Annotated in this window: 53 protein-coding genes, 1 tRNA gene, 1 rRNA gene and 1 pseudogene (1 of these 56 running past the window's edge); 31 read left to right on the forward strand and 25 right to left on the reverse strand. The window is 55.7% G+C overall.

What is annotated here, in order from left to right; translation table 11 throughout:
• The first annotated feature begins 29 nt into the window (after positions 1–29).
• Positions 30–145, forward strand: a 5S ribosomal RNA gene (gene rrf, locus F475_RS29190).
• A gap of 241 nt (positions 146–386) precedes the next feature.
• On the forward strand, positions 387–2,279 hold the full coding sequence (gene mrdA, locus F475_RS29195; protein ID WP_111455364.1) for a penicillin-binding protein 2: 1,893 nt from the start codon (positions 387–389) through the stop codon (positions 2,277–2,279).
• Between the two features lie 11 nt (positions 2,280–2,290).
• Here mrdA and F475_RS29200 read toward each other — a convergent pair whose 3' ends face one another.
• Complete coding sequence (locus F475_RS29200; protein WP_111455365.1) at positions 2,291–3,250, reverse strand: LysR family transcriptional regulator; 960 nt, start codon at positions 3,248–3,250, stop codon at positions 2,291–2,293.
• A 121-nt stretch (positions 3,251–3,371) separates the two neighbouring features.
• Here F475_RS29200 and F475_RS29205 point away from each other — a divergent pair, with 121 nt between their 5' ends.
• Positions 3,372–4,127, forward strand: coding sequence for a class II aldolase/adducin family protein (locus tag F475_RS29205; protein ID WP_064616808.1), 756 nt, complete (start codon positions 3,372–3,374; stop codon positions 4,125–4,127).
• A 215-nt stretch (positions 4,128–4,342) separates the two neighbouring features.
• Here F475_RS29205 and F475_RS29210 read toward each other — a convergent pair whose 3' ends face one another.
• The 3 genes from F475_RS29210 to mfd are packed head-to-tail and all read right to left on the reverse strand — an operon-like array spanning position 4,343 to position 11,086.
• Positions 4,343–7,036, reverse strand: a complete 2,694-nt coding sequence (locus F475_RS29210; RefSeq protein WP_111455366.1) for a DEAD/DEAH box helicase — start codon at positions 7,034–7,036, stop codon at positions 4,343–4,345.
• A gap of 11 nt (positions 7,037–7,047) precedes the next feature.
• Positions 7,048–7,626 carry a CsiV family protein gene (locus F475_RS29215; RefSeq protein ID WP_018930294.1) on the reverse strand — a complete coding sequence of 193 codons (579 nt, stop codon included), beginning with the start codon at positions 7,624–7,626 and terminating at the stop codon, positions 7,048–7,050.
• Between the two features lie 10 nt (positions 7,627–7,636).
• Positions 7,637–11,086: a transcription-repair coupling factor gene (mfd, locus tag F475_RS29220; RefSeq protein WP_018930293.1), complete on the reverse strand. Its 3,450-nt coding sequence runs from the start codon at positions 11,084–11,086 to the stop codon at positions 7,637–7,639.
• Between the two features lie 354 nt (positions 11,087–11,440).
• Between mfd and F475_RS29225 the strand changes: the two genes are divergently transcribed.
• A complete protein-coding gene (locus F475_RS29225) occupies positions 11,441–12,904 on the forward strand; it encodes a glyceraldehyde-3-phosphate dehydrogenase (protein ID WP_026286742.1) in 1,464 nt (487 codons plus the stop codon).
• A gap of 92 nt (positions 12,905–12,996) precedes the next feature.
• Here F475_RS29225 and F475_RS29230 read toward each other — a convergent pair whose 3' ends face one another.
• From F475_RS29230 to F475_RS29240, 3 genes are all read right to left on the reverse strand, one after another.
• Positions 12,997–13,686: an endonuclease gene (locus tag F475_RS29230; RefSeq protein ID WP_111455367.1), complete on the reverse strand. Its 690-nt coding sequence runs from the start codon at positions 13,684–13,686 to the stop codon at positions 12,997–12,999.
• A 4-nt stretch (positions 13,687–13,690) separates the two neighbouring features.
• The gene (locus F475_RS29235) at positions 13,691–13,981 is read right to left on the reverse strand and encodes a DUF1654 domain-containing protein (RefSeq protein ID WP_064616810.1); all 291 of its coding nucleotides are present in this window, start codon (positions 13,979–13,981) and stop codon (positions 13,691–13,693) included.
• 164 nt (positions 13,982–14,145) lie between these two features.
• Entirely contained in the window at positions 14,146–15,234 is a 1,089-nt protein-coding gene (locus tag F475_RS29240) for an asparaginase (protein WP_018930289.1), read from the reverse strand.
• A gap of 336 nt (positions 15,235–15,570) precedes the next feature.
• On the opposite strand from F475_RS29240, the gene F475_RS29245 reads away from it, so the two are divergent.
• The 8 genes from F475_RS29245 (at position 15,571) to F475_RS29280 (ending at position 23,205) form a co-directional block, all read left to right on the forward strand.
• Positions 15,571–16,023, forward strand: coding sequence for a hypothetical protein (locus F475_RS29245; RefSeq protein WP_111455368.1), 453 nt, complete (start codon positions 15,571–15,573; stop codon positions 16,021–16,023).
• A gap of 176 nt (positions 16,024–16,199) precedes the next feature.
• Complete coding sequence (locus F475_RS29250; protein ID WP_019582837.1) at positions 16,200–17,156, forward strand: sugar ABC transporter substrate-binding protein; 957 nt, start codon at positions 16,200–16,202, stop codon at positions 17,154–17,156.
• Positions 17,157–17,212: 56 nt separating this feature from the next.
• Positions 17,213–18,766, forward strand: coding sequence for a sugar ABC transporter ATP-binding protein (locus F475_RS29255; RefSeq protein ID WP_111455369.1), 1,554 nt, complete (start codon positions 17,213–17,215; stop codon positions 18,764–18,766).
• A complete protein-coding gene (locus tag F475_RS29260; protein WP_007940220.1) occupies positions 18,763–19,740 on the forward strand; it encodes an ABC transporter permease in 978 nt (325 codons plus the stop codon). Before F475_RS29255 ends, F475_RS29260 begins: the two co-directional genes overlap by 4 nt.
• A gap of 3 nt (positions 19,741–19,743) precedes the next feature.
• On the forward strand, positions 19,744–20,763 hold the full coding sequence (locus F475_RS29265) for a LacI family DNA-binding transcriptional regulator (protein WP_111455370.1): 1,020 nt from the start codon (positions 19,744–19,746) through the stop codon (positions 20,761–20,763).
• Positions 20,764–20,824: 61 nt separating this feature from the next.
• Entirely contained in the window at positions 20,825–21,742 is a 918-nt protein-coding gene (rbsK, locus tag F475_RS29270; protein ID WP_111455371.1) for a ribokinase, read from the forward strand.
• The gene (gene rbsD, locus F475_RS29275; protein ID WP_111455372.1) at positions 21,739–22,143 is read left to right on the forward strand and encodes a D-ribose pyranase; all 405 of its coding nucleotides are present in this window, start codon (positions 21,739–21,741) and stop codon (positions 22,141–22,143) included. The genes rbsK and rbsD overlap by 4 nt, the downstream gene beginning before the upstream one ends.
• Positions 22,144–22,176: 33 nt before the next feature.
• Positions 22,177–23,205: a nucleoside hydrolase gene (locus F475_RS29280; RefSeq protein WP_086945278.1), complete on the forward strand. Its 1,029-nt coding sequence runs from the start codon at positions 22,177–22,179 to the stop codon at positions 23,203–23,205.
• A 38-nt stretch (positions 23,206–23,243) separates the two neighbouring features.
• On the opposite strand, the gene F475_RS29285 is transcribed toward F475_RS29280, so the two are convergent.
• A complete protein-coding gene (locus F475_RS29285) occupies positions 23,244–23,456 on the reverse strand; it encodes a hypothetical protein (RefSeq protein ID WP_018930281.1) in 213 nt (70 codons plus the stop codon).
• A 132-nt stretch (positions 23,457–23,588) separates the two neighbouring features.
• Between F475_RS29285 and F475_RS29290 the strand changes: the two genes are divergently transcribed.
• Together F475_RS29290 and F475_RS29295 are read left to right on the forward strand one after the other, a co-directional pair.
• The gene (locus F475_RS29290; protein ID WP_018930280.1) at positions 23,589–23,894 is read left to right on the forward strand and encodes a hypothetical protein; all 306 of its coding nucleotides are present in this window, start codon (positions 23,589–23,591) and stop codon (positions 23,892–23,894) included.
• A gap of 167 nt (positions 23,895–24,061) precedes the next feature.
• On the forward strand, positions 24,062–24,379 hold the full coding sequence (locus F475_RS29295; RefSeq protein ID WP_018930278.1) for an I78 family peptidase inhibitor: 318 nt from the start codon (positions 24,062–24,064) through the stop codon (positions 24,377–24,379).
• Positions 24,380–24,444: 65 nt separating this feature from the next.
• Here F475_RS29295 and F475_RS29300 read toward each other — a convergent pair whose 3' ends face one another.
• The gene (locus tag F475_RS29300) at positions 24,445–24,657 is read right to left on the reverse strand and encodes a cold-shock protein (protein ID WP_003179963.1); all 213 of its coding nucleotides are present in this window, start codon (positions 24,655–24,657) and stop codon (positions 24,445–24,447) included.
• A 290-nt stretch (positions 24,658–24,947) separates the two neighbouring features.
• Positions 24,948–25,250, reverse strand: coding sequence for a hypothetical protein (locus F475_RS29305; protein WP_111455373.1), 303 nt, complete (start codon positions 25,248–25,250; stop codon positions 24,948–24,950).
• A 373-nt stretch (positions 25,251–25,623) separates the two neighbouring features.
• Between F475_RS29305 and thrS the strand changes: the two genes are divergently transcribed.
• The 12 genes from thrS (at position 25,624) to F475_RS29365 (ending at position 36,512) form a co-directional block, all read left to right on the forward strand.
• Positions 25,624–27,546 (forward strand): threonine--tRNA ligase, encoded by a 1,923-nt coding sequence (gene thrS / locus F475_RS29310; RefSeq protein ID WP_007940231.1) that lies wholly within the window; start codon positions 25,624–25,626, stop codon positions 27,544–27,546.
• A complete protein-coding gene (gene infC, locus F475_RS29315; RefSeq protein WP_172435341.1) occupies positions 27,546–28,097 on the forward strand; it encodes a translation initiation factor IF-3 in 552 nt (183 codons plus the stop codon). Before thrS ends, infC begins: the two co-directional genes overlap by 1 nt.
• 60 nt (positions 28,098–28,157) lie before the next feature.
• Entirely contained in the window at positions 28,158–28,352 is a 195-nt protein-coding gene (gene rpmI / locus F475_RS29320) for a 50S ribosomal protein L35 (protein WP_002553160.1), read from the forward strand.
• 28 nt (positions 28,353–28,380) lie between these two features.
• Entirely contained in the window at positions 28,381–28,737 is a 357-nt protein-coding gene (gene rplT / locus F475_RS29325; RefSeq protein ID WP_007905879.1) for a 50S ribosomal protein L20, read from the forward strand.
• A gap of 109 nt (positions 28,738–28,846) precedes the next feature.
• Positions 28,847–29,863: a phenylalanine--tRNA ligase subunit alpha gene (pheS, locus tag F475_RS29330; RefSeq protein ID WP_007940232.1), complete on the forward strand. Its 1,017-nt coding sequence runs from the start codon at positions 28,847–28,849 to the stop codon at positions 29,861–29,863.
• Positions 29,864–29,889: 26 nt separating this feature from the next.
• The gene (gene pheT, locus F475_RS29335; RefSeq protein WP_111455374.1) at positions 29,890–32,271 is read left to right on the forward strand and encodes a phenylalanine--tRNA ligase subunit beta; all 2,382 of its coding nucleotides are present in this window, start codon (positions 29,890–29,892) and stop codon (positions 32,269–32,271) included.
• A gap of 3 nt (positions 32,272–32,274) precedes the next feature.
• Positions 32,275–32,577 (forward strand): integration host factor subunit alpha, encoded by a 303-nt coding sequence (ihfA, locus tag F475_RS29340; RefSeq protein WP_002553164.1) that lies wholly within the window; start codon positions 32,275–32,277, stop codon positions 32,575–32,577.
• Positions 32,558–32,914, forward strand: a complete 357-nt coding sequence (locus F475_RS29345) for a MerR family transcriptional regulator (RefSeq protein ID WP_003179985.1) — start codon at positions 32,558–32,560, stop codon at positions 32,912–32,914. The genes ihfA and F475_RS29345 overlap by 20 nt, the downstream gene beginning before the upstream one ends.
• Positions 32,915–33,003: 89 nt before the next feature.
• Positions 33,004–33,080 (forward strand) — tRNA-Pro (locus F475_RS29350).
• Between the two features lie 1,105 nt (positions 33,081–34,185).
• Positions 34,186–34,497, forward strand: a complete 312-nt coding sequence (locus tag F475_RS29355; protein ID WP_111455375.1) for a helix-turn-helix transcriptional regulator — start codon at positions 34,186–34,188, stop codon at positions 34,495–34,497.
• Complete coding sequence (locus F475_RS29360; RefSeq protein WP_111455376.1) at positions 34,494–35,687, forward strand: DNA cytosine methyltransferase; 1,194 nt, start codon at positions 34,494–34,496, stop codon at positions 35,685–35,687. Before F475_RS29355 ends, F475_RS29360 begins: the two co-directional genes overlap by 4 nt.
• A 45-nt stretch (positions 35,688–35,732) precedes the next feature.
• Complete coding sequence (locus F475_RS29365; protein ID WP_111455377.1) at positions 35,733–36,512, forward strand: GIY-YIG nuclease family protein; 780 nt, start codon at positions 35,733–35,735, stop codon at positions 36,510–36,512.
• Positions 36,513–36,534: 22 nt separating this feature from the next.
• Here F475_RS29365 and F475_RS29370 read toward each other — a convergent pair whose 3' ends face one another.
• A complete protein-coding gene (locus tag F475_RS29370; protein ID WP_111455378.1) occupies positions 36,535–36,957 on the reverse strand; it encodes a very short patch repair endonuclease in 423 nt (140 codons plus the stop codon).
• Between the two features lie 743 nt (positions 36,958–37,700).
• On the opposite strand from F475_RS29370, the gene F475_RS29375 reads away from it, so the two are divergent.
• From F475_RS29375 to F475_RS29390, 4 genes and pseudogenes are all read left to right on the forward strand, one after another.
• Complete coding sequence (locus F475_RS29375) at positions 37,701–39,407, forward strand: ATP-dependent endonuclease (RefSeq protein WP_111455379.1); 1,707 nt, start codon at positions 37,701–37,703, stop codon at positions 39,405–39,407.
• Between the two features lie 3 nt (positions 39,408–39,410).
• On the forward strand, positions 39,411–41,051 hold the full coding sequence (locus F475_RS29380) for a UvrD-helicase domain-containing protein (RefSeq protein ID WP_111455380.1): 1,641 nt from the start codon (positions 39,411–39,413) through the stop codon (positions 41,049–41,051).
• Positions 41,052–41,500: 449 nt separating this feature from the next.
• Positions 41,501–41,697 (forward strand): annotated as a pseudogene (locus F475_RS30895) (hypothetical protein).
• 477 nt (positions 41,698–42,174) lie between these two features.
• Complete coding sequence (locus tag F475_RS29390) at positions 42,175–43,833, forward strand: hypothetical protein (RefSeq protein ID WP_111455381.1); 1,659 nt, start codon at positions 42,175–42,177, stop codon at positions 43,831–43,833.
• 262 nt (positions 43,834–44,095) lie between these two features.
• Here the strand turns inward: F475_RS29390 and F475_RS29395 are convergent, their stop codons facing one another.
• The 9 genes from F475_RS29395 to F475_RS29435 all read right to left on the reverse strand — a co-directional run bounded on the left by F475_RS29395 (position 44,096) and on the right by F475_RS29435 (position 52,613).
• Complete coding sequence (locus F475_RS29395; RefSeq protein WP_111455382.1) at positions 44,096–45,160, reverse strand: hypothetical protein; 1,065 nt, start codon at positions 45,158–45,160, stop codon at positions 44,096–44,098.
• A 637-nt stretch (positions 45,161–45,797) separates the two neighbouring features.
• Complete coding sequence (locus F475_RS29400) at positions 45,798–47,324, reverse strand: DUF3631 domain-containing protein (protein WP_111455383.1); 1,527 nt, start codon at positions 47,322–47,324, stop codon at positions 45,798–45,800.
• A complete protein-coding gene (locus tag F475_RS29405; RefSeq protein ID WP_111455384.1) occupies positions 47,321–48,193 on the reverse strand; it encodes a toprim domain-containing protein in 873 nt (290 codons plus the stop codon). The genes F475_RS29400 and F475_RS29405 overlap by 4 nt, the downstream gene beginning before the upstream one ends.
• Positions 48,181–48,465 carry a hypothetical protein gene (locus F475_RS29410; protein ID WP_111455385.1) on the reverse strand — a complete coding sequence of 95 codons (285 nt, stop codon included), beginning with the start codon at positions 48,463–48,465 and terminating at the stop codon, positions 48,181–48,183. Before F475_RS29410 ends, F475_RS29405 begins: the two co-directional genes overlap by 13 nt.
• The gene (locus F475_RS29415; RefSeq protein ID WP_111455386.1) at positions 48,465–48,671 is read right to left on the reverse strand and encodes an AlpA family transcriptional regulator; all 207 of its coding nucleotides are present in this window, start codon (positions 48,669–48,671) and stop codon (positions 48,465–48,467) included. The genes F475_RS29410 and F475_RS29415 overlap by 1 nt, the downstream gene beginning before the upstream one ends.
• A 113-nt stretch (positions 48,672–48,784) precedes the next feature.
• Positions 48,785–49,624, reverse strand: a complete 840-nt coding sequence (locus tag F475_RS29420; protein WP_111455387.1) for a DUF6387 family protein — start codon at positions 49,622–49,624, stop codon at positions 48,785–48,787.
• 76 nt (positions 49,625–49,700) lie between these two features.
• Complete coding sequence (locus tag F475_RS29425) at positions 49,701–51,134, reverse strand: site-specific integrase (protein ID WP_111455388.1); 1,434 nt, start codon at positions 51,132–51,134, stop codon at positions 49,701–49,703.
• Positions 51,135–51,545: 411 nt separating this feature from the next.
• Positions 51,546–52,076: a YecR family lipoprotein gene (yecR, locus tag F475_RS29430; protein ID WP_111455389.1), complete on the reverse strand. Its 531-nt coding sequence runs from the start codon at positions 52,074–52,076 to the stop codon at positions 51,546–51,548.
• Between the two features lie 174 nt (positions 52,077–52,250).
• The gene (locus tag F475_RS29435) at positions 52,251–52,613 is read right to left on the reverse strand and encodes a DUF6124 family protein (RefSeq protein WP_111455390.1); all 363 of its coding nucleotides are present in this window, start codon (positions 52,611–52,613) and stop codon (positions 52,251–52,253) included.
• A 521-nt stretch (positions 52,614–53,134) separates the two neighbouring features.
• Between F475_RS29435 and F475_RS29440 the strand changes: the two genes are divergently transcribed.
• The gene (locus F475_RS29440) at positions 53,135–53,542 is read left to right on the forward strand and encodes a DUF3224 domain-containing protein (protein WP_111455391.1); all 408 of its coding nucleotides are present in this window, start codon (positions 53,135–53,137) and stop codon (positions 53,540–53,542) included.
• A gap of 270 nt (positions 53,543–53,812) precedes the next feature.
• On the opposite strand, the gene F475_RS29445 is transcribed toward F475_RS29440, so the two are convergent.
• The 5 genes from F475_RS29445 to F475_RS29465 form a co-directional block, all read right to left on the reverse strand.
• Entirely contained in the window at positions 53,813–54,439 is a 627-nt protein-coding gene (locus F475_RS29445; protein WP_026331974.1) for a LysE family translocator, read from the reverse strand.
• A 126-nt stretch (positions 54,440–54,565) separates the two neighbouring features.
• Positions 54,566–54,772, reverse strand: a complete 207-nt coding sequence (locus F475_RS29450) for a hypothetical protein (protein ID WP_018930267.1) — start codon at positions 54,770–54,772, stop codon at positions 54,566–54,568.
• Between the two features lie 99 nt (positions 54,773–54,871).
• Entirely contained in the window at positions 54,872–56,263 is a 1,392-nt protein-coding gene (locus F475_RS29455) for an aldehyde dehydrogenase family protein (protein WP_111455392.1), read from the reverse strand.
• 23 nt (positions 56,264–56,286) lie between these two features.
• On the reverse strand, positions 56,287–57,111 hold the full coding sequence (locus F475_RS29460; protein ID WP_111455393.1) for a CoA ester lyase: 825 nt from the start codon (positions 57,109–57,111) through the stop codon (positions 56,287–56,289).
• Positions 57,108–57,503: the 3' portion of a MaoC family dehydratase N-terminal domain-containing protein gene (locus F475_RS29465; RefSeq protein WP_111455394.1), read on the reverse strand. The gene runs 447 nt beyond the window's last position; only the last 396 of its 843 coding nucleotides appear in the window; its start codon lies off the right edge, out of view; it ends in the stop codon at positions 57,108–57,110. Before F475_RS29465 ends, F475_RS29460 begins: the two co-directional genes overlap by 4 nt.

Raw genomic sequence — 57,503 nt, forward strand, 5'->3', positions numbered from 1 at the left:
CGTCGAAAGACGGTTCGGTACCCGAATTTCTTGACGACCATAGAGCATTGGAACCACCTGATCCCATCCCGAACTCAGAAGTGAAACGATGCATCGCCGATGGTAGTGTGGGGTTTCCCCATGTGAGAGTAGGTCATCGTCAAGATTAAATTCCGAAACCCCTATCTGCGTATGCAGGTAGGGGTTTTGTTTTGCCCGTAGGAAAGTGCTTTGGCAACAGAGGGCTAGCGGATGGCCATCCCTGGTAATGGTCGCATCGTTCGTGAAACTTCGGCAGAGCGCGCTAAAAACCACGCCGTTTTTGGTATGGTGCAGCTCGTTTCAACGGACTGACTGCAAGCCTACGGATCGGTACTCCCGTTTATAGTCAAAGAGTTGCTGCAGAAATGCCCGAACCGATACCAATCAAGGACCACGAGAAAGAGACGCTCCTGGTCAACAAAAGACTGATGGCCTGCGCCTTGTTCGTCGCCGCCATTACTTGCGCGCTGGTGGTGCGCATGTACGTCCTGCAGGTTGTCGAGTTCGACTATCACTCGACAATCTCCGAAAACAACCGCGTCCATGTCCTGCCGATCACTCCAACTCGTGGGCTGATCTACGACCGCAATGGTGTGGTCCTGGCAGACAACCGACCCAGCTTTAACCTGACCATCACCCGCGAACGCGCTTCCGATGTCAAACGCGAGCTGGATGAAGTGGTCAACCTCCTGCACCTGCCGGCCGAGGACCGTACACTGTTCGACAAGGCGATGAAGCAGGCCAGGCACCCCTTCGTCCCGGTCACGCTGTTCTATGAGCTCAGCGAAGAACAGATCGCCGTACTCGCGGTCAACGAGTTCCGTCTGCCTGGAATCGATGTAGAGCCGCAGTTCGTTCGCCACTACCCCATGGGCGCGCACTTTGCGCATTCGATCGGCTACGTCGGTCGCATTAACGAAAAAGAATCCAAAGCCCTGGACACGGTGGAATACCGTGGCACCCAATCCATTGGCAAAACCGGTATCGAGAAATTCTACGAATCAGAATTGCACGGCCATGTGGGTTACGAAGAAGTCGAAACCAATGCCCAGGGCCGCGTGCTGCGAGTGCTCAAGCACACCGACCCGATCCCCGGCAAAAACATCGTCCTGAGCCTCGACGTCAAACTTCAGGAAGCCGCCGAGGAGGCATTGGGCGATCGGCGTGGCTCGGTGGTCGCTCTCGATCCATCGACCGGCGAAGTATTGGCCATGGTCAGCAAGCCAAGCTTCGACCCGAACTTGTTTGTGACGGGCATCAGCTTCAAGGAATACGCGGCACTGCACGACTCCATCGACCGGCCGCTGTTCAACCGCGTGCTGCGCGGGCTCTACGCACCTGGCTCGACCATCAAGCCGGAAGTGGCGATCGCCGGCCTCGACGCCGGAGTCGTAACCCCGCAGACCCGCGTCTTCGATCCGGGCTATTACCAGTTACCGGATTTCGATCATAAGTACCGTAACTGGAATCACAGTGGTGATGGCTGGGTGAACATGGACACGGCGATCATGCGCTCCAACGACACCTACTTCTACGATCTGGCCCACAAGCTGGGCATCGATCGTCTGCACGACTACATGGCGATGTTCGGCCTTGGCGAGAAGGTCTCGCTGGACATGTTCGAAGAGTCTCCCGGGTTGATGCCGTCTCAGGCCTGGAAGCGCGCCACGCGGCGACAGGCGTGGTTCCCCGGCGAGACAGTGATCCTCGGCATTGGCCAGGGCTACATGCAGGTTACTCCTCTGCAGCTGGCACAGGCCACCGCGCTGATCGCCAACAAAGGTGTATGGAACCGGCCGCACCTGGCCAGGACCGTGGATGGCGTCGCGCCGGTGGACGAGCATCCGATGCCGAACATCCTGCTCAAGGATCCGCGTGACTGGGAGCAGGTCAACCACGGCATGCAGATGGTGATGCATGACGCCCGCGGGATTGCCCGAGCGGCGGCGCAGGGCGCGCAGTACCGCATCGCCGGCAAAAGTGGCACCGCGCAAGTGGTGGCGATCAAGCAGGGTGAACGCTACAACCGGGCGAAAACCCTGGAGCGCAACCGCGACAACGCCTTGTTCGTCGGATTTGCTCCGGCCGAACATCCGCAGATTGTCATCTCGGTGATGATCGAAAACGGCGAGGCCGGTGGTCGCGTCGCCGGCCCTGTGGTGCGGCAGATCATGGATGCCTGGCTACTTGATCAGGACGGCCACCTGAAGCCGCAATACGCCGCGCCGAGCAAAGCCCCGGGCGACCCTCACGTTTAAGGATCAAGGTTTCACAGCACAGGCTCACGAATGCTGAGCATGTGCTGGAAGCTTTCCAGGAACACGGTTTCGGCCTGATTCATCTTCTGCTCACGATTCCACAACAGCTGGATATCGAAATCCACCACGCCGTCTTCCGGCGGCAAACGCCAGAGCAAACCTTGCTCGACATCCCTGCGCACCAGATGAGTCGGCAAACACCCAATACCAAACCCTGCGCAGATCAAGCGGTAAATCTCTTCGAAACTGGTGGATGACGCAACGATCTTGCCGGTAAAGCCTTGCTGTTCGCGAAACAGGGTCAGGGGTGAAAGATTGCCGCCGAGCTGATCGCTGGTGAAGCTGACGAAGTTCTCTGCAGCGAGCTGTTCAAGGGTCAGATTCTCTTGTCCGAAAAGTCGATGACGCTGCCCGCAAAAGTACGCATAACGCTCGCGAAACAATACCCTCTGTTCCAGTCGCGGCTGCGGTAAACGGCATAATCCGACGCCAATGGTCGCGGTCTTTTGCAGCAACGAACTGATGATGTTCGAACTGCCCATCACCTCAACTTCCAGCTCGACTTTCGGGTGGGTTTCATGGAAGTCGGCGAGGAACTCATCGTAGTGTCGTGCTTGCACGCCGCTGACGGTGAGGATGCGGATCTTGCCGACCACGTCGTCGTGCCGACTCTCCAGCACCGTTCCCAGGCGCGAAATATCGCCGTAAATGTCCGTTGCAATGCGCAGGACTTCTTCCCCGGTTTCCGTCAGATCGAACCGCCTTCCACTGCGGGCGATCAACACACATTCCAGTTGTTCTTCCAGACGCTTCAAAGCCTGGCTGACCGCCGACTGGGTGATGTGCAGCCGCGCGGCGGCCCGACTCATGCTGCCTTCCTGACCGATCACCAGATAAGTGCGCAGCAGGTTCCAGTCGAGACGGTCATTCAGAAAGCGGCGACCAACCCACGGGTTCGAAGTGGAGGGCATAAGGATTCCATGTAGTAGCAGTACTAATAGTAAATATAAGATTATGAAAATTGACTAATCCTGTCATGGCAGCGATAAAGCCCACAAGCGCCACAGAGTGCGCTGCTAAAGAGGTGTATTCGTGAGTAAACCTGAACACATCGGCACGGTTGAATGGCAAGCCCGTTGCGAACTGGCCGCGCTGTATCGCCTGGTCGCGCACTTTCGCATGACCGACCTGATCGACACCCACATTACCCTGCGGATTCCAGGGCCTGAGCATCACTTTCTGATCAACCGCTACGGGGTTATTTTCGACCGCATGCGCGCCTCGGATCTGGTGCGCATCGATCAGGAAGGGCGAGTGGTCGATCCGGCCTACAAAGGTCATCGGGTCAATGCCGCAGGCTTTGTGATCCACTCGGCAATCCACATGGCTCGCCCTGACCTGAATTGTGTGATCCATACCCACACCGCCGCCGGCATGGCCGTCGCAGCGCAGAAGCACGGCTTGTTGCCGATCAGTCAGCACGCGTTGAAGTTTTACGGCAAGTTGGCGTATCACACCTATGAAGGCATTGCCCTTTCGCTGGATGAGCGAGAGCGTCTGATTGCCGATCTGGGGCCGCATCGGGCGATGATCCTGCGTAATCACGGACTGCTGGTCGGTGGCTCCGGCGTGGCCCAGGCATTTCAGGAAATTCACTTCCTGGAGCGTGCCTGTCAGGCACAGGTTCAGGCGCTGGCCGGTGGTTCGGCGCTGCATTACCCGTCTCCGGAAGTCTGTGCGCACACCGCCGAGCAGTTTGATCGCGATGAACAGGACAACATCATCGACCTGGCCTGGGAGGCCGCTCTGACCCTGATCGAGTCCCAACGCGAGTCCTACTTATCGTAAATTCTGTCATCAATACCAAGGTTTTGCTGTCCTGCGAAGGCGTCACCACATTCAACATCGACATTGACTGACACACCGCCTTCGCGGGCAAGCCTCGCGCCTGCAGGAGGACATGTCCGATTTCAGAAAGCCGCTTTCGCGAGCAAGTTTCCCGCAGGATTGATGCTCACCCTGTGGGGGCAAGCTTGCTCGCAACGACGATCTGACTATCCCTGCTACTTATCGATTTTTTCCGGCAACGGCGCAAACAACGCCTCGATATCATCGCTCTGCAACTTCCAGTCCCCGGTCTTGCGTCCATCCAGCACGCCTGCGGCCAGATCGGATTTTTCCTTCTGCAGATGCTGAATCTTCTCTTCTACCGTGCCCCTGGCAATCATCTTGTAGACGAACACCGGCTTCTCCTGACCAATGCGATACGCACGATCCGTCGCCTGATTTTCCGTCGCCGGGTTCCACCAAGGGTCGTAGTGAATCACCGTATCGGCTTCGGTCAGGTTCAGGCCCACACCGCCAGCCTTCAAACTGATCAGAAAGATCTGACGCTTGCCGCTCTGGAATTCCTTGACTGGCGTGCGTCGGTCACGGGTCTGGCCGGTCAGGATCGCGTACGCCACGCCGCGTTTGTTCAGCTCGTCCTCGATCAGCGACAACATTGAGGTGAACTGCGAGAACAGCAGAATCCGCCGACCTTCCTCGAACAGCTCTTCAAGCATTTCCATCAGGCTATCGAGTTTGCCGGAGGTGCTGCCGCGAGCGGGCAGGGCAGCATCGTTGACCAGGCGCAAATCACAGCACACCTGACGCAGCTTCAGCAGTGCCTCAAGAATGATGATCTGGCTGCGTGCCACGCCTTTGCGGGTGATCTCGTCGCGGACTTTTTTGTCCATGGCCAGGCGCATGGTTTCGTACACATCGCGCTGGGCTTCGTTGAGCTCGACCCAATGGACGATTTCGGTTTTCGGCGGCAGTTCGGTGGCCACTTGTTCCTTGGTCCGGCGCAGCAGGAACGGTTTGATCCGACCGTTCAGGTGTTGAAGTCGTACTTCACTGGCACGCTTTTCTATCGGTACGCGGTAATCGCGGTTGAAGCTTTTCACATCACCGAGCCAACCCGGCAGCAGGAAGTGGAACAGCGACCACAGCTCGCCCAAGTGGTTTTCTAGCGGCGTGCCACTCAGGCACAAACGCTGGCGAGCATTCAGCTCACGGGCCGCATGGGCGGCCTTGCTGTTGGGGTTCTTGATGTACTGCGCTTCATCCAGCACCAGTACGTGCAACGGCTGCGCGGCCAGACGTTCGACGTCCTTGGGCAGCAGTGCATAGGTGGTCAGGATCAGGTCGTAATCGGCCAGGTTATCGAAATGCTTTTTGCGACTGACGCCGTACAGCGCCAGCACTTTGAGCTGGGGCGTGAAATGCGCCGCTTCGTCGAGCCAGTTCGGAATCAGGCTGGTGGGCATGACCACCATGCACGGCCGATCGAGGCGCCCGGCATTCTTCTCGCTGAGAATGTGTGCCAGGGTCTGTAGGGTTTTGCCCAGGCCCATGTCGTCCGCGAGAATCCCGCCGACTTCCAGTTGTCGCAACGACTGCATCCAGCTCAGGCCTTCCAGCTGATACGGACGCAAGGTGGCATTCAAGCCTTCGGGCGCTGCGGCGGTGTGGTCCTTGATGTCGCGCAGGCGCTGGGCAAAGGTGCGGATCTGCTCGCCACCTTCCCAGAGCAGCGGCAGGCCTTCCAGCGGGTTCAGTCGCGTGGCGTCGGCCTTGCTCAGGCGCAGCGTGGTTTCGCCGGGCTCTTGCAGGTAAAACTCGCCAAGGGTGGCCAGCACTGGTTTCAGGCGGCCGAAGGGCAGGGCGACCTGCAACGGGCCCTGGTCGGTGCTGCGACGTTGTGGGATGTTCACCAGGATCAGTTCGTCGTCGCGACGTCGGGCGAGCCGTTCCGGGTTGAGGATTTCGGTGTGGGAGCGCATCAGGTTCAACAGGATCGGCAGCAGGCTCAGGCGCTCGCCGTTGACGATGATCCCCAGTTCCAGGTCGAACCAGTCGCGTTCCGGCGCCTGCTCAACGGTGGCGTACCAATCGTCCACGGCAGTCAGGTCGAAGCCGAAATCCTCGTCGATCTGCAACTCCCAGCCTTGGGTGCGCAACTTCGGCAGCTCATTGAGGGTGAAGGTCAGCCAGGCGCTGTCGTTGACCATCTCGTAGAGTTCGCCGGCACTTTCCGGCAAGGCCTTGCTTTGTCGGGTGGCGACTTTGAAACCGAGGATCCGCAGCTGCTCCCTGTAGGTCTGTTCGACTTCCGGGTGACGTTTTATCCGCAGCGTCTGCGTCTCCTGACGAATCAGGATGTCAGCGTTTTTCTGTCCGCTGACGTATTCGTCCAGATAGCTGAAGGACAGCGCCGCGCGATGCTGAATGTAACGCTGCATTTTTCCGTTGCGCGGTTCGAAGGCGCTGAACTCGATGCTCGCCAGCCACAGGCGCGGCACCGGTTGCACGTTGTCCACCAGCACTTGCGGCGGCGCTTTCGGGCTACGGTTTTCCAATACGGCCTGAAGTTTTTCCAGCAGTTCGGCGTCTTTCGCGGCTGCCGGATACGCGAGGGTTTCCTGCACTTGCAGCAACACCGCTGCGCAATGTTTGCAGTTGCTGTGAACCGGGCAGGTGCACGTGGCGTCGATCATCAGCAAGGTGCCTTTGGCCGACTCGCGCAGGCGAATGGTCTGACGGTAAACGTTACCGCCAGAGCCTTCGCAACTGGCGGTGATGGTGGCGTCGCCGACTTCGACGATCCTGACGCGGTTCTCCAGTGCGTAGCGGCGGCCACGCTCCAGGCTCTGTTCCTTGAATCGGCTGACCCAGGATGTTGCCAGGGGTTTGCTCAGGGTCGCGGAGGACATAAGGGCTTCAATCAGTCCGGAATTTCATCAGGGACTGGCCGAGGTGCAGGGGCGGTCAGCGAGGTGATTTTGATCAACAGGCCCAGGTGACCATTGTCGAGGAAGTTCAGCAGGCCGTTCTTGGTGTGGCTTTCCTGCTTCAGGCGTTCGCTGGCGGTGACCATGCCGTTGGCGTCAATCTGATTGACCCAGAAGTCGGCGTCGACGTCAGTGAAACGCCCCAGTTTCAGGTTCAACGTGCCCTCGATCGGGAATTGGCCGAACTGTTCCTTGCCTTCGCTGATCGCGATTTTGCTGGCTTCTTCACCCAGGTTCTGTTGCCAGGCCTTGTGCAGCAACACCGTGTACTCGTTGCTGGCAGTGAGTTTTTCCACTTCGGCATTCAGGCTTGGCGTGCGAAAGCTGTCGGGGCTGATGCGTTGGGCACCGGCAGCCCAGTCTTCTGGCGCGGCGCGGCTGACGATGGCAGGCACGGCGTTTTGCCGTACCAGAATCATTTCAACCTGATACAGATCAGCGGCAAACGCGGTCGAGGCGAGCAGCGACATCAACAACGTCATCAGCAAGGTCAGTGAGCGAAACAGGCGCATGCGGCGTCCTTCAAGCAGTGGTCGGAATGAGGCGCTCGAATAGCGCCTCTACAGTATTAAAGCGTTCTTCGGGGCGCTCCATCGGCACGAGGAACTTGAACATCGTGGCGCCTTCGAATTTGTAGCGTTTGGGCTGGCTCTGGATCAGTTTGATCAGTGTCAGCGGGTCGACCGGGGTCTGTGCCGCGAATTCGATCCGACCGCCTTGCGGGCCGCCGTCGACTTTCTTGATGCCCAGCTGTTCGGCTTGCAATTTCAGCGCCGTGATCCGCACCAGGTTCTTGGTCGGTTCCGGCAAGAGGCCGAAGCGGTCGATCATCTCCACTTGCAGGTCCTTGAGGCCTTCCTCATCGGTGGCCGAGGCAATGCGTTTGTAGAGAATCAGTCGAGCATGAACGTCCGGCAGGTAGTCTTCAGGAATCAACGCCGGTACACGCAGATTGACTTCCGGACCGCCACCCAGCGGTTGATCGAGGTTCGGTTGTTCGCCCTTGCGGATCGACTTCACCGCACGCTCGAGCATTTCCATGTACAGCGTGAAACCTACGGCCTGGATCTGCCCGCTCTGGCCGTCGCCCAGCAGTTCGCCGGCGCCACGGATTTCCAGGTCGTTGGTGGCGAGCACGAAGCCCGCGCCGAGGTCCTGGGTGTTGGCGATCGCTTCCAGACGCTTTTCCGCGTCGGGAGTGATTTGCTGGCGTGGCGGTGTCAGCAGGTAAGCATACGCCTGGTGGTGACTGCGACCTACCCGGCCACGCAACTGGTGCAACTGGGCCAGGCCGAACTTGTCGGCGCGCTCGATGATGATGGTGTTGGCGCTCGGCACGTCGATGCCGGTCTCGATGATGGTCGAGGCGATCAGCACATTGAAGCGCTTGTGATAGAAGTCGCTCATCACCTGTTCGAGTTCACGTTCGCGCATCTGCCCGTGGCCGATGCCGATCCGCGCTTCCGGCACCAGTTCGGCGAGGTCGGCGGCGCATTTCTCGATGGTCTTCACATCGTTGTGCAGGTAGTAGACCTGGCCGCCACGTAGCAACTCACGCAGCAGGGCCTCTTTGACCGTGCTCTTGTTCTGCTCCATGACGAAGGTACGCACCGACAAGCGACGGGCCGGCGGTGTGGCGATGATCGACAGGTCGCGCATGCCCGACACCGCCATGTTCAGCGTCCGCGGAATCGGCGTTGCGGTCAGTGTCAGGATGTCGACTTCACTGCGCAGTGCCTTGAGCTGTTCTTTCTGACGGACACCGAAACGGTGCTCTTCGTCGATGATCACCAGCCCCAGGTTTTTGATTTTTACGTCATCTTGCAGCAGCTTGTGTGTGCCGATAACGATGTCGATCTTGCCTTCGGCCAGGTCCGCAACTGCGGCGTTCACTTCCTTGGCCGACTTGAAACGGCTCATCACTTCCACCGTCACCGGCCAGTCGGCAAAGCGGTCGCGGAAGCTGTTGTAGTGTTGCTGGGCGAGCAGGGTGGTCGGCACCAGAATCGCCACCTGACGACCGCCGTGCACCGCGATGAACGCCGCGCGCATGGCCACTTCGGTCTTGCCGAAGCCGACGTCGCCGCAGACCAGCCGATCCATCGGTTTGGGCGCGAGCATGTCTTCGCGCACCGCTTCGATGGTGGTTTGCTGGTCCGGGGTTTCTTCGAACGGGAAACCGGCGCTGAAGGTCGCGTAATCGGCTTTCGGGTCGGCGAAGGCATAACCCTCGCGAGCGGCGCGGCGGGCATAGATGTCGAGCAACTCGGCGGCCACGTCGCGCACCTGTTCGGCGGCTTTGCGCTTGGCTTTCTGCCAGGTCTCGGAGCCCAGGCGGTGCAGCGGGGCCAAGGCATCGTCGCTGCCGGTGTAGCGGGCGATCAGGTGCAGGTTGGCCACCGGCACGTACAGCTTGGCGCCTTCGGCGTACTCGAGGGTCAGGAACTCGGCGGCCTGGTTGTCGATTTCCAGGATCGTCAGCCCCAGATAGCGGCCGACACCATGATCGATGTGCACCACCGGCGCACCTTCGCGCAGCTCGGTGAGGTTTTTGATCACCGCATCGTTGTTCGCGTCGGCGCGTTTTTCGCGACGACGGCGCTGCATTACGCGCTGACCGAACAATGGGCTTTCGGCAACCAGTGCCAGCGCTGGGTCGTCCAGCAACAGGCCTTCGTCGAGCGGTGCAATGGTGATCGCCAGGCGCTCTTTGCTGGCGACAAAGTCTGGCCAGCTGTCGACGGTTTTCGGTCGCAGCTTCAAGCGTTCGAGCAATTCCAGCAGCACTTCACGACGGCCCGCGGACTCGGCGGTAAACAGCACGCGGCCGGGGAATTCGTCGAGGAAACTGGCCAGCGCCGCCAACGGCTGAGTGGCCTTGGCTTCGATGGCCAGGTTCGGCAGCGGCTGAGCCGGGAAGCGCTCGCGGCCGACACCGGTTTCTACGTCTTGTTGACTGGCCACCACACGGGGCCAGCTCTTCAGGCGCGCAAAGCAGTCTTCCACCGGCAGGAACAACTCGGCCGGTGGCAGTAAAGGACGGGACGGATCGACGCGGCGCTCTTCATAGCGGTTGCGCACATCGTTCCAGAAATTTTCCGCAGCCTGTTCGATGCCCGGCAGGGAAAACACTTGCGTGTCCTGGGGCAGGTAATCGAACAGAGTGGAGGTTTCCTCGAAGAACAGTGGCAGGTAGTACTCGATGCCCGCCGGCGTAATCCCGCTGCTCAAATCCTGGAAAATCGGGCAGCGACGGAAGTCGACATCGAAGCGCTCGCGAAACCGCGCCTTGAAGCGGGTCACGGCTTCTTTCTGCAGCGGGAATTCCTTGGCCGGTAACAGTTTGACCGAGTCGACCTTGTCGATGGAACGCTGGTTTTCCGGGTCGAAAGTGCGCAGGGTCTCGATTTCGTCGTCGAACAGGTCGATGCGATAAGGCAACTTGCTGCCCATCGGGAACAGGTCGATCAGCGAGCCACGCACAGTAAATTCGCCATGCTCGTACACGGTATCGACGTAGCGATAACCGGTGGCCTCAAGCCGGGTGCGCATCTGCTCGACATCGAGTTTCTGGCCGACATCCAGCACCAGGCTGCTGCCGAGCAGGAATTTGGTCGGCGCCAGACGGTGCAGGGCAGTGGTGATCGGCACCACCAGAACGCCATGCGCCAGCTCCGGCAACCGATACAGGCTGGCGATGCGTTGCGAGATGATGTCCTGGTGTGGCGAGAACAGGTCGTAGGGCAGGGTTTCCCAGTCGGGGAAGTGCAGAACAGGCAAATCCGGGGCGAAGAAACTCAGCTCCTGTTCCAGCCGTTCGGCACTCTGGCTGTCGGCGGTCAGTAGCAAGGTAAAGCGCTTGGCAGCGCTTGCGGCCTCGGCGATGGCCAGGCTCAGGGCGGCACCGGGCAGGTTGCCCCAGTGCTGTTTACCTGCCGCGGCAGGGAGAAGCGGTAGACGCAGAACGGGCACGGAAGGTTGAGCTCCAAGCGTTGCGACAAAGTCGGTAATTGTAACGGTCTCGGGTGCCGGCTGTCAGTTGCAGACTGTGTCTATATACACAGGGTGAGCAAAATGTAGTGGTAATGACAAAAACTGGCGATTTAATACTGGAAATGTAGTGCCAAAACCGCTCGGTGTTACGGATGGTTACGGACACTGTGGCGTTATCGTCGAAAAATTGACTGTGCTGAAAGCCCCGTATTTACTGGGCTGGCGCGGGGCGTGATTTTTTTGAACGGAATTTTGTTACCGCTCGTGCGACAGGCGCGCATTGCTACGGGAGGCACTCGGCGGCATAATGTAGCCCCTTTTTTCTGCCCCTACATGTGGAAGGTTCCCGTGACTCAGAAGCCCGACCAGTGTCTTGGTGAATGGATCGACCGTGAAGCACTCGCAGAAGCGATGATTCCGCTTATCGGTCAGCTCTACCGCAATAACAACGTGGTGAGCTCGATCTATGGCCGCAGTCTGATCAACCAGTCTGTCATCGCGATTCTCAAAGCTCACCGCTTTGCTCGCCATCGCCAGTCCGATGACAGCGAATTGTCCGTCCACGAAACATTCCCGCTGCTCAAGGCAATGAGCGAGCTCAAGCTCGGCGCTGCTTCGGTAGATCTGGGCAAGTTGGCCGTCAAGTTCAAGGCCGAAGGCAATGGCCGTACCGCCGAAGCGTTCGTCCGTGACGAACTGGCTGATGTGGTCGGCAAGCAGAATGGTTCCGGCCGTACCGGCACCGACGTTGTCCTGTACGGCTTCGGTCGTATCGGGCGTCTGCTGGCGCGCATCCTGATCGAGAAAACCGGTGGTGGCGACGGCCTGCGTCTGCGCGCCATCGTTGTCCGCAAGGGCGCCGAGAACGATCTGGTCAAGCGTGCCAGCCTGCTGCGTCGCGATTCGGTGCACGGCTCGTTCAACGGCACCATCACCATTGATGAGGCCAACAACACCATCACCGCCAACGGCAACCTGATCCAGGTTATCTACGCGAAGAACCCGACTGAAGTGGACTACACCCAGTACGGCATCAAAAACGCGCTGCTGGTGGACAACACCGGTGTATGGCGTGACGCCGACGGCCTGGGCCAGCACCTGGCCTGCCCGGGTATCGACCGCGTTGTTCTGACCGCGCCTGGCAAAGGCAAGCTGAAGAACATCGTTCACGGTATCAACCACGGTGAAATCACCGCTGACGACAAGATCGTTTCTGCCGCTTCCTGCACCACCAACGCTATCGTGCCGGTGCTGAAAGCTGTCAACGACAAGTTCGGCATCGTCAACGGTCACGTTGAAACGGTTCACTCGTACACCAACGACCAGAACCTGATCGACAACTTCCACAAAGGCAATCGTCGTGGCCGTAGTGCCGCGTTGAACATGGTGATCACCGAGACCGGTGCTGCCACTGCTGCCGCCAAGGCGCTGCCTGAACTGGCCGGCAAGCTGACCGGTAACGCGATTCGCGTTCCGACGCCAAACGTGTCGATGGCCATTCTCAACCTGAACCTTGAGAAAGCCACCACCCGTGAAGAGATGAACGAGTACCTGCGCTACATGGCGCTGCACTCCGATCTGCATAAGCAAATCGACTTCGTCAACTCGCAGGAAGTGGTTTCCACCGACTTCGTGGGCTCGCGCCACGCAGGCGTAGTGGACGCTGAAGCGACCATCTGCAACGACAACCGCGTTGTTCTGTACGTCTGGTACGACAACGAATTCGGTTACAGCTGCCAGGTAGTTCGCGTGATGGAAGACATGGCCGGTGTAAACCCGCCAGCATTCCCGCGCTAAGCCTTAGCCGCACATGAAAACGCCCCGACTTCGGTCGGGGCGTTTTTGTTTGTGCGGGGCGCAATCTGCCGGGAGAAAGTGCTGGCAGCCGGTTAGCCGCAAGCCTTCATGTCTACGGGGCCGACAAACTCATTGCCGCGGCCCATCACGCACGCCACGCTCTGGTTGCGCTGACGTTCCCATGCCTGAACCGGGTAGGTCTTGTTCCAGGCTTCGTACAATTGCCGATCCTGTTTCGACAGGCGTAAGCCGTACTGCTTGCTCATGTAGAAATAGGTTCGGGCGATCATGCCGCGAATGGAAGGCCGGGGCATGACCTTCTTCGCCTTGAAGTCGATCTGAGTCAGGCACGAGCCATATTGACCCGATTGCACGGGTAGCCAGCCGAAACTGAAATTGCTCCGATCGCCATTTACCTCGCCGATGCTGGGTACCAGATTGTGCAGGTCGGCCTCAGCTTTTTGATAGGTTGGGTCGTAGCGCGTGCAGTTCTTGCGACCTCCTTGTTGCCAGCACTGACGCTGATGGCCGATCTGCCAGGCCGGGACAATGTGTTCCCACTCGATGCGCGAGGCGCGCTTGGCGTTTTTGCGTGGCACATAACCACAGGCGGCGAGGTTCACGCGGTCGCCCGTGTATTTGCAGCCGCAATAGAACTCGGTGGATTGCGGAGCGTACAACTTCCAGGCGACTTTCTTGGCTTCGTTGAAGGTGCGTGGGGCGCCAGCCTGGGCGCCAAGGGTGATGAGCAGAAACAGCAAAGCAAACCAGCGGACGCTCATTGACTCAATCTTCCTTCGGCACAACCCAGAAAATCTGCACGCCGCCATCGTCGCGATGGGCGAGGGTGACGTTGTCGTTCTCGTCGATTTCTTCGAGCAAACGCTCCCACTCATCCACGGGTTCGTCCGGAAGACGGAAGATCAGTGCTGCTTTGGCTTTCTGGGCGGTGGGGGAATTGATGATTTTCTGAATGCGCATACCCAGGCGTTCGTAAGCGTCAGGAGAGGCGGAGGTAGTGGCCACGGAGTTATCCTTATTAAGCTGTACGTGCATACAGTATTTAACTGTAGGCATTTTCGCAACTGCTTAAAATTCAAGAAAATCCTCTGACAGTGGTTTTTTCCGTTTGGTGTAGGGCGAAGGGAGATTTTTTATCGGAAAGAGATCGTGAACCACTCGCCAGGACTGGCGAGTGGTGACAGCGGTGCCCGACCGCGAACGGGTCGGGCGCGGGCGAATCAGTACTCCCAGAACATCCGTTGCAGCTCTTTGCTGTCGTTGGTCTTGGTCAGTGCGACCATGGCCAGGATGCGGGCTTTTTGCGGGTTCAGGTCGTGAGCAACAACCCAGTCGTACTTGTCGTCAGGCTGTTCAGCGTTACGCAGCACGAAACCGCCGGCATTGACGTGAGAAGAGCGAATGATTTGTACGCCGTCTTTGCGCAAGGCCTGCAGGGCGGGAACCACGCGGGACGATACCGAGCCATTGCCGGTGCCGGCGTGGATGATGGCTTTGGCGCCCGACTGCGCAAGGGCTTTGTAGGCGGTGTCGCTGACGTTGCCATAGGAGTAGGCAATTTCGACGTCAGGCAGACTCTTGATGGTTTTGATGTCGAATTCCGAGTCCATGGTGTGACGCTTTGCCGGCAGGCGGAACCAGTAGGATTTGCCTTCGACCACCATGCCCAACGGCCCCCAGGCACTTTTGAACGCCTCGGTCTTGATGTTGATCATTTTGCTGACATCGCGACCCGACTGGATTTCATCGTTCATGGTCACCAACACGCCTTTGCCGCGCGCGTCTTTGCTGCTGGCCACGGCGACGGCGTTGTACAGGTTCAGCATGCCGTCGGCCGACATGGCGGTGCCAGGGCGCATGGAGCCGACGACGATAATCGGCTTGTCGGTTTTCTCCACCAGGTTCAGGAAGTAAGCAGTTTCTTCCAGGGTGTCGGTGCCGTGGGTGATGACAATGCCATCGACGTCTTTGCTGTCGGCCAGTTCAGCCACGCGACGTCCCAGTTGCAGCAGGTTGTCGTTGGTGATGCTTTCGGATGCGATCTGCATGACTTGTTCGCCGCGAACGTTGGCCAATTGGCTCAGTTCCGGAACTCCTGCGATCAATTGTTCGATGCCGACTTTCGCCGCTTGGTAGGTGGCGCTGTTGGCGGCGCTGGCGCCAGCGCCGGCAATGGTGCCGCCGGTGGCCAGGATCACCACGTTCGCCAGTTTCTGTTGGGTTTCGATTTCTTTTGCCTGAAGGGCTGTAGGCAGAAGCATAAGCAGGGCCAAGGCGCCCGGAATAAAAGTGTTGAAGGCAGATTTCATTATTGTTTTCTCTAGTAGTGAGGCGGTGCAGATGCAAGTTCATCTAGAAGCGCCCCAAGCAGATCTGAACGCCGGGGGTGTAGAAGAGGAGCAGGATCTGTACCAGTCGGACGCTGGAGAAGGTGATCTTTTAACCTGATGATTTTTATCAATATTGTTGCCGTGGCTGGCGATACTTCGCGCCTGGCTGTCCGGGTTTCCGAATATGTTCAGCTTTTATGTTCGGCTCACCGACCTTCATTGAGAAGGTCGCCTTGCAAAATCGAAAATCGGTGCTAAAGAAAACCCCGCACAGGTCGATGCTCCTTTAAAGGATCTATTTTTTCAGGAGTTCACATGTCGTTTACTGTCGGTTTTGCAAATGCAGGCGCAATCACTATCGGGGGTAAATCCCCGGCGACCATCAACGACTTGAGTGAAGCAACATCCGACGCCTCGGCCCAGGCGCTGGGCGAAGAGCAGGGCGACGACAAGCAGGTCAGAACCGGTGGCGGCGCGGCGGCTCAGAGCGAAAGCAAATCCGAGAAAACCAGCAGTCAGAGTATTGCGGTGCAGGTATTGCTCAAGCGCATGCAGGAACTGCAGCAGCAACTGCGCGAACAGCAACAGCAACTGGCGGCCGCTCAGGCGGCGAATTATTCGACCCCGGAAGCCAAGGCCAGCGCAGTCATGACAATCCAGGGGCAAATCGCCAATACCAGCGCTGCGCTGGCGCAAGTGACCGGCAATCTGGTCAAGGAGCTGGCCAAGGATTCCAGCGGCGGCGGTCTGGTCAACACCACGGCGTGAGGCAAAACGGGGTTGGCTTTTGCCAACCGAGACACGGAACGGGGCGTTGACAAATCTCGGCAGGGTTCGCATAGTTCGGTCTACGCAAACGTTTGCGCGGTCGCCGTCGATGGGTTGATCCATTGATGATCCAGCGCAAGCGTTGCTAAGAATAATCATAAGATCGGAGTGAACCCATGAAGCTGCCATTCGCTGGACGTCTTCTCGCTGTCGCTATGCTGGCTGCCGCATCCGCCGCGTTGCCTGTCTCTTCGGCATTCGCCGCAACCCCTGAAAAACCTAAAGTCGCGCTGGTCATGAAATCCCTGGCCAACGAGTTCTTCCTGACCATGGAAGACGGCGCCAAGGCCTACCAGAAAGACCACTCCGGCGACTTCGAGCTGATCTCCAACGGCATCAAGGACGAAACGGACACGGCCGGCCAGACGCGCATCGTCGAGCAAATGATCCTGTCCAAGGTCAACGCGCTGGTCATCGCTCCGGCAGACTCCAAGGCCATGGTCCCGGTCATCAAGAAAGCAGTCGATGCCGGTATCACCGTGATCAACATCGATAACCAGCTGGACCCGGCTGTCGTCAAAAGCAAAAACATCACCGTTCCATTCGTAGGCCCGGACAACCGCAAAGGTGCGCGCCTGGTGGGTGAATACCTGGCCAAGCAACTGAAGGCCGGTGACGAAGTCGGCATCATCGAAGGCGTTTCCACCACCACCAACGCCCAGCAGCGCACTGCCGGCTTCAAGGATGCGATGGAAGCGGCGCAGATCAAAGTCGTGTCCCTGCAGTCCGGCGATTGGGAAATCGACAAGGGCGGCAAAGTGGCCTCGTCGATGCTCAGCGAATACCCGAACATCAAGGCCCTGCTTGCCGGCAACGACAGCATGGCGGTCGGTGCGGTCTCTGCCGTACGTGCCGCCGGCAAGGCCGGCAAGGTGCAAGTGGTCGGTTACGACAACATCAATGCGATCAAGCCAATGCTCAAGGATGGCCGTGTCCTGGCCACCGCCGACCAGTTTGCTGCCCGGCAAGCAGTGTTCGGCATTGAGACCGCGCTGAAAATCATCAAGGGCGAGAAAGTCGATAGCGGCGCCAACGGCGTCATCGAAACTCCGGTAGAGCTGGTTACCAAGTAGTCTTTCTGGCGACACAACGGTGCTCGCCCCTTGGGGCGGGCGCATGGAGAGTTTTTATGTCAGTTTCCGCCCCGAACGCTGTCCTCTCGGTCAGCGGTATCGGTAAGACCTACGCTCAACCAGTCCTGACCGGCATCGACCTGACGCTGATGCGCGGCGAAGTGCTGGCGCTGACCGGCGAGAATGGCGCCGGCAAAAGTACGCTGTCGAAAATCATTGGCGGGCTGGTCACGCCGACCACCGGCCAGATGCAATTCCAGGGTCAGGATTACTGTCCCGGCAGCCGCAGCCAGGCCGAAAAGCTGGGCGTGCGCATGGTCATGCAAGAACTCAATCTGTTGCCGACATTGTCGGTGGCGGAAAACCTGTTCCTCGACAACCTGCCCAGCCTCGGTGGCTGGATCAGCCGCAAGCAACTGCGCAGGGCGGCGATCGAGGCCATGGCTCAGGTCGGCCTCGATGCCATCGATCCGGACACCCTGGTCGGTGAGCTGGGTATCGGTCACCAGCAGATGGTGGAAATCGCCCGCAACCTGATCGGCGATTGCCATGTGCTGATCCTCGACGAGCCGACCGCGATGCTGACGGCCCGTGAAGTTGAAATGCTCTTCGAGCAGATCACTCGCCTGCAGGCGCGCGGCGTGGCGATCATCTACATTTCCCACCGTCTCGAAGAACTGGCACGGGTGGCCCAGCGCATCGCGGTATTACGCGACGGCAACCTGGTCTGTGTCGAGCCGATGGCCAATTACAACAGCGAGCAACTGGTCACCCTGATGGTCGGCCGTGAGCTGGGCGAGCACATCGACATGGGCCCGCGCAATATCGGTGCTCCGGCCTTGACGGTCAAAGGGCTGACCCGTTCCGACAAGGTTCGCGATGTGTCCTTCGAGGTGCGCGCCGGCGAGATCTTCGGGATCTCCGGTTTGATCGGGGCAGGGCGCACCGAGTTGCTGCGCCTGATCTTCGGCGCCGATACAGCTGACAGCGGCACCGTCGCGCTGGGGTCGCCGGCTCAGGTGGTGGATATTCGTTCGCCGGCCGACGCGGTCGGTCATGGCATCGCGCTGATCACCGAAGATCGCAAGGGCGAAGGCCTGCTGCTGACGCAATCGATCAGCGCCAACATTGCCCTGGGCAATATGCCGGTGATTTCCAGCGGCGGCTTCGTCAACAACGGTGACGAGATGTCGCTGGCCCAGCGTCAGATCGACGCCATGCGCATTCGCAGCTCCAGCCCGACGCAATTGGTCTCGGAATTGTCCGGCGGCAATCAGCAGAAAGTGGTGATCGGCCGTTGGCTCGAACGCGACTGCACGGTGATGCTGTTCGACGAGCCGACCCGAGGCATCGACGTCGGCGCCAAGTTCGACATCTATACATTGCTCGGTGAGTTGACCCGTCAGGGCAAAGCACTGGTGGTGGTGTCCAGCGACCTGCGCGAACTGATGCTGATCTGTGACCGCATTGGCGTGCTGTCGGCAGGGCGTCTGATCGACACCTTCGAGCGTGACAGCTGGACCCAGGATGATTTGCTTGCCGCCGCGTTCGCCGGCTACCAAAAACGTGATGCGTTGCTCAACGAAGCAGCGCCTAGGGATCTTCCATGAATACTGCAACTCTGGTCGGCAAACGTAGTGGCAATTTTTACGGCCTCGGCACTTACCTGGGCCTGGCCGGTGCCTTGCTGGCGATGGTCGCGCTGTTCTCTGTGTTGAGCAGCCATTTCCTGTCTTACGACACCTTCAGCACCCTGGCCAACCAGATTCCCGATCTGATGGTGCTGGCGGTCGGCATGACCTTCGTATTGATCATCGGCGGAATCGACTTGTCGGTGGGTTCGGTGCTGGCGCTGGCGGCGTCGACAGTCAGCGTGGCGATTCTCGGCTGGGGCTGGAGCGTGCTGCCGGCAGCGTTGCTGGGAATGGGCGCCGCGGCACTGGCGGGCACTATCACCGGTTCGATTACCGTGGCTTGGCGGATTCCGTCATTCATCGTGTCCCTCGGTGTGCTGGAAATGGCGCGGGGGCTGGCGTATCAAATGACCGGTTCGCGCACCGCCTATATCGGTGATGCCTTCGCCTGGCTGTCCAATCCGATCGCATTCGGCATCTCGCCATCGTTCATCATCGCCTTGCTGATTATCTTCATCGCCCAGGCTGTGCTGACGCGTACGGTGTTCGGTCGTTACCTGATCGGCATCGGCACCAACGAGGAGGCGGTGCGTCTGGCGGGGATCAATCCGAAGCCCTACAAGATTCTGGTCTTCAGTCTGATGGGATTGCTGGCCGGTATTGCTGCGTTGTTTCAGATTTCTCGCCTGGAAGCGGCGGACCCGAATGCCGGCTCCGGTCTGGAACTGCAAGTGATCGCTGCGGTGGTGATCGGCGGCACCAGCCTGATGGGCGGGCGCGGTTCGGTGATCAGCACGTTCTTCGGTGTACTGATCATCTCCGTGCTGGCGGCCGGTCTGGCGCAGATCGGCGCGACCGAGCCAACCAAACGCATCATCACCGGTGCGGTTATCGTGGTGGCGGTGGTGCTCGATACCTATCGCAGTCAGCGCGCAAGCCGGCGGACCTGAGTCATGGCAACGATCAAGGATGTAGCGGCACTCGCGGGCATTTCCTACACCACGGTTTCCCATGTGGTGAACAAGACGCGGCCAGTCAGTGAGGAAGTGCGGATCAAGGTCGAGGCGGCAATCAAAAGCCTCGACTACGTGCCCAGCGCCGTGGCTCGCTCGTTGAAGGCGAAAACCACCGCGACCATCGGCCTGCTGGTGCCCAACAGCCTCAACCCGTACTTCGCCGAGCTGGCCCGTGGCATCGAGGATTACTGCGAGCGCAATGGCTATTGCGTCATTCTCTGCAATTCCGATGACAACCTGGAAAAGCAGCGCAGCTACCTTCGCGTGCTGCTGGAAAAACGCATCGACGGCTTGATCGTAGCGTCTGCCGGTGGTGACAGCAGCTTGGCCGAAGGCCTGACGGGCGTGCGTACGCCGATGGTGATCGTCGACCGTGACCTGGAGGGAGTCGATGCGGACCTGGTGCGCATCGATCACGAATACGGTGCCTATCTGGCGACCCGGCACTTACTGGAGTTGGGGCATCGGGACATCGCCACGATTGGCGGCCCGGCGAGTACCAGCGTGGCGCAGATGCGTCTGGCCGGTTATTGCCGGGCGTTGAAAGAGGCGGGCGTCGAGGTGCCGCGCGAGCGCATGCTGGAAAGCGACTTCACCAGCACCGGCGGTTACAACGCCGCCGCGATCCTGCTGGAAAAGAACCCGCCCAGCGCGATCTTCGCCGGCAACGACATGATCGGCATCGGTGTGTTGCGTGCCGCTGCCGAGCGCAATATTCGTGTGCCCACCGAGTTGTCGGTGATTGGTTTCGACGATATCCAGATGAGCCGTTACGTCTATCCGGCGTTGACCACCGTGGGCCAGTCAATCCTGCAACTTGGCGAGATGGCGGCCGAGGTGTTGCTGCGTCGGATCGCCGCGCCGGATCTGGCGACCGATCAGCGCATCGTGACGCCCAGTATTGTCCTGCGGGAATCGACCGCGCCGCTGGCCGGTGTGTTTGCCCAATATCGCTGAGCCGAAAGCACCGCTAAACAAAAAAAAGCACCGCTGAAATCGAATTGATGAGTAAAGATGTATGCCAGCAAAAGTAGTGGTAATAGGCAGCCTGAACATGGACCTGGTGACCCGGGCGCCACGGCTGCCCCGTGGTGGTGAAACGCTGATCGGCCAGTCATTTTCCACGGTTTCCGGCGGCAAGGGTGCGAACCAGGCCGTGGCCGCGGCGCGGCTGGGAGCGCAGGTGTCGATGGTCGGTTGTGTCGGCAGCGATGCTTATGGCGAAGCGCTGCGCGGAGCGCTGTTGGCCGAGCGGATCGATTGCCAGGCCGTCAGTACGGTCGAGGATTCCAGCGGCGTGGCGTTGATCGTGGTCGATGACAACAGTCAGAACGCGATCGTGATTGTTGCTGGTGCCAACGGCGCGCTGACCCCTGAGGTGATCGACCGTTTCGACAACGTATTGCAGAAGGCGGATGTCATCATCTGTCAGCTGGAGGTGCCGGATGCCACGGTCGGCCATGCTTTGAAACGCGGTCGTGAGTTGGGCAAGACCGTGATCCTCAATCCGGCGCCGGCCAGTCGCCCGCTGCCGGCGGATTGGTATGCGGCCATCGATTACCTGATCCCCAACGAAAGCGAAGCGTCGGCCTTGAGCGGTTTGCCGGTGGATTCCCTGAGCACTGCCGAAGCCGCCGCGACCCGCTTGATCGCCATGGGCGCCGGTAAGGTGATCATCACCCTTGGCGCTCAGGGATCGCTGTTCGCCAATGGCATCACCTTCGAGCATTTCCCGGCACCGAAAGTGAAAGCAGTCGATACCACCGCGGCCGGCGACACGTTTGTCGGTGGTTTCGCAGCGGCCCTGGCGGCCGGCAAAAGCGAGGCCGAGGCGATCCGTTTCGGTCAGGTCGCCGCTGCGCTGTCGGTCACCCGGGCTGGCGCGCAACCTTCGATTCCTACCTTGTCCGACGTACAGGCGTTTAAAGCACCATGAAAAAGACACCTTTGCTCAACGTCGCGTTGTCGCGGCTGATCGCATCCCTGGGTCATGGCGACACCGTTGTGATCGGCGATGCCGGCTTGCCAGTACCGCCCGGCGTCGAGTTGATTGACCTGGCCTTGACCCATGGCATTCCGGATTTCATCAGTACCTTGAAGGTTGTGCTCAGCGAAATGCAGGTCGAAAGCCATGTACTGGCCCATGAGATTCTGGACAAAAAGCCATCGGCCTTGAGCGCGCTGGATGAACTGAATGCCGAAGGTGCGCTTGGCCGGCGCGAGCTGATCAGTCATGAACAATTCAAGGCGCTCAGCCGACAAGCGAGGGCGATTGTTCGTACAGGCGAATGTCAGCCGTACTGCAACATCGTTTTGGTGGCTGGCGTAACGTTCTAACTTTCCGTTCTTCCCACGCACAAGGAGTGCGCTATGCATCGCTATGCTCAGAAACTGCATCACCTGCTTCGGAGTCTGCTGCTTTTGTCCCTGATTACCGCAACAAGCGCCTACGCGGCGGAAAAGATCGACTTGATCATCGACACCGATCCAGGTGCCGACGACGTGGTCGCCTTGCTGTTTGCCCTGGCCTCGCCGGAAGAGTTGAACATTCGTGCGCTGACCACCGTCGCTGGCAACGTGCGTCTGGACAAGACCTCGCGTAATGCGCGTCTGGCCCGTGAATGGGCAGGGCGTGAGGAGGTGCCGGTGTACGCGGGGGCGCCGAAACCGCTGATGCGCACGCCGATCTATGCCGAAAACATCCACGGCAAGGAAGGTCTGTCCGGTGTCACCGTGCATGAGCCGAAGAAAGGCCTGGCCGAAGGCAATGCAGTCAACTACCTGATCGATACCCTGAAGGCCGCCAAACCCCACAGCATCACCATCGCCATGCTCGGCCCTCAGACCAACCTGGCCTTGGCGCTGATCCAGGAGCCTGAAATCGTTCAGGGCATCAAGGAAGTGGTGATCATGGGCGGTGCGCACTTCAATGGTGGCAACATCACCCCGGTGGCCGAGTTCAATCTGTTCGCTGACCCGCAGGCGGCGGAAGTGGTGCTGAAGAGTGGCGTCAAACTGACCTATCTGCCGCTGGACGTGACCCACAAGATCCTCACCAGTGAAGCGCGCCTGCAGCAAATCGCCGCATTGGACAACAATGCCAGCAAGCTGGTGGGCGATATTCTCAACGAATACGTCAAAGGTGACATGGAGCACTACGGCATTCCGGGTGGCCCGGTGCATGACGCCACGGTCATCGCTTACCTGCTCAAGCCGGAACTGTTTACCGGTCGCTCGGTAAACGTGGTGGTCGACAGTCGAGAAGGGCCGACCTTCGGTCAGACCGTTGTCGACTGGTATGACGGCCTGAAGGCACCGAAGAATGCCTTCTGGGTTGAAAATGGCGACGCCCAGGGCTTCTTCGATCTGCTGACCCAGCGCCTGGCTCGCTTGAAGTAATCCATAGACCCGCAGGTGCCAGCCTGCGGGGTTTTCCGCTATTCGGTATCCGTTGCACTCATGCCCTTATAGTCGTCGGAGTACTTCTCGAGAACCTGGGTTATGAAGGTCTGGGCGGCCTGTGTCCCCAATTCCTTGACCAGCAAATCGATACCAATGATTGCCAGCTCTTCCGGACTGCCCGGGCTGTAAGAGCTGTGGCCCTGTGGCCACTTGATTGTGATATTGGCGTCGATGCTTACGGTGGTCATGATGGCGCTCGTGAAGTCGGGAAAGTCTGAGTGTCGAGTTAACCATTTTGCAGGACGTTTGGCACTCCGACTTAGGCATCAGGAGAGGGCTATGCGACACTTGGTCTTTGACGAATTTTCAAGGATTGTGCTGTGCAGATCGATTTGAACACTCCTGACGGCTTGACCCTCGAAGCAGTGCGTCAGCTACTGGCCTCTGCCAGCGACGATGAGCACACTCAGTTGCGGGTCACCAAGGGCGGCATCGCTTACATTTCGTCGGGTGTCGTGGGTGGTACTGATATCGACGGGCTGCGGTTTCGCCTGGAAACATGGGCCAAGGGCTCGGGTTATGTCGGACGGGTCGCAGCCAGCGATGAGGTGTGGGTCATGCAGATCTTCAACGCGCTGAAAGACAACTGGCCGAATCCGCCGTACGACTACATCGACGTCTATTGAACGCTGTTCATATTCAGTGACGATTGCGGGATGAACGCCAGGGCGATGCTCAGGCAAACTCGCCACTCGTCCAGATCGAGGGCAGGGCGATAGCGCCCGCCTTGAAACCAAACACCAAAATGGCGGTCGCACGATCTCTGCTTAATTTTTGAAAGAAAGGAGGCTTCATGCCTTGGAAGCTCGCATCATTGGGTACGTTGTTGGCCGCCACTCTGCTGGCCGGTTGCAGCAGTACGTCCACCGAGTCGGCAAAGGACCCTGTGGCGACCGATACCGGCCACAGCCGTTGTGAAGCAAAGGCTGCCGAATTCACCATTGGCAAAAAGGCTTCGCCCGAATTGCTGGAGCAGGCGCGTACCCGTGCAGGCGCGCAGAATGCCCGGTTTCTCAAGCCTGATGACATGGTGACTCTGGAGTACCGCTCCGATCGCCTGAACCTGAGCACCGACAGCAATCTGGTGGTCACCCGCGTCAACTGCGGCTGATTGTTTTTGTTTCACCCATAAAAAACCCCGTCACATGGACGGGGTTTTTTTAGTGCGCCAGAAAATTACTCTGGGCGAACTTGTGCAGCTTGCATACCCTTTTGGCCTTTCTCAGCCACGAAGGAAACGGTTTGGCCTTCTTTCAGGCTTTTGAAACCGTCGCTTTCGATAGCTTTGAAGTGTACGAACAGGTCGTCACCGCCACCTTGAGGAGTGATGAAGCCGAAGCCTTTTTCATCGTTGAACCATTTAACGGTGCCGGTTTGGCGATTAGACATGGTGTATCTCCAAGAAACATATATTTTCAGTAGTACTGTGCTGCTCAGGCCAACTGGGCACACCGGAGTATCATAGTCGAAATGTTCGCTTTGGGAGCCCCCCGGACGTGCTGTTTGCCCTACAGTCGCGTTCTCTTTGTTGCTCTGTATGGCTGAAAGCCCCGTTTTAAAAGGCTTTCAGCCAAAAGTAAAGACAATAAAAAAAGCTGTAAAACCTGCATAAATCGTACGAAAAAGCTGAAAACCGTTACTTTTTATCAGCGTTGGGCCGAGTCAAAAGGACTTTTTCCTCACTTTTTCGCCGGTGCATTGGCCTTGCATTTGGCGATCTCGCCCAGTGCCTTCTGTTGCAGTTCCGGGGTGGCCTTGTTGTCCATCAGCGACTGAATATCGGCGGCCGGGTAGGATTTGATCGCGTCGGCGCCACAAGCGCAGTGGGATTTTGCCGCAGCAGCGCCAATCTGAGGGGAAGCCGCCTGTGTGCACTGAGCCATGTACTTCTCGCGCTCACCCTTTGGCCAGTCGGCATGGGCGGCCAACGGCAGCAACAGGACGAGGGGGGCGACTACTGCGAATAAACGATTCAGACGCATGCTGAGATGCTCCTTTCGGGTCAATGTCTTTTATCTGATGGGTGACATGGGGTTCAAGTTCAGCACTCTGGCACAAAAAAGCCTGATTTGCCCCAGCAGAAAACCTCGGTGCATCGATGACCGTTCATCTGTGCTAGCATGCCTGGCTCGGGTGTTTGCAGGCTCCGGATGACCTTCCGTCCCGGCAGCGGCAAATGCGCGAATAACCCTGATTTGAATCCCAGTCACTCTGGTTCGGTTTTCCGGTTGGCCGCAAGGCTCCTGCCGCTGTAAGGCAGGCGTTCGTCATTGAATGGCCTGGATCGGATCTTGTACTGGCTCATCCCAACCCACGTGACCTTTGGTAGGGGTCACCACTAGGAGAGGAGGCGCCATGCCAACTATTACTCTTCCCGACGGCAGTCAACGTTCATTCGATCACCCGGTTTCCGTAGCCGAGGTCGCCGCATCCATCGGTGCAGGCCTGGCCAAGGCCACCGTAGCCGGCAAGGTCAATGGCAAGCTGGTCGACGCCAGCGACATCATCGACAGCGATTCTTCGCTGCAAATCATTACGCCAAAGGATGAAGAGGGGCTGGAGATCATTCGCCACTCTTGCGCCCACCTGGTTGGCCACGCGGTCAAGCAGCTGTACCCGACGGCCAAGATGGTCATCGGTCCGGTCATCGAAGAAGGCTTCTATTACGATATCGCCTTCGAGCGTCCTTTCACGCCTGACGACCTGGCCGCCATCGAACAGCGCATGCAGCAGCTGATCGAGAAAGATTACGACGTGATCAAGAAAGTCACTCCGCGCGCCGAAGTGATCGAAGTGTTCAAGGCTCGCGGCGAAGACTACAAACTGCGCCTGGTCGAAGACATGCCGAACGAGCAGGCCATGGGCCTGTACTATCACGAAGAATACGTCGACATGTGCCGCGGTCCGCACGTGCCGAACACGCGCTTCCTGAAATCCTTCAAGCTGACCAAGCTGTCCGGCGCCTACTGGCGTGGCGATGCCAAGAACGAGCAATTACAGCGCGTTTACGGCACCGCATGGGCGGACAAGAAGCAGCTGGCGGCTTACATCCAGCGCATCGAAGAAGCTGAAAAGCGCGATCACCGCAAGATCGGCAAGCGTCTGGGCCTGTTCCACACCCAGGAAGAGTCGCCGGGCATGGTGTTCTGGCACCCGAACGGCTGGACGCTGTACCAGGTGCTCGAGCAGTACATGCGCAAGGTTCAGCGCGACAACGGTTACCTGGAGATCAAGACTCCACAAGTCGTTGACCGCAGCCTGTGGGAGAAATCCGGGCACTGGGCCAACTACGCCGACAACATGTTCACCACGCAGTCGGAAAACCGCGACTACGCCATCAAGCCGATGAACTGCCCGTGCCACGTGCAGGTGTTCAATCAGGGCCTGAAAAGCTACCGCGAGCTGCCGATGCGTCTGGCCGAGTTCGGTGCCTGCCACCGTAACGAGCCGTCGGGTGCGCTGCATGGCATCATGCGCGTTCGCGCCTTCACTCAGGACGATGCTCACATCTTCTGTACTGAAGAGCAGATGCAGGCCGAATCCGCCGCGTTCATCAAGCTGACCATGGACGTCTATGCCGACTTCGGCTTTAAAGAAGTCGAAATGAAACTGTCCACTCGTCCGGAAAAACGCGTTGGTTCCGACGAGTTGTGGGATCGCGCCGAAGCGGCATTGGCCGCAGCCCTTGATAGTGCGGGCCTGCCGTACGATCTGCAGCCGGGCGAGGGTGCGTTCTACGGTCCGAAGATCGAGTTCTCGCTGAAAGATTGCCTCGGCCGTGTCTGGCAGTGTGGTACCCTTCAGCTCGATTTTAACCTGCCTGTCCGTCTGGGAGCCGAATACGTCTCCGAAGACAACAGTCGCAAGCACCCGGTGATGTTGCATCGGGCGATCCTGGGTTCCTTCGAGCGCTTCGTCGGAATTCTGATCGAGCACTACGAGGGTGCATTCCCCGCGTGGCTGGCGCCGACCCAGGCAGTGATTATGAATATCACTGATAAACAAGCCGATTTTGCCGCCGAGGTTGAAAAAACTCTCAACGAAAGCGGATTTCGTGCCAAGTCTGACTTGAGAAATGAAAAGATCGGCTTTAAAATCCGCGAGCATACTTTGCTCAAGGTTCCCTATCTCTTGGTTATCGGAGATCGGGAAGTCGAGATGCAGACTGTCGCTGTGCGTACTCGTGAAGGTGCTGACCTGGGCTCGATGCCCGTCGCCCAGTTCGCTGAGTTTCTCGCGCAAGCGGTTTCCCGGCGTGGTCGCCCAGATTCGGAGTAATTATTATTAAGCGTGAAATGAGACAAGATAAACGAGCTGCACCGAAAGCCCCGATCAACGAGAATATCTCGGCACGCGAGGTTCGGTTAATTGGGGCTGAAGGTGAACAGCTTGGGATTGTGTCAATTGAAGACGCGCTTCTTAAGGCTGAAGAGGCCAAACTGGATTTGGTGGAAATTTCCGCCGATGCAGTACCCCCTGTTTGCAAACTGATGGACTACGGCAAATCGATCTTCGAAAAGAAGAAGCAGATTGCCGCGGCCAAGAAAAACCAGAAGCAGATTCAGGTTAAAGAAATCAAGTTTCGTCCAGGGACGGAGGAAGGGGATTACCAGGTAAAACTGCGCAACCTGGTACGTTTCCTGAGTGACGGGGACAGGGCCAAGGTATCCTTGCGATTCCGCGGCCGTGAGATGGCCCACCAGGAGCTGGGGATGGAACTCCTCAAGCGAGTTGAAGGTGACTTGCTCGAGTACGGTTCGGTCGAACAGCATCCTAAGATGGAAGGACGCCAGCTGATCATGGTCATCGCCCCGAAAAAGAAGAAGTAATCAACAGGGCACGGCAGGCCTTCTGATTATGTTTATCAACTGAATGCGGAGTATCCGAACATGCCAAAAATGAAAACGAAAAGTGGTGCTGCTAAGCGGTTTTTGAAAACTGCTAACGGTATCAAGCACAAGCACGCTTTCAAGAGCCACATCCTGACTAAAATGTCGACCAAGCGTAAGCGTCAACTGCGCGGTAGCAGCTTGCTGCATCCGTCTGACGTGGCAAAAGTCGAGCGCATGCTGCGCCTTCGTTAATTTTAGTCAAGAATAGAGGAAGTAACTCATGGCTCGTGTAAAGCGTGGCGTCATTGCCCGTAAACGTCACAAAAAAATTCTGAAACTTGCTAAAGGCTACTACGGCGCTCGCTCGCGCGTATTCCGTGTTGCCAAGCAAGCGGTAATCAAGGCAGGCCAATACGCCTACCGTGACCGTCGTCAGAAAAAACGTCAGTTCCGCGCTCTGTGGATCGCTCGTATCAACGCTGGTGCACGTATCAACGGTCTGTCCTACAGCCGTTTCATCGCCGGCCTGAAAAAAGCGTCCATCGAGATCGACCGTAAGGTTCTGGCTGATCTGGCAGTGAACGAAAAAGCGGCGTTTGCTGCGATTGTCGAGAAAGCTAAAGCCACCTTGGCTTAAGTACCCCCGACAGTCACCCGGCTTCACCTCTGTGGGGCCAGGTGTTAAACGTCATAAATAGGGGAAGAGCCTTCAAGCTCTTCCCCTATTTTGTATCTGGAGTCTGTACATGGAAAACCTGGATGCGCTCGTCTCTCAAGCACTAGAGGCTGTGCAAAGCGCTGAAGATATCAATGCCCTGGAGCAAATCCGGGTTCACTACCTTGGCAAAAAGGGTGAATTGACTCAGGTGATGAAGACCCTGGGGAATTTGCCGGCAGAAGAGCGTCCGCAAGTCGGTGCGCTGATCAACGTTGCCAAGGAGCGTGTCACAGAGGTTCTCAATGCGCGCAAGGCGTTGTTCGAGGAGGCCGATCTCGCGGCCAAGCTCGCCGCCGAATCCATTGACGTGACCCTGCCTGGCCGTGGCCAGACCTCAGGCGGTCTGCATCCGGTTACCCGGACTCTGGAACGTATCGAGCAGTTCTTCACCCACATTGGCTACGGCATCGCCGAAGGCCCTGAGGTCGAAGACGATTACCACAACTTCGAAGCGCTCAACATCCCAGGCCATCACCCGGCCCGGTCGATGCATGACACCTTCTATTTCAATGCCAACATGTTGCTGCGCACCCATACCTCGCCGGTACAGGTCCGCACCATGGAATCGAAACAGCCGCCGATCCGCATCGTCTGCCCAGGCCGTGTGTACCGCAGCGACTCCGATATCACCCACTCGCCGATGTTCCATCAGGTCGAAGGCCTGCTGGTCGACCGCGATATCAACTTCGCCGACCTGAAAGGGACCATCGAAGAGTTCCTGCGCGTGTTCTTCGAAAAAGAACTGGCCGTGCGTTTCCGTCCTTCGTACTTCCCGTTCACCGAGCCATCCGCTGAAGTCGACATGGAATGCGTGATGTGCAGCGGTAAAGGCTGCCGTGTCTGCAAGCAGACTGGCTGGCTGGAAGTCATGGGCTGCGGCATGGTTCACCCGAACGTGCTGCGTATGTCCGGGATCGACCCGGAAGAGTTTTCGGGCTTTGCCTTCGGCATGGGCGTTGAGCGTCTGGCCATGCTGCGTTACGGCGTGAACGACTTGCGTCTGTTCTTCGACAACGACTTGCGGTTCCTCGCGCAATTTCGCTAGTCGTAACGAATTCTTAGGAGAGCAGGATGAAATTCAGTGAACAATGGCTGCGTGGCTGGGTAAGCCCGCAGGTAAATCGCGACGAGCTGGTTGCTCGTCTGTCGATGGCCGGTCTTGAGGTCGATAGCGTTACGCCGGCCGCCGGTGAATTCAGTGGCGTGGTAGTGGGCGAGGTGCTGAGCACCGAGCAACACCCGGACGCCGACAAGCTGCGCGTTTGCCAGGTCAGCAGCGGCGCGGAGACCTTCCAGGTTGTGTGCGGTGCGCCAAACGTGCGCCCGGGCCTGAAGATCCCGTTCGCCATGATCGGTGCCGAACTGCCAGGCGATTTCAAAATCAAGAAAGCCAAGCTGCGTGGCGTTGAATCCAACGGCATGCTGTGCTCCCAGGCTGAGCTGCAAATTGGCGAAGGCAACGACGGCCTGATGGAATTGCCGGCCGATGCGCCGGTCGGTCAGGACATTCGTGAATACCTGAACCTGGAAGACGCCAGCATCGAGGTCGACCTGACCCCGAACCGCGGTGACTGCCTGTCTCTGGCCGGTCTGGCCCGCGAAGTTGGTGCGCTTTATGCTGCCCCGGTGGTGCGCCCGGCCATTGCCAGCGTTCCTGCCGTGCACGACGAAGTGCGTTCGATCGAAGTACTGGCGCCGAACGCTTGCCCGCGTTACCTGGGTCGCGTGATCCGTAACGTTGACCTGTCCAAGCCTACACCGCTGTGGATGGTCGAGCGCCTGCGTCGCGCCGACGTGCGCAGCATCGACGCCGCCGTCGACATCACCAACTACGTGATGCTGGAACTGGGCCAGCCGCTGCACGCATTCGATCTCGCCGAAATCAATGGCGGCATCCGCGTGCGCATGGCTGAAGATGGCGAGAAGCTGGTGCTGCTCGACGGTCAGGAAGTCAGCCTGCGTAGCGATACGCTGGTGATCGCCGACCACACCCGTGCCTTGGCTATCGCCGGCGTCATGGGGGGCGAGCACAGCGGCGTCAACACCGCGACCACCCGCGATATTTTCCTGGAAAGCGCGTTCTTCGACCAGATTGCCGTCGCTGGCAAGGCCCGTTCCTATGGCCTGCACACCGACGCTTCGCACCGCTACGAGCGTGGCGTGGACTGGAAGCTGGCCCGTGAAGCCATGGAGCGCGCCACTGGCCTGCTGCTGGAAATCACCGGCGGCGAAGCCGGCCCGATCGTCGAAACCGTCAGCGAGCAGCATCTGCCGTCGATCGCACCGATCACCCTGCGTGCCCAACGCATCACCCAGATGCTGGGCATGGAAATGGATTCGGCCGAAGTCGAGCGTCTGCTCAGTGCTTTGGGCCTGTCCATTACTGCCGATGGGGCAGGGCAGTGGCGCGTTGAAGTGCCAAGTTTCCGTTTCGATATCAGCCTGGAAGTCGACCTGATCGAAGAGCTGGCCCGTCTGTACGGTTACAACCGTCTGCCGGTTCGCTACCCGCAAGCCCGTCTGGCACCACAAGCCAAGGCTGAAGCGCGTAGCGATCTGCCTGAGCTGCGTCGTCTGCTGGTGGCCCGTGGTTATCAGGAAGCGATCACCTACAGCTTCATCGATCCGAAACAGTTCGAGTTGTTTAATCCGGGTGTCGAGCCGCTACTGCTGGCCAACCCGATTTCCAACGACATGGCTGCCATGCGTTCGTCCCTGTGGCCGGGCCTGGTCAAGGCGCTTCAGCACAACCTGAACCGCCAGCAGGATCGTGTCCGCCTGTTCGAAAGCGGGCTGCGTTTCGTCGGTCAGCTGGAAGGCCTCAAGCAAGAGCCGATGCTGGCCGGTGTGGTGTGCGGTAGCCGTCTGCCGGAAGGCTGGGCACAAGGTCGCGATGTCGTGGACTTCTTCGACGTCAAAGCCGATGTGGAAGCGGTACTGGGCTTCGCCGGCGCACTGGACTCGTTCACGTTTGTGCCGGGCAAACACCCAGCATTGCACCCGGGTCAAACCGCGCGCATCGAACGTGAAGGCCGTTTGGTAGGTTTCGTTGGCGCGATCCACCCTGAATTGTCGAAAACCCTCGGTCTCGACCGTCCGGTCTTCGTTTTCGAGCTGGTTCTGGCCGAAGTGGCTTCGGGCAAAATGCCAAAATTCAGCGAGTTGTCGCGCTTTCCTGAAGTGCGTCGTGACTTGGCATTGATTGCGGCCACGGACGTGCCGGCCACTGCTGTGCTGGATGTAATCCGTGAAAATGCAGGCGAATGGCTCACGGACCTCAGGCTATTTGACGTGTATCAGGGTAAAGGCATTGATCCTGATAGAAAAAGCCTTGCGGTCGGCTTGACCTGGCAGCATCCATCGCGCACTCTTAATGACGATGAGGTGAATACCGCAACGCAAAACATCCTCACCTCGCTCGAACAAAGGTTGAACGCCACGTTAAGGAAGTGACGTATGGGGGCTTTGACGAAAGCTGAGATGGCGGAACGTCTGTACGAAGAGCTGGGCCTGAACAAGCGGGAGGCCAAGGAATTGGTCGAACTGTTTTTCGAAGAAATCAGGCACGCGCTCGAAGACAACGAACAAGTCAAATTGTCCGGTTTCGGCAATTTCGACCTTCGGGACAAACGCCAGCGGCCTGGCCGCAATCCGAAAACGGGAGAAGAAATCCCGATCACGGCTCGCCGTGTGGTCACCTTTCGTCCAGGGCAGAAGTTGAAGGCCCGAGTTGAGGCTTATGCTGGAACCAAGTCATAACGACGAACTACCCGTCATCCCGGGCAAACGCTACTTCACCATTGGTGAAGTCAGCGAGCTGTGTGCGGTAAAACCACACGTGCTGCGCTACTGGGAGCAGGAGTTTCCTCAACTCAACCCCGTCAAACGCCGCGGAAACCGCCGGTATTATCAGCGCCAGGACGTGCTGATGATCCGGCAGATCCGCGCGCTTCTTTACGATCAGGGGTTCACCATCGGCGGCGCACGCTTGCGTTTGTCCGGCGATGAAGCCAAAGACGACACCACCCAATACAAACAAATGATCCGCCAGATGATCGCCGAGCTGGAAGATGTTCTGGTGGTCCTCAAGAAATAAATTCCTGCTTTTAAATACTTCCAGTTTTCAAAAGCTTGCGATATATTCTTGAGCGTTCCTCGAGATGAGGGACAGAGTCAACGCCTAGTCGGGGCGTAGCGCAGTCCGGTAGCGCACTAGCATGGGGTGCTAGGGGTCGAGTGTTCGAATCACTCCGTCCCGACCATATTTTTCAATGACTTAGGTCGGTAGCGAAAGCGCCGACCTTTTTCATTTATGAATTTACCCCACCTTTTACCCCACCGAAAATTGCCCCTCTCGAGCAGAACGTACAGGGTGTGGGTGTTTAATTGATTCCTTGCTAGTAATGACCAGTCTCGTCCGCGTGCACGATAGCGTTTCCGGGTTGGCGATTAAGCAACGCTTTTCCTATCGTTCGAGGGTTGTCGGTTCTGAGCTTTTTGCCTACTCCGTCAGTCTTGCAGTAATCGTTGGAGGGGGCCGCCTCGCGCGCACGTGATGGATTCCCAATGCATCAGATCGGTGGCACTGAGGATGGGCGCGGCTGGGTGGCTTGATTTGGTTTGCGGCAGAACGCTGTACCTATGACAGCGGCAGCGCTGTCAGAGCGTTTGCGTTTCATTAAGCTTTTTTGGGTTAGCGGTTAGCATTTTAAGAAAAGGCTGGGAGCTGTCTTTGGCGCGAAGCCCACAGCCTTTTACATCTCTTTCATGTAGGTCAGAGGGGCGATAACCGGCGAGACCGCCGACTTTTGCGCAGACTAAATGTCTTGTGTGGACAAAAATTCTACGAATTAATGTGAGAAAGTTTTCCGGAACGGTCTTCGGGGTGAAGGCTCCAGACTTTTGCCCCGCCCCTTCCCAATAGCTCTTTCGAGCAGTACCAGCTGCCTAGATTAGGTGACCTATTGGCAACCCGCCGTGCCATGCGGTCCTGCTCTAAGTCGCTTCACACAGATTTGACCGAAAGCCGCCATTCACCGCGTGACCCGCTTCCCACCCGAGCCGACCGAGTTAACCGTCCAGTCTCCATAGGGGCTAGGAGCCAGGCGTAATTGTGACTGCAAAGGGGCGGTACTCGGATCGGCGCTCACGGAGCCCCTAGCCCCTCCATGCGGGCGCAATGGTAAGAGGACTCCATCAAGCTAATAGTCGGCTTGGTCGGGCGGTAGTCGTGAGTCCTAGTTCCATATCGTAGAATCCTGCCTCCCTTGCCAAAATTAAAACATTCCCATGGCGAAAACACATAAATTTATGTTGTTTGCACATAAATTTATTACTTTGTTATCCAGATGTACGTATGCTGTGCGCATGACCTATTCCGAATTTCAGCGGCAGCTTGGCAAGGCTGGCCTCACTATCCGGGAGTTCTCTGAACTTCTCCAGATGAGTCGCAATTCGCTAACAAACTATGCAGCAGGTGGGGATATTCCATCCCATCTTGCCGTTATCGTGACGCTGATGGCTGAGATGGCTGAGCATGGGCTTGGGTTTAGGGACGCAGTGCACAAGATAAAAATCCAACCCAAAAAACCGCGGGGCGCAGCTTCGAACGGACGGTTCGGCGCGAAGCTTCGAGAGGTCCGTGGGCTCTGTCAAAGTAATAAAGAGGAAAATACATGAGCAGCATCGAGCTATTCGCTGGCGCGGGAGGCTTGGCAATGGGCATGGCTCGCGCCGGGTTCCAGCATTCCGCCGTGGTCGAGTGGAATGGAGATGCTTGCCAAACGATTCGTGAGAACCGCTCGCATTACGAGAGTCATGGTGAGGACTTTGTCCTCTTCGAAGGTGATGCTAGGGGGTTCGATTTCGAGCCTTTCTCTGGCGGCGTCGAAATCATTTCCGGCGGGCCTCCATGTCAGCCGTTCTCACTTGGTGGTAAGCACCAAGGGAGCTTGGATGAGCGCGATATGTTTCCGGTCGCAGTCCAAGCTGTACGTCAAACAATGCCGAAGGCGTTTATTTTTGAGAACGTAAAAGGACTGCTACGTCAGAGTTTTTCCGGATACTTTGAATACATCTACCTCCAACTCAGCTACCCAGATGTGCCAAAAAACAGAGGGGAAACCTGGAGCGACCATCTTGCTCGCCTCGAGGCTATACATACGTCTGGTAGCAAGAAACCGACCTATCACGTCGTTTTTCGGCTTCTTAACGCAGCCAACTATGGTGTTCCGCAGAAGCGGGAGCGTGTTTTTCTCGTTGGATTCAGAGCAGACCTCGGAATCAAATGGTCGTTTCCTGAACCTACGCACAGCGAAGATCAACTGCTCGTTAGCAAGTGGGTTACCGGAGATTACTGGAAGCGGCACAAAGTGCCGCAAAACAAGCGTCCGCAACTCTCTGAGAAGCTAGCAAAGCGCATTGCTCGCCTCGCTCAACCTGAATTTGACTGCCTGGGCATGAAGCCTTGGGTGACAGTTCGAGATGCAATCAGCGACCTCCCTGATCCGGAGAAGCAGCCTCAGAACAAAATCTTGAATCATGTCTACGTTCCGGGAGCACGAACCTACCCTGGTCACACTGGTAGTCCTGTGGATGAGCCGTCCAAGACATTGAAGGCTGGCGGACATGGTGTACCTGGCGGCGAGAACATGCTGGTTCGCCCAGACGGCTCGTTGCGGTATTTCACTGTGCGCGAGGCGGCTAGAATCCAGACGTTCCCCGACGACTACATCTTTCATGGCTCATGGGGTGAGACCATGCGCCAGCTCGGCAACGCAGTTCCGGTGAAGCTAGCGGAGGTAGTGGCCAAGTCGGTTGCGAATGCCCTCAATCAAGAACAATCGAGTCGAGCAACTAAAATCTGCTGACCATGTAAAGGTGAAATTGGCATAATCTATAAAAAAGGATGGGTTATGCCAAATCGTAAGTACTTCGAAGATCTAGAGTTTGATTTACCTTCAGCTCTTCTCAAGCAGTTGGTGGGTTTGTTTAATGATATGGATCATGGCTCTCTTGATGAGACCACTGTCGAAGCGGTTCCAGAGGCTCAAGGCGTTTATCAGCTATTCTTGGACAATGTGTTGGTCTATGTCGGCAAGACGGATGCTGAGGCAGGATTACGACTTCGTCTACGCAGGCATGCGCAGAAGATTCGATCTCGCCAGAACCTCGACCCGAAGAGGTTAACCTTCAAGGCGGTACGCGTGTACGTGTTTACTGCCATGGACCTCGAAGGTCTTCTTATCAAGCACTACAAAAAAATTGAAGGTGTCGAGTTAAGCTGGAACCATAGCGGGTTTGGCTCAAATGATCCGGGCAGAGAGCGCGACACCACCCGATTGAAGCCCAACCACTTCGACAAGCTCTATCCCATCAATCTGGATATCGAGGTCACGATCACTTCTCCTGTAGCTGAAGTATCGGTCTTTGAGATATTGAAGCAAATGAAAGAGCAACTGCCCTACACCATCCGGTTCCAGAACCGGGGTGGCAGTTCACGCAAGCCACATGGCGACCTTGATAGTACGAAGACGTCTCTGAATAAGGCGAGTGGTCCTGTCAAGAACCTGCTACGCGAGATTAAGGGCGCACTGGGTCCGGAGTGGCAGATCACGACTTTACCCGGTTACATCATCATTTACCTTGAAAACAAGCAATACTCAGAGGGCGCTGTTATTGATGTGAGCTCGTAAAATGCCCGAACGAATCGGGAGTTTAATTCGATATCGACTCAGCTAGGAACTGTATAATTTTTGATCTTAGGGCGTTTTGATCCTTCAATTCACACTCCCAGACAACGAGTACGCCCCAACCACTTCTCGAGAGAGCCAAGAGGTTGAGCTCATCTCTCTCTCGATTCGCCTCCAGCTTCGGCTCCCAAAACTCCTGCCGGGATTTTGGTAGTCGGGCTAGCGAGCAACCGCTGTGGCGGTGCCAGAAGCATCCGTGCACAAAAATGACTTTACGCCTTCCTGCGAATACTAAATCCGGCTTGCCGGGCAATGCTTTGCCATGAAGCCGGTACCTAAAACCGGCAGAAAACACCAACCTCCGTACCACCATCTCTGGTTGTGTGTTTTTGCTCCGTACCCGCGACATGATTCTGCTACGAGTCTTAATATCAACAGTGTCGGTCATTTTTCAAAGGGATTGCTCTTTTTGATTTTTAAGGCATTTGGCTCGCAATCGAGTCAAGCGAGCCGATGCCAAAGGCAGCATTGCGTACATTTTAGTCGCAGATGACCGTACTATCTGATTGTCTTGAGCCCCTGAATCACCCAAGCAATACGTGAAGGGCTATGCCCAGGTGGCTGAGTATGACGGCGAAAACTGAGCTGCGAAATTGCACTCCACTTGACCACCCGTTTGCATTCGACCTGACCAGTCATTTGCATTCGTTCTGACTACCGATTGCATCGGATTTGACCAGCACGTTTTGTAACCATGATCGGCAGAGAACGGCCAAGAGCGGTCGTTTGCGAAAGCCGTTACCGTACAGGGGATCGGCTCGCAGAGGGTCTACGGATTTAGGGCTGATTTAGTCCTGAGCAGCCTACAGTAAGCTCCTCGAATTTTTAGCCCCGCTTGGAGATGCACCTTCGTAAGAGTAATCGGGGCGGCGGCGTTGACACCTTTGCTAGCGGCACCGTATTTGCCCCTGTTCAACCCTGCTGGTACTCAGACGGGCTCCCCGCAACCAGCACGCGCTACACAGCGACAGCTAGCACCGCCGTAGCTACCAACTTCGGTCTGTCGGTGCGAAGTTCCCTCTGAGTGAGAATCTTGCTAGGCAGCGCCGTCCTCGCATGACATCCTTTCGCCACCATCGCTAGCCTTACCCACCATATGAATGGAATAGCTCTTGTAAACAGGGGAAACAAATGGAAATTGAGAAAATTTCAATAGTCGGCTTCCGAAACTATTTAGAAACCACAATAAACTTCAATAAGAGCTCTTTGATAATCGGCGCAAACGACAGTGGCAAAACCAACCTGGTTCACGCCATACGCTTGCTCTTAGACAAGAGTTTGCCAGAAAGTGAATTGGAGCCTTCAGAAACAGACTTCCATTTCGAACCAAATGGAAAACAGTCCGAAACAATTTTCATAGACCTCCACTTTAGAGATATCAAAGAAGACGCCGTATTATCCACACTAAAGGGCAGTGTGGGAGAGGATGAAAAATGCGTCCTTAGATACTCGGCAAAGAGAGATGATCTCAGCTATGCGCTGTATTGCGGTCCGAATAGAGATGAACTTGATGAAATTACTAGCCGATTTTATTTAAGATATCTAAATTTAAGATATGTGAAATCACAAAGAGATCTAGAAAAATTTATTAGCACAGAAAAAAAACAACTCCTCAAGATTTCGCAGGAAAACCGCACAGAAAAAGAAGCTGAAGAAGATAAGGGAAAACTCCAAGTCATCGAAAAAAGACTGACCACCATCAACAAGTATGTTCGTGAACTTCACTATGTCAAAGGTGCCACTGATGCGGTGAACAGCGAACTATCGAAGCTGTCACATAACTTGTCCGAGTACTCTGTATACCTTGACTCCGGTGCCATAGAAACGCAGCAGTTCATCGACAATCTCAAACTTGGAGCGAGCACGGCAGGTTCGAGAATATCCCTCGGAGGGGACGGGAGGAATAATCAAATCCTCCTTTCACTCTGGAAGGCAAAGAGCGAACGAGAATTCGACCCTGAAAGTGAAGTGGTATTTTATTGCATCGAAGAGCCGGAAGCACATCTTCATCCACATCAGCAGAGAAAACTAGCTGACTATCTCATATCTGAATTACCCGGCCAGACCTTCATTACAAGCCATTCCCCGCAGATCACCGCAAGATTCTCTCCAGAGTCAATCGTTCATATTAAATCGAAGTCCGGCAAAAGCTATGCCGCAAGCAATGGATGTTCGAAGTGCATCAACACTGCATGGGATAAACTGGGCTATCGGATGAGCATTCTCCCAGCGGAAGCTTTCTTTGCAAAAAGCGTATTCCTTGTAGAAGGCCCATCAGAAAAACTGTTCTACACAGAACTAGCAAAATCCTTAAAAATAGACCTTGACTATTACAATATCTCCATTCTCAGTGTTGATGGGGTTCAGTTTAAAGTTTACACTAGCATTTTGAACGCAATGGAAATCTCTTGGACAATTAGAACAGATAATGATATCTCCGACATCACGAAAAATAAGAAGCCATACAAAAACCTAGCTGGCATTAATCGGTGTCTAACCCTGGCACGTCTAAAAAAGATAGATCACGCTCCTGCCGCCACGACTCACGCCGACCTTATAAAGAAGGGGCACTGGAGTGGGTGTTCAAGAAAGGTTAATAAAAAAGGGATTTTTCTATCTAAGATAGATCTAGAGCACGACTTATCAGAAGAAATGCCAGACGAGTTACTCAAATATTCTGCTCGTCCTAACCTACCTTTGGCCATAGCCTACCTCCAAGATAAGAAGGCTATCAGGATGCGGGAGTTTCTAAGCAAATACAGCGAAAGGCTGGTAGATATAGAACACGGCGACATCGCGCGCGCTTTGCACCACTGCTTAAAACAAGCAAGGGAGTGAGTGATGATCAAATTAACAAAACAACAAGTAGCCGCGATAGACCATCCGGGGAATCTGATTATCACAGCCTGCCCTGGCAGTGGGAAAACAACTGTAATATCAGAAAAAATCAGAAACGAACTGGTAGATCTTAAAAGACATCAAGGTGTGATCGCCATTACCTTTACACGAAAAGCCAGCAAGGAACTGGCGCGGAGGTGTACTCGTGGTGGTAAAGAAACCAAATCAAGCTTCTTTGGAACCATTGATGCATTTTGCCTTTCAGAGATCATATTCCCGTTTTCCAAATTCATTTTCGGCCCCGGCCCTGACAATTTGGAGCCAAAATTCACGGATGAACTTTCAGAGGCAGAAAACACAATAATTACCGAGGCCGTGAATTTTCTTGGAGCACTTAGTGTCGAGAATACATATGATTACATGCCGGTACTAAAGGTGCTGTACGATTTGGGGTGTATCTACTTTCCGAGCATACCCTTTCTTGCCAATCACATAGTAAAGCAGTCCAAAGCTTGCCGTAACTATTTGAAAGCTCGGTACACAACGGCTTACATAGATGAGTATCAAGACTCATCTTCGGCCCAACATAATCTATTCCTCTCACTGCTAGGAATCGGCATTCGAGGCGTTTGCGTTGGCGACATCCAGCAATCAATTTACGGGTGGCGAGAAAGCAGTCCCGAATTCTTAAAACAACTCATCAATATGCCCACCTTTAACCATCTTACTGTATCCGTCAATCATAGGTGCCATCCTTCAATTTCAAATTATGCCAACCGCCTATTTGACGAAGCTTGCGAAATTGAACAAGGTGACGAAATTCGAGTTTATTACTGTGAAGTGGAAGGCACTGAACTAGATGCTGCCGTAAAGCTTAACAACATCATTCCGAGTATCATAAAAAAATTTCCAGTGAAGAATTTGTCAGATGTTGCGGTTCTTGTCCGCTACAATAAAGGCTTGGAGCGCCTAAGAGAGAAGTTGATTATCCCATGCAAGATATACACTGAGGACAATCTCAGTAGAATTGAGTCAAAAACCTCCCAGCTCTGGGTTGCGTTGCTCGAATTCAGATTCGACAAAAGCATACTGGTAGATGACTTGGTAAACACATACAGCCCGGTCAGTGATATCCGTCGCGACCGATTGAAAGCGCTAAGAGATGCAATCAAAAATGTTAGAACTGTTGCACTCGAAGATCTTGCAGACACACTTTTAGCTGCATCTCAATCGCTACTTGATGTTCCAGTCACGGCATTTGAAGTAAACGCACTTATACAGATAATTAACGATCCAGAACTACTAAACCAATACCTGCCAGCAACAGAAGATCAAGTTCAATGTATGACTCTTCATAAATCTAAAGGCCTGGAGTTTGACATTGTCATTCATCTTGATTTAGTCGAATGGGTTTTTCCTAAGCGTGTTCCAGGAGCAAACTACAATGAACGAGTTTACCCTGAGTTAGAGCAGGATTTGAATTTGCACTACGTGGGTATCACCAGAGCGAAGAATGCATGCGTATTAATCCACACCACACAAAGAATAAACGCACAAAACGCCGTTAAACGAGCAGACCCGTCAACTTTTTTAAGCCTGCCCGAGCTCGATAAGCTATACAAAATAGTTAATAAAAAATGGTAGTGCGGTGTGCTCGGTGAGTCAGAGCAATCTCTGACTAAACGCCATCTGCGGCGGGGGAGGGCATGTGCCACCAGCATTCACGTCTCTCGACCATGAGGGCACCAGCGGTATGCCACCGCCACACTTACCATATGCTATTGACGTTCTTATTAGCGTGCTCCTTTCGTGTCTTTCAGAGTCAACTTCTCGGCCGGGCGAAGCCCTTCTAAATGTGGCGTTTCATTAGCACGCAGTGTATATGAGCGGCTGCTATTGGCTGTGGTTTCAACCGGTCGACCACAACGAAATTCCACCTCCCCCTCATCCGCTGTAGCAAATTTAAACAACCGTTTTTGGCCCCAATCTCGAGTACTGTCGATACGGTCCAATATGCCCGGAATTAGGACGTGCCTTCATCCCCCCATGAAATTTTGAGGCTGCTACGCTTTGTTGTTCACGGAGTAATTGCGATGCCAAACTCAGACCTGCTCCCTTACCTGCTGTACAAGACCAACGAAAACCAGCTCGCCCTGGAAGCCGTACTCTATCGGTCGAGCAGCGGGGGTCGGGTGACGTCGCCAACAAAGTTCGTGGCGCCCTGGTTGCAATCGACCGAAACGAAGAGTTCATCAAATGGACTCTCTCAGTGCTAATGACGCCTGAGTGACTGCTATCGGCTATGTCGAGTGCAGCCCATCGCGACGTAAATCATTGTCTTTTTCGGTGATGGGTCGGCCGAGCTAATCGCCAGCCCCCTATAAACACTCACCTTAAACCCCGCCTGCAGCCCCCTACACCGGTTTCGTACCAACAAGTTTTGCGCCCGCTCAAATCCCGAGCACTGTCGCTGCTATGCTTGAGTTCTTTCGAAAGGAGTCGGCAACCATGGCTCGTGAGTACTCACTATCAGATGTGCTGGAAAGGATTTACGACAACGAACTGGCAGTGGCCACGACAAGAATAAAGCAAAGGGCAAACGCTGAAGATTCAAGCGGGATACGCGGCTCGCCATTGAAAAAATCGTCAAGATTTTACAAGTTTCATATAAGGCTTAGCTTCTCTCGACAGGTCGTCAGGCCTAAGACAAGAACCGACTATAAATCAAAATAGCCATTCCCATACCCACCGCTAGAATGAGAATTCTATGTCTATTACTAAAAATAAAATCCAACTATCACATGCTCTGTTAGACACCTCGAGCCGAGCAGACGCATCAAAAGCAGAGCTTTCATCCTGTTGGAACAGCTTGGGCCTATACCATTCTACTCAGTACGTACTTCGCCTAAGTCACTCCGTACACAAGCTGGTGGACAGCGCCACACAGAAAAAAAATAAGAATATCACGTGGGAGGAAATCCAGGCATTTTCAACCTACCTTCACGAGACAGTTCACTGGTGGCAATTCATAGGATCATCGATGGGCTTTATTATGAGTATGTGCTACCCCGCAGAGGCGCATTCAAACCTTGAGCCGCTGCAGCGGCTCGCAAAATCAAAACATGCTATGAAGCCTTTGATGGATTGGGCTGAAGCAGAGATGCGAAATGGAAAAGACCATACAACACCGGATATTGCCGAAGCAAACAAGGCAACAAATAACACACTAGACATCGCGTTTTATAGAACCTTGATTATGAATGCCGCTGGCATTTCCAAAATCGCAAGCCAAAACTATTTTGAATCAACAGCTCACGCATTTAGTATTGCTTACGACGTAACAATAAACACTCTAAGAGCTGTATTCGACCCTGAGGCAAAATTCCTCCCAAACCCAGACGACTGGCACCTTGAGTTCGAAAAACAAAAAATCAACAAAAAAGAGGGCTTCTATTACGGTTCTCCTATTACAACACTCCCAATCAGGGGGCTTGACATCATTGAAGGTCAAGCCCGATTCACGCAACTTCAATTTCTATCATTCGCAGCCCAAGAAAAGCTAACCATAGAGCAAGCGGAACAAGACGGATATCTTAATGGCGAATATGGAAACGCGTTCCGCTTCTTCTTAGAAAACACTGATAGCAAAGCTCCGGAACTAGTTGACAGCCCGCTCGTTGCATTGTTTCTCCTTTTGTGCGACATAGCAATAAACCCACTCGAAGGTTTCCCAAAAACTATAAGTAATATGGAGAATTTCCTCCTGCTGACTGATTGCAACCACAGATTTATAGCTCTATGCACCGCAGTAAAAGAAAACCCTCAAATCAAACACCATATAAAAGAATATACCAAGAAAGAATACCTTGAAACAGCGCAAATTCTAACCGGCTACTGCAACTTTGAGCACCCGTACGAAATACCCACACTGATAACAAATTGGAAAAGAGATATAGACTCAATTCAGGCACTTCTCAAGGAGCAAGAAACATTTGATTATAGTGACGACAATATTGTTATTCGCGTATTATTCTCCCACTTCCTAACATTCAACCTTGACAAATATAAATCGCCGGAATTTTTTTGCTGGCCCGGGATGCACTTAAACTCAAAAAGTTCTGTTATAGACTCTGAAAAACTATGGCTTAAGAATTTATCTTTATATAGCGACAACGCGGATGAACAGACTATTCTTCCACGAATGCTGCCGGGAAAACCGGAAGAAAACATAATGAAGACCTTCAATTCATTTTATGCGGCAAACATCGTGTACAGCATAGGTAGTCAGTGGGTAATGAATCGCGGTCCATTCGATTACGACTTCTCATGGCTAACTGAACGGGAAGAAAGCGAGGTTATAAAAGACAAAACTAAAGAACTATTTGAAAAGACATACAACATAAATCCAGACAACATCCCACACTAACGCGGTGCGACCTGCCCACATCTGATAATTCTCGAACCCAAGCCATCTCGTTATCAGTTCCCCAAGCTGATAACGAGGGCTCGACTCCCTTCATCCGCTCCACTAATTTCAAGATTTCCAGTGGTATCAAGTCGACGTTGCACAGAGCTGGTGATAGTTGCGGTGATTCCGCACAACCGACCGCGCGCAGTGCATCCCCATCCGCAGCCGCGTGGCTGCCAGCTAAGCAGCCGACAACTAGTCTTTTTCCTTTTTGAGGAAATCAATCATTTATGTAATTGAATATACGTCTAGCACACTCCATCGGTGATGCCGCGATATCTCGCCCACTTACTCTCACACTTCTTATACCTGCCGCCTCTAATTTTCGATCGATTTCTTTATCTTTAGCTATAGCTTCAGGTGAAGAGTGGTAGGCTACGGAGTCGCAAAACACCGCAATTTTTTGTTCTTCGAAGAAGAAATCCGCTTCTGTGATTTTCTTCGCGAACGCCTTGGTTCTCTTCCCTCGTTCCCACATATTCTGTAGTGAAGGGAAAGTTGATCCATCCGAAAAAATTATCATCTGAATTTCGGGTCTAAGCCCCAACGAGCTCATGCCTTGGAGCAAAAACAATTCAATAGGAGAGTCGCACCCCCAGATTTTTACAGGAGTGATATTTGTGAAAGTTTTGAAATAGCGATCAAATCGAAACTTTCTATAATCACTCAGCGCCCCTTTGCTTTCGCCAAGCAAGATTGTACATAGGCCGGGATCACAAACATCTTTATTTGTATATTTTGATGCTAAAAAATATGTTTTATAAACGATTCCAACCACATCCGAACAAATATCTTTGGCGATTGGGGCATTGCCAATGACATATAGCCCAAACGTATTGGAAAATGGATTGTATCCCATATAGCGTGGGAACCCGTCAAGAACCCTACTTAAGTCAAGTTTTCTTAATAATTCTGGCTCCACTTTTTGCGGCTTCCCATTCTTTTGAGCCGGCCGCAAAGAGATATGGTACGGCAGGCCAACCAACCGGCCGTCTATTCTCTCGAATGCATAGCAGCAAACGACGATATTTATCATCTGAAACTCGTCACCACGCTCTTTGTAGAACTCAATCGCCTCGTCTGCAGGGTTGACCTCAATGAGGCTTCCGGTAAGTTTCATAATTTCCCCCTCGACAGGCTGATTACCATCCAAGTCAAAGAGGTCGTGAGCTAAAAACTCACCAATCGAATATTTAAGATTGATCTCAAACGGCTCTTCTGGCAGCCCAACATAATTGGGAAGAGCCCAAAGCTCTCCTGGCCTATTTTGAATGTCACCTTCCATATGGCCGCGAACCCCCTCGTAAGTAATGTGGAGAATCTAGAAATCTGAGTATCATAAGCTTTAATTTAGTTCTGCTGCTCTTTTGTGTACCCCGCCTCGATGCACATCCTGCTCGACCCTGTTTGGCCACTAGCTGATTGCTGTGAAGGTCAGCTTTGGGTCGAGGCTGTGTAAAAACGGTTTAGAGCAGGTTTGATATTCAGAACCAGAACGAAATTCGCGCTCCTACGCAAATTTCAGGTCCGCTGATACACCAATCATTGGCAGATTTTACGTAGCGGCGCGGACTTCAAAACAGTGTCTGCGTTTTTACACAGCCTGGGTCGTTCTCTGCCGGTCATGGCCACGCAGCGTGATGGTCAAATCCGATGCAAATGATTGTTCAGGTCGAATGCAAATGGGTCGGCAAGTCTGTGTAATTACCCATGAGCCGAGCTGCCAACGGGGAGCGGTGATCATTGTTCGATCTACAGCTAGTCAAAAGGACCCCATTCAGAAAATAAACCCTTTCGGTGTGATGACAGCAAACGGTGCGCAATGTGCAGGCTTTACGTACTCGCTGGGTCACTGGTTCGTTGCGGAAAGGTGATGAACCGGGAGGTGGCCATCGCCGCCCCTCCAGCTCAGGTTTCCATGGTTAGAAGCTCTCCACACAGTCTTCGATCGATCCCCCCTTTTGATCCGCAACACCGCAACAAGCCTTGTGGTTATTGCTCTGTAGCGATTTTTCATCCGCAACGGCGGGGGCGCTTGTTGCGTGGTCAAAAGTGCCGTTGGCCGTGTAGTCGCTGGATTGTGGCGCTGTTGCGGTTGTGGTAGGGGAGTCGGCGGGCAGATAGCGCTCAAAGGCTTCCTCAAACTGCTCCCGTTTGTAACCCTTCGGCGTTTGTAGGCCGATTCGGATAGTCGTCGGCTTGATTCCGAACTCTGAAAGCCGCTTTGCAAGTTGGTGTGCGCTCATAGGCTTGCCACGGTTCCACACAGCCCATGGGGCTTCTTCGTTTTCGGCCAACGCCTCCAGCAGTGTGGCAGTCGCTAGGCTGTTGGCGCGTTTGCCGTCGAACGCGTCCCGGATGGATGCCAACAGTTCGGCGCCAGTACTCGGGGCGTCTTCCTCCAAGCCGTGTAGCGACACCGCAGCCGAACGGGCAATACGCGGCCAGTCCCCCCCGGCTACTTCGGCAACGGCTAGCAGGGGCTCCCAACAGTCGTTGGCACGGTCATTCAGCCCCTCCACCTCGTGCGGTCTGGCCGTGCGGACAGCCTCCCGATTGTCGATGGCGAAGCGAGCCAGCTTGCTGACCAGTTCAGTAAAGGCGCCGGCGTCGGCGTGACGAATCTTTACCGTGCGCTCGCCAGTCAGCTTGCGGCGCAGGCGAAGAGGGATACTGCGGTCGGCCAGGGTGTCGGCAATCTTGCCAATACCGCACAGCGCCTTGGCGCCCCAGACGTTGAACCGGGTTGGGGTGTGGTCGTCGCCCACACAGCGGATAACGTAAGCGGCGTCGCGGGTAAAGCCGGCATTCAGGATGCCGCGTGCCTCCTCATGCGCAGCCAGGAAGGCGTCCACCTCGTCCATCAATAGGGTCGGCTGCCACAATTGTAGAGCGCGGAACAGTGCGGCCGGCGCGATGTTGGAGGCGGGCAACGGGCGGCAGGCCAAGCGCGCCAGTACCCCCAAAAGAACCGTTTTTCCACAGCGTTTTTCTGGTGCGGTGATGTTGGCAATGGGCGCCACGTTCAACACATCGATAAACCAAGTGAAGGTGGCCCATAACGCGGCGGCGTGGATGGTCGCCGGGTCGGCTATCACATGGCGACGAATGATGGCGGTCAGGTCCTCCAGCAGATCAGCGCCGTTTACTGGGTCAGGCCATAGCGTCACCTCGGGGAATATCTCTGGGTCACCTTCACTGCCGTCGATGGCGTTGTCCTGGGTCAGCTTGTCCAAGTCGACCAGACTCACGGACTTAATTTCCTTGGCGGCATACCGGATGCGTGCCCAGTATGCCGGGTTGATCTTGCGTACCTGCCGCAACAGTCCCAGAACCTCCGCCTCAAACAGTGCGCCAGGGTCTTGTTTGAGCTTGGCGAGTGCATCCGCGATCAGATCAGGCGCAGGCGTTGCCTCGGGCACCAGCGGGGATAGAATCGATGCTGTCATTGGTCCGCTCTCCAGTTGGCCAAATCGTTGAAGTCGGTAAGGGTCAGCGGCTCGGCCCCCGACCAAGGCGGAAAGACCATGCGACAGCCAAGGGCTGCGGCTGCTTTTATGGCGGCAGTGCGCCCAGGGTTGCCTTCGGTCATGCGGTCGTCGTCGCCGGCTATGATCAATACGGCGTCTGGGTGCTGGCGCTGGAGGCGCTGGCCGACTTCCAGCAGGTTGCCGGCGTTCATCGCGCAGGCCACGGCCGCGCCAGTTGCGACGTGGAGTGTGGCGCCGGTCGCCCAACCTTCGCAGATGTAGAGCGGCTGGCCCTGCTGAATCGTGCCAATAAGTGAACAACAGCCCTTGACCATGCCTCCACGCAAGAAGCGCTTGGAGCCGTCCGTGTAGATGCGTTGCAGGTTCATCAGCTCCCCATCACGCACCAGCGGCACCAGTAGCGTGTCACAGTACCGGCGTAGGCCGCATGCCTTGACCCGCTTGCGTGTCAGATAGGGATGGTGATAATCCACGGCCGGCCGCGCTTGGTGCCATAGTCGGTTTGCATATTCGGCAGTAGCCTGTTGGCGCCAATACTGTTCGACCTCCTTTTTGCGTCGGGCTTGCTCGAAGCGTTGAGTGACTAGCTGAGCCTCCACGTGATCGACTGGTTTGCGGCTGCGCCAGGTCTGGGTACCTCCCAACTTCCAGCTCCCGAACACACCGCAGGCGATGCCGTCCAGAAACAAGACATACCAGCCGTTCCGGGTGCCTGGCGTGTCGCTTGGCACGTGGAAGCGGTGGACTTCGCCGTCTGGTATCGGCAGCCAATCAAGCGGCCCGAAGACGGATTGCATAGCGTCACGAAACAGGATCACGAAATCCATAAGGCCGCCTCCAAGCAGATCAGCAACGCTAGGTCAGCACCAATCGGTGACAGGGTGAGCAGGTAGAGGCTGGCCAGGTTTGGGGTCTTGATTGGGGGGACAATGGCGCGCAGCTTGGAAGTACGGGCGCTTGGGCGGCAGATATTCATGGTGTCTGTCGGCCCCAGCTTGATCCGAGCCATCAAACGGGCGAGCTGGGTGTTGCTGCAGGTGTTATTTACGCGCGATTTATTCCCGAGCTTGCCCTTAGTGATGGGCTTATTTTTGTCCATTATGCGCGGCCCTCCAAGCGATCAGTGATCCACTGCTCAACCTCCAGGCTGTCCCAACCGACAGCGCGTGGGCCAATGCGGCGGCACTTCGGGAAAGTTCCAGCATCCATAAAGTTGTAAATGGAGCTGCGCCCGTAGCCGGTCATGGTGACGACTTCCGGTAGGCGCATGATGCGGCGGGGTGGGGTGGTTGTTATTGCGGTCATTGCCATAACTCCTTCGCGCTATCTGGCGCTCAGTGGTTTATGGCTAGACATTCAATGTGAGAAGGCGGGCAATTTCGATCCGGGTTTCAGCGGGCCAAATCTTCCGGAAATTTTCAGGGCTCAAAAGTTTCCGGATTAGCAGAGGATTGGGCTTCAACTGCCGCCAGTGCTCGAAATTCTGACAGATCGCGCATTAGTCCATCTGCGAGGGGAACGACTGTTTTTCTAAAACTACTTTCCCCCTTATCGTACAGACTCACTGCCGCTGACATTACGCGATCAGGAATATGCATATTCGAATCTTGTGCCCATATTTTCAGATCAAGGTAAGGCAGCAGGCCGTAGGACGCCCATCGACCGTAGGCGGGGCGATGGTACTTTGATCGAGGCGCCCCGGCGGTCTGCCTTGTTTCAGTCAGCCATGCCTTGAAGCTTTCGATAAGCACTGCGTCTGGCAGGTCCAAGGACACTTTGACTGCCGCATACACTTCGCGATCTATGGAGTCAAGAGCAGTAAGGCGCACGGGGTCAGGGCTAAGAATGGGCGCGCTGTAATAGTCATGGTTACGTCGTTTGATGGACTCAAACCATTCATCAGGATCATCGGAAACATTAAGCGCGTGCTCCCACAGGTCTTGGGTATCCAGGTTTTCCACTCCTTTAAGACCAACCAGACTCATTCTGGACAGCACATCAAAATCAGTTGAGCCTAAAACTTTTGGAGCTATGGCTGCATACATTTTTTGTGCTGAAACGCTCATCGCATCAGTAAGCGAATCAACATGCTCGTGAACATCCTCGCGCTTAACATGCTTGTGCTTAAGAAGCCTTAGCAGGAAGCGCCTTACCTCAAGTTGCCGAAGCCATTCAGTAGAATTAAATTTTTTTGCCTGACTGTAGTTGTCTAGGTTGAACCATTTCGGTAAGTCATTTACTCGATCAATTTTTTCCATCTTCACGCCTCCCTGGGCGTCCCCATCCTGAATGGGTTGGCTGGTTTCACATTTGGGGGTGCTTGCTTTTCGGAAGCTACCCAAGGTCAGCCGATAAACGCGTGTTGTGGTTGATCGGCACCACGTTGTCAGTAGCCAATATTGCGTCGATACGTTCGCCCAGCAGTCGCCATGCTTCGGTTTTTTCCTTGGCGTAGTCATGGTGAAGATAGTGTCGGCGAACCTTGGAGCCACCCAGCAGGTGATTCTGGCAGCGATCGATAATTTCCAAGGTGACGCCCAGCTCCTGCATCGTCGTTGCGCCAGTGCGGCGCAGGTCGTGCGGTGTCCAGTCGCCATTGGTGCCCTTGCTCAGTACCAGCGTATTGTCATTGCGCCGGCCGGATAAAGGTTTACTGCGTTTCTTGAACTGTTCTTGCCGGTCGCCTACGCGCTTGGAAATGCTCTTTAGGTCTACGTGGCCGGTATGATTGGTGGCGGGGAACAGGTATGGCGTGTTGCCCGTCAGGGTGTGCAGTTCTTTGAACTGGCGCAGGGCGAAGGTAGACAGAAAAATATGGTGATCCTGGCGCATTCCTCGGTGACCTTTGGTGTTCATGGCAGGCAAAAACCATGTTCCCTTGCTTAGATCGATGTGGCGCCATTCGGCCTTGAGTAGTTCGCCGATGCGGCAGAGGGTGCCCAAGCATATCCACAGTGCAAGCTGTGCTTTCCTTTCCAGCGGACGGATGCCGGAATATTTCTGGCCGGGGGGCAGGGCGGCATAATCACGCTCCATGCGCTCAAATATGTCCCGCAGCTCCCTGATTTCATCGACAGTCAGAATGCGGTCGCGTTCTTCTTGATAGTCGTGGTCGAGAAGTTTTTTGACTTCCACCAGGTTGGCAGGGTTGCCGTCGATCATCAGGCCGCGCCAAGGCTTGCGCTTCTCGCCCCATGCGAGCATCTGATTCAGGTCAGCAAACAGACTGACTACATACCGATTGACGCCACGTTCGCGTACGGTACGCAGCATGGCGAGAATATCTTTCTCGGTAAGACCGCGCAGAGACTTTTTGCCGATGCTGGGTAGCACGTCCTTGGTGAAGCTGCGGATTAGTTCTGCATTGTCATCTTGGCGGGCCACGCCGTCTTTTAGCCACTCGACGAACAGGTCGGCCACTGTCAGGTTCTCGGCAGCCAGGCGCTTGGCCCCGGCAATGGTCGCCTCGATAGCGGCCTGTTTTTCGATCTTGGCGGCTTTCTTCGCGGCGGTGGGGTTGATTCCTTCGCTTACTGTCACGCGCAGGCGGTCGCGCTCGGCACGGATGCTGGCAAGGCTTTTCTTGGGCCAAGAGCCTAATGCTTGGTCGCGCTTGGCGCCATTCAACTTGAACTCAAAACGAAACAGAACAGTAATGCCCCGTTGCCCGACGCGAACGCGCCCGACAATTCCGCCATCTTCTCGCAGTGTCAGGCCGCCATCATCAGCGGTAAGCGCTTCCAGTTGCTTGACTTGGATTTTTGCCATGCCCCTTCTGCCTTTTTATTTTTACCCCACTTTTACCCCACCGAAAGCGCTGGCTTGTATTGCTGCGTTTTGGGTGGTGTTGGACGGTAGATTAGCCTGAAGGTGTTGTATTTACTAGGGTGATCTGGATTTATTTGATTTTATTAACGTCCAGTGGAATCCGATCTATAATGGCATGGGGTGCTAGGGGTCGAGTGTTCGAATCACTCCGTCCCGACCATATAATTCAAAGGGGTCGCGAGATTTTATCTCGCGACCCCTTTTTGTTTTTAAGTGTTTTTGCCCCTGTCCCGTCCTGAATCAGGTTAACACCTCTCTCAGGACTAGACATTGGCGCTGCCCTCGATCTGTGATGCGTGGAGTACATATGCGCTCCTTCTGGGTTTCCGGGCCAGAAGGGCTCGGGGGGGGTTATTGCTCCATGATCACCCGGTACCGCTTTTGGTACTCCTCATACGACGGTGCAGATTTATTCAACTGCTGAATTTGCTGCAGCTTCCACTGATCTTTGCTGAGCGGCCCGCCCGGAGCAGAAGTTGCTGCAGTGTCGGCAACGGGCGCGGTGGCGGCCGGTGTAGTGGAAGAGCTAGAGGTGTTGAGGTTACCCAAGCATTGGTATTGGACAACTATCTGACCTGCAATGCAGGTACCGTAGCCATTCATCTGGTTGCAGTGCTGGGTTTTTCCTCCAAAGGCCTCTGCATCGGAGTAACCCCACAACGCGCATTTTGATTTAGCAATGCTCTGGGCTTGCTCGACTCGAACCACAGGGGTCTCAAACTGCTGGAAGTCATATGCCATATCAACGACGCCATCAGCTCGGCTTCCCCCTTTGGCGTAAAAGTCCTTGTTAGTGGCGCAACCCGCGAGGGTTGCTGACAATGCGAGGGCGAGAGCTACCGATAACTTGCGGGCAACAGGGAGCGATGCTGAGAAGGTCATATATGGACTCCGTTCATCTTTAGAGCAGTCCGCAAACTCCGCGGTTCATTACTGTACTGTAGGCGGAGGCCGAGCATTCTGTAGTCTCCAATGACAAACAGAGGCTATTTATTCAATCTGCCTTTGTGCCGTTTCTGTGGCGATGGTATGCACCCTCGCCACAGGGCACGACGATTACTCCTTCAATTCGACGTGATCCAGTGCCTGGTTCACCGCCAGTTCACCGAGCATGACCACTTGCGCAATGCCCAGCAGGGTCTTGCGATGTGAGGTTTCCAGCAGCGCCGCGAAATTGTTGAGCATGACGGTAGCCGAGCCGAGTGTTTCGCTGGCGTTGGCCAGCAGGGATTCGGTGTTGTACTTCGGGTTGGCGAAGTACATAGGCTCGGGTTCGTTTGTGGAGGCCATGATCTGAGCAGCCGGGTTGAGGTAGTGGTCGAGGGCGCGTTCGGCGGCTTCGTGGAGCTTTTTGGAATCGAGGGATTCGTACGGAGATGTCGGGTCTGTGATCGGCGGATTGGGTGTAGGTTTGAACATAGATGAAACTCCTCATGCCATAAGTAAGGAGCCATCCACCCTCGCTACCAAACGGGGTGGCGGCCATGCGCAGGTTGGTAGACCGGGACATGAGGAGGCCGGCGCACCCGAAGGTGCCCTGTGCATGACCACCATAAAGCCGAGACGACAAAACGCCGCGAATGGTGATGCTGTGCAAATCTCATGTACGGGCTACCAAACCCGATCACTGTTTTTCAGTGACCGGGAAACGATAAAACCCGAGCCCAAAGCGCACAAGCCGGCGGATTCTGGCGCAGTCGTAGGCAACGACGCAAGGCGTTGTAGCCTCGATGAAGTAACACCGGGTGTACTTAAACACGCAGCTAAACATCCAGGGTAAGGCGAGCGGATATACAGAGCTACGGTCTGCCTACGCACCAGGCTGGTAATATTCAGCAACTGCCGCCGCATAGGTGGCAACGGGTATCATTAGGCAGAACGGTGTTCCCGGCACATCAGATCAGCACATTCCCTTACTACGACGAAAGAGCTAGTTCCCCATGAAAATGACTGTTAGCTGCACGTTTCAGATAACTGGCTGGGACGAGAAGCCGTCTCAAGAACTTGAGGGCACTCCGAAACTCTCACACGCCAAAGTCACGCAGTCCTATGCTGGCGCCATCGAGGGAACAAGTAGCGTCGAATACCTCATGTCTTATAGTGTTGACGGCACAGCTTGCTTTGTTGGTTTTGAGCGGATTTGCGGTGTGGTAGCAGGTAAGAGCGGAACATTTGTTGTTCGGCATTCGGGATCATTTTCGGAGGGAAAGGCACGCAGCACTTGGAGTGTCGTGAAGGGGGCAGGCACGGGGGATCTAATCAATCTTAGCGGTAATGGTAACTACGTTGCTGGTCATGGTGAGCCGGCACAAGTGTCATTTGAATATTCGTTTGAACCTGACAGCTAAAGTGTATTGGCTGGACGCATCCCCGTTTCTGCCAAAGCTTATCCGAGGCTTTTGACGTGAACGAGGTTTTGAAGGGCTAAGGGTTGTGTGGATTCACGGTCGCAGTAACGGCGATTGCCTGGAGATGACGAACACCATTCGATTGAAATGAGGTCGTCAAGGCGTGTCTACCGGACGCTTACGAAAGATCAGCCTTAAAGTAGCCAGCGTCATAATCACAGAAACCCAGCGAGGCTGGAATTCCAGCCCCGCAACACCAATACATTGATCCTATTTTTGGCTAAGCGCCGCTATCGATACTCCCGAAGCGACGAAGGTGAGTCCTGCCCCTACGTTCAGGCCATTTACCAGCCGTGGGCTCTGACGCAAAAAACGGGACAGTACAGTGGCAAATACGCCCATAAGTGCGAATCCCACTGCCGTAAGGGCGGCGAACCATATGCCGTACACCAGCATCTGCACGCTCACTGAGCCGCGTTGCGGGTCGACGAACTGCGGGATGAACGCAAGGACGAAAAAACCAGGCTTCGGATTGAGTGCTGCCGAGAGTAATCCCGTGAGGAAAATGCTCGGTAGTGATTGCCGAGTCGCCGGCTGGAAGCTAATCAGGCTACGGGAGCGCAGGACTTTTATGCCAAGCCAAAGCAAATAACCGGCGCCGATAAGTTTGACGACCCAGAAGGCAACGGCGGACGTCTGCATAAGCAAAGTCAGTCCTAGCGAAGCGGTTGCCACATGAAAGAGAATTCCCGCCCCCGATGCCATCCCCGACACGATAGCGGCGATCTTGCCCTGGCTGAGTCCTCGGCCTACGGCCAGCAGATTGTCCGGGCCTGGGGCGAGCACCAATAGTAAGCACGCGGCAGTATAGGCAAGCCAGATATTGATCGGAAACACGGCATTCTCCTTAAGCCTCACCGAGGCATCCATCCTCACGTAGCACCAGAATGTGCCTGTGCCAGACTGCAAAGTCAAAGCCACTGCGTTTGAGAATAACCTCAACCGCCGATTGACTCGTGCGTCTTAATGCAGAGTCGAAATCCTTCGACTTTCTCCAATCCTGATCCGATCGAGCGCCCGGTTTAGTGCATCCAAGGCATCAAGGAGGGCCTTCGCCTCAGCTTCCCGGCCATCCCCCCAAAGGCGTTCTGCCATTTTGTTCAGGGCCTGGATGGAGCGCTCAATTTCAGCAGCAGTCGCCGCTTTGCTTTCCGGTTGTTTCTTCAACATGAGTACCCTTCGGCAGGGAGGACGCGAATTAATTAAAAAGGGTCGCGAGATTTTACCTCGCGACCCTTTTTATTTGTCTCAGTTTTACTATTGATGCAATCAGCGCCGATCCACCCAAACCGTCTGCGCATTACAAAATTCCCGTACCCCAAAATGCGACAGCTCCCGGCCAAAACCGCTTTTCTTCACCCCACCAAACGTGACACGCGGGTCCGTCGCGCAATATCCATTGATGAACACACCACCAGTTTCCAGTTCACCAGCCATCTGCTCTGCCAGCTGAGCATTACCCGTGTAGATAGTTGAGGCGAGTCCGAATTCGCTGTTGTTGGCCAATTCCAGCGCATGGGCGGCGTCGCGTGCGGTGATGATCGAGGCTACCGGACCGAACAGTTCCTGTTTGAATGAGGTCATTTGGTCGGTGACGTCAGCGAATACGGTGGGCTCGTAGAAGTTGCCGGGGCCTTCAGCTTTCTTGCCGCCCATCAGCAATGTCGCGCCTTCTTCCAGGGTGTTGCGAACCTGACGATCCAGTTCATCACGCAGGTCGAAGCGGGCCATGGGGCCGATGTAGGTGTCTGGGGCCAGTGGATCGCCGACGATCAGTTGGCGGGTGGCTTCGACGAACTTGTGGGTGAATGCCTGGGCAATGCTTTGCTCAACGATCAGGCGCTTGGCGGCTGCGCAGACTTGTCCGGTGTTCTGATAGCGGCCAATGACGGCGGCTTTGACTGCCTCGTCGAGGTCGGCATCGTTGAGCACAATGAACGGATCGGAGCCGCCCAGTTCCAGCACACACTTTTTCAAGGCTGCACCGGCCTGTGCGCCGATGGCAATACCGGCCCGGACGCTGCCGGTGAGTGTCACCGCGGCGATGCGTGGGTCGGCGATGGCCGTGGAGACGCCGTCCGGCGTGACGTTGATGACCTCGAAAACACCTTCGGGAAACTCAGCGTGTTTGAAGGCATCGCGTAATAGCCAGGCGCAGCCCATCACGTTGGGGGCATGTTTGAGGACGTAGGTGTTGCCGGCGATCAGCGCTGGAACGGCGCCGCGCAGGACCTGCCAGATCGGGAAATTCCATGGCATCACGGCGAGAATCGGCCCGAGCGGGCGGTATTCAATGCGTGCCTTGCCACCCTCGACCATTGTCGGTTCGGCGCTCAGCATGGCAGGGCCGTGTTCGGCGTACCACTGGCAAAGCTGCGCGCACTTTTCGATTTCACCGCGTGCCTGAGTGATGGGCTTGCCCATTTCCTGGGTGATCATGTTCGCCATCGTGGCGGCGTTGTCGCGCAATACCTGAGCCAGGGTGATCAACAGCTGCGAGCGTTGATCAACGGGTTTGCTGCGCCAGACGCGGAACCCGGCAGCGGCGCGCGACAATGCGGCGTCCAGGGTCGATGGGGATTCGAAAGGGTAGTGGCCGATCTGCTCGCCAGTGGCGGGGTTGATCGAAATGGCATGGGTGAGACTGGAAATTGGGGTCATGACACCGTCCTGCAGGGTGAGAATCAAAATGGCTGGTTCGCGCGCGCCAGAATGGCTTGGGCACGACCAATGACCGGTGCATCGACCATTTGCCCATCCATCACGAACACGCCTTCCCCGGAGCTGGCGGCATCGATGATGCGTCGCGCCCAGTGCAATTCTTCAGCGGTGGGTTGTAATGCCTGATGGATGATCGCCACTTGGCTCGGATGGATGCACAGTGCGCCGCCGAAGCCCATGTCGCGGGCAAATTCAACGGCGGCGCGCAGGCCGGTGGTGTCCTCGATCGAGGGGAAAACACCATCCAGCGCAGGCGCCAGCCCGGCAACCCGGGTCCAGAGCAATACGGCATAACGGGCGTGGCTGAGCACTTCATCGGCGGCGTGGCTGCCGGTGGTCAGGTTCAGGTCCAGGCCCAGATCGAGACTGCCGAACGACAGCCTCTCGACACCTTGGGCGATGGCAATCGAGCCAAGTGCAGCCAAGCCTTTGGCGCTTTCGATGATCGGCCAGACCGGTTTGCCGGTGCTGCCTGCAGTGTGCACTTGCGCACAGGTTTCAGCCTTGGGCAGCAGAATGGCGGTCACACCGGCATGGCGTCGGCAAAGATCCAGGTCTGCAGCGTGTGCCCAGTGATCCGGGGCATTCACGCGAACCAGAATCCGGGCGTCCGGGTGGTCACTCAAGAAGCGCTGCAGATTATCCCTGGCCTGCTCCTTGAGGTTTTCCTGTACGGCATCTTCCAGGTCGACAATCACCCGGTCCGCGCCGGTGGCGATGGCTTTGGGGATGCGCTCTGGACGCGTGGCCGGGACAAACAGGGCGGTGCGAACGATCGATGGATTCATGGGGTTTCTCCCGCGCTGAACTCGACTTCACCGATTTGTGCGGTGCCGTCCTGATTGCCCGCCCAAACCTGCGCCTTGCCGCTGTCGATCAGACGCCCGCCCACTTCGAAGGGTTGCGGTGAAATCAGCGGCCTGACAGCCCGGAACGCGAAGCGCTTCAAGCGCGCGGTCGGGTGCGCTCTGGTGAAGGCACGCAAGTTGAGGGTGGCGATCAATGGGCCATGCACTACCAACCCCGGATAGCCTTCGGTCTCTGTGACGTAGGGCCAGTCATAGTGAATCCGGTGGCCATTGAAGGTGACTGCGGAATAGCGGAACAGCAGGGTCGGTGAGGGTTCGACCTGGTCCCGCCATTGGCCTTCAGGGAGCGCTTCGGTGCCGCTCAGTTTGGG

The organism is Pseudomonas sp. URMO17WK12:I6 (genome assembly GCF_003253625.1).
Taxonomy (GTDB): Bacteria; Pseudomonadota; Gammaproteobacteria; order Pseudomonadales; family Pseudomonadaceae; genus Aquipseudomonas.

What these genes read in the sequence shown, in the direction of transcription:
- F475_RS29240 (WP_018930289.1), bottom strand. Translation starts at nt 15,234, where the DNA reads ATGAAATCTGCCTTCAACACTTTTATTCCGGGCGCCTTGGCCCTGCTT.
- rpmI (WP_002553160.1), top strand. Translation starts at nt 28,158, where the DNA reads ATGCCAAAAATGAAAACGAAAAGTGGTGCTGCTAAGCGGTTTTTGAAA.
- F475_RS29355 (WP_111455375.1), top strand. Translation starts at nt 34,186, where the DNA reads ATGACCTATTCCGAATTTCAGCGGCAGCTTGGCAAGGCTGGCCTCACT.
- F475_RS29370 (WP_111455378.1), bottom strand. Translation starts at nt 36,957, where the DNA reads ATGACCGACACTGTTGATATTAAGACTCGTAGCAGAATCATGTCGCGG.
- F475_RS29410 (WP_111455385.1), bottom strand. Translation starts at nt 48,465, where the DNA reads ATGGACAAAAATAAGCCCATCACTAAGGGCAAGCTCGGGAATAAATCG.
- F475_RS29225 (WP_026286742.1), top strand. Translation starts at nt 11,441, where the DNA reads ATGTGGAAGGTTCCCGTGACTCAGAAGCCCGACCAGTGTCTTGGTGAA.
- thrS (WP_007940231.1), top strand. Translation starts at nt 25,624, where the DNA reads ATGCCAACTATTACTCTTCCCGACGGCAGTCAACGTTCATTCGATCAC.
- F475_RS29435 (WP_111455390.1), bottom strand. Translation starts at nt 52,613, where the DNA reads ATGTTCAAACCTACACCCAATCCGCCGATCACAGACCCGACATCTCCG.
- F475_RS29250 (WP_019582837.1), top strand. Translation starts at nt 16,200, where the DNA reads ATGAAGCTGCCATTCGCTGGACGTCTTCTCGCTGTCGCTATGCTGGCT.
- rbsD (WP_111455372.1), top strand. Translation starts at nt 21,739, where the DNA reads ATGAAAAAGACACCTTTGCTCAACGTCGCGTTGTCGCGGCTGATCGCA.
- F475_RS29440 (WP_111455391.1), top strand. Translation starts at nt 53,135, where the DNA reads ATGAAAATGACTGTTAGCTGCACGTTTCAGATAACTGGCTGGGACGAG.
- F475_RS29300 (WP_003179963.1), bottom strand. Translation starts at nt 24,657, where the DNA reads ATGTCTAATCGCCAAACCGGCACCGTTAAATGGTTCAACGATGAAAAA.
- F475_RS29425 (WP_111455388.1), bottom strand. Translation starts at nt 51,134, where the DNA reads ATGGCAAAAATCCAAGTCAAGCAACTGGAAGCGCTTACCGCTGATGAT.
- F475_RS29450 (WP_018930267.1), bottom strand. Translation starts at nt 54,772, where the DNA reads ATGTTGAAGAAACAACCGGAAAGCAAAGCGGCGACTGCTGCTGAAATT.
- F475_RS29260 (WP_007940220.1), top strand. Translation starts at nt 18,763, where the DNA reads ATGAATACTGCAACTCTGGTCGGCAAACGTAGTGGCAATTTTTACGGC.
- F475_RS29360 (WP_111455376.1), top strand. Translation starts at nt 34,494, where the DNA reads ATGAGCAGCATCGAGCTATTCGCTGGCGCGGGAGGCTTGGCAATGGGC.
- F475_RS29365 (WP_111455377.1), top strand. Translation starts at nt 35,733, where the DNA reads ATGCCAAATCGTAAGTACTTCGAAGATCTAGAGTTTGATTTACCTTCA.
- F475_RS29345 (WP_003179985.1), top strand. Translation starts at nt 32,558, where the DNA reads ATGCTGGAACCAAGTCATAACGACGAACTACCCGTCATCCCGGGCAAA.
- pheS (WP_007940232.1), top strand. Translation starts at nt 28,847, where the DNA reads ATGGAAAACCTGGATGCGCTCGTCTCTCAAGCACTAGAGGCTGTGCAA.
- pheT (WP_111455374.1), top strand. Translation starts at nt 29,890, where the DNA reads ATGAAATTCAGTGAACAATGGCTGCGTGGCTGGGTAAGCCCGCAGGTA.
- yecR (WP_111455389.1), bottom strand. Translation starts at nt 52,076, where the DNA reads ATGACCTTCTCAGCATCGCTCCCTGTTGCCCGCAAGTTATCGGTAGCT.
- F475_RS29210 (WP_111455366.1), bottom strand. Translation starts at nt 7,036, where the DNA reads ATGTCCTCCGCGACCCTGAGCAAACCCCTGGCAACATCCTGGGTCAGC.
- F475_RS29380 (WP_111455380.1), top strand. Translation starts at nt 39,411, where the DNA reads ATGATCAAATTAACAAAACAACAAGTAGCCGCGATAGACCATCCGGGG.
- mrdA (WP_111455364.1), top strand. Translation starts at nt 387, where the DNA reads ATGCCCGAACCGATACCAATCAAGGACCACGAGAAAGAGACGCTCCTG.
- F475_RS29420 (WP_111455387.1), bottom strand. Translation starts at nt 49,624, where the DNA reads ATGGAAAAAATTGATCGAGTAAATGACTTACCGAAATGGTTCAACCTA.
- F475_RS29200 (WP_111455365.1), bottom strand. Translation starts at nt 3,250, where the DNA reads ATGCCCTCCACTTCGAACCCGTGGGTTGGTCGCCGCTTTCTGAATGAC.
- F475_RS29295 (WP_018930278.1), top strand. Translation starts at nt 24,062, where the DNA reads ATGCCTTGGAAGCTCGCATCATTGGGTACGTTGTTGGCCGCCACTCTG.
- F475_RS29265 (WP_111455370.1), top strand. Translation starts at nt 19,744, where the DNA reads ATGGCAACGATCAAGGATGTAGCGGCACTCGCGGGCATTTCCTACACC.
- F475_RS29400 (WP_111455383.1), bottom strand. Translation starts at nt 47,324, where the DNA reads ATGACAGCATCGATTCTATCCCCGCTGGTGCCCGAGGCAACGCCTGCG.
- F475_RS29415 (WP_111455386.1), bottom strand. Translation starts at nt 48,671, where the DNA reads ATGACCGCAATAACAACCACCCCACCCCGCCGCATCATGCGCCTACCG.
- ihfA (WP_002553164.1), top strand. Translation starts at nt 32,275, where the DNA reads ATGGGGGCTTTGACGAAAGCTGAGATGGCGGAACGTCTGTACGAAGAG.
- F475_RS29460 (WP_111455393.1), bottom strand. Translation starts at nt 57,111, where the DNA reads ATGAATCCATCGATCGTTCGCACCGCCCTGTTTGTCCCGGCCACGCGT.
- F475_RS29235 (WP_064616810.1), bottom strand. Translation starts at nt 13,981, where the DNA reads ATGCCTACAGTTAAATACTGTATGCACGTACAGCTTAATAAGGATAAC.
- F475_RS29230 (WP_111455367.1), bottom strand. Translation starts at nt 13,686, where the DNA reads ATGAGCGTCCGCTGGTTTGCTTTGCTGTTTCTGCTCATCACCCTTGGC.
- F475_RS29375 (WP_111455379.1), top strand. Translation starts at nt 37,701, where the DNA reads ATGGAAATTGAGAAAATTTCAATAGTCGGCTTCCGAAACTATTTAGAA.
- rbsK (WP_111455371.1), top strand. Translation starts at nt 20,825, where the DNA reads ATGCCAGCAAAAGTAGTGGTAATAGGCAGCCTGAACATGGACCTGGTG.
- F475_RS29390 (WP_111455381.1), top strand. Translation starts at nt 42,175, where the DNA reads ATGTCTATTACTAAAAATAAAATCCAACTATCACATGCTCTGTTAGAC.
- F475_RS29395 (WP_111455382.1), bottom strand. Translation starts at nt 45,160, where the DNA reads ATGGAAGGTGACATTCAAAATAGGCCAGGAGAGCTTTGGGCTCTTCCC.
- F475_RS29455 (WP_111455392.1), bottom strand. Translation starts at nt 56,263, where the DNA reads ATGACCCCAATTTCCAGTCTCACCCATGCCATTTCGATCAACCCCGCC.
- F475_RS29405 (WP_111455384.1), bottom strand. Translation starts at nt 48,193, where the DNA reads ATGGATTTCGTGATCCTGTTTCGTGACGCTATGCAATCCGTCTTCGGG.
- F475_RS29305 (WP_111455373.1), bottom strand. Translation starts at nt 25,250, where the DNA reads ATGCGTCTGAATCGTTTATTCGCAGTAGTCGCCCCCCTCGTCCTGTTG.
- F475_RS29245 (WP_111455368.1), top strand. Translation starts at nt 15,571, where the DNA reads ATGTCGTTTACTGTCGGTTTTGCAAATGCAGGCGCAATCACTATCGGG.
- rplT (WP_007905879.1), top strand. Translation starts at nt 28,381, where the DNA reads ATGGCTCGTGTAAAGCGTGGCGTCATTGCCCGTAAACGTCACAAAAAA.
- F475_RS29255 (WP_111455369.1), top strand. Translation starts at nt 17,213, where the DNA reads ATGTCAGTTTCCGCCCCGAACGCTGTCCTCTCGGTCAGCGGTATCGGT.
- F475_RS29215 (WP_018930294.1), bottom strand. Translation starts at nt 7,626, where the DNA reads ATGCGCCTGTTTCGCTCACTGACCTTGCTGATGACGTTGTTGATGTCG.
- F475_RS29285 (WP_018930281.1), bottom strand. Translation starts at nt 23,456, where the DNA reads ATGACCACCGTAAGCATCGACGCCAATATCACAATCAAGTGGCCACAG.
- F475_RS29280 (WP_086945278.1), top strand. Translation starts at nt 22,177, where the DNA reads ATGCATCGCTATGCTCAGAAACTGCATCACCTGCTTCGGAGTCTGCTG.